Origin of the sequence: Lentzea sp. NBRC 105346 (assembly GCF_030269605.1) — a bacterium.
Lineage (GTDB): Bacteria > Actinomycetota > Actinomycetes > Mycobacteriales > Pseudonocardiaceae > Lentzea.
Map to the genome: position 1 here is coordinate 57672 of NZ_BSTQ01000010.1, position 57671 is coordinate 115342.

Genomic DNA, 57671 nt, shown 5'->3' on the forward strand with positions numbered 1-57671 from the left:
GCGTAGTCGCCGAGGTGGACGGTCGGCGCGACCTTGTTGCGGACGGCGTCGATGTCCGCCGGGGACACCGGGTTCGGGTGCGTCGCCCAGTCGACCTCGTCGATGGTCTTCGGGCTGTGGCGGTAGGACTCGTCGTTGAGGATCGCGTCCGAATCGGCCTTCACCGGGTTCGGTGGCGGCGTGGTGCTCTGCAACGGCACCATCCCGGGGTCGGGCCGGGTGAACGCGGGGTCCCGTTTGAGATCCCAGTCCACCATGACGTCGGCCCCGACGCCCGCGTCCGTGTTCGGGGAGCCCACGGTGACAACGGGTTTCGCGACATCCGGGTCGGTGATCCTGGCGTCGATGGCGGCGTCGAGGTGCGCCTTGATCGCGGCGGCGTTGGCCGCGTTCTGCGGCGAAAACCCGGTGATGTCGATCGTCGGCGGCAGGTTGCCCCGCTGGTTCCGCGTGATCGCGGTGTCGGCCAGGTCCTTGGCCAGTTTGTCCAGTGTGGACTTCTGCTTCGCCGTGAGTCCCTGCTGGCCGTGGTCGAACTTCAGCGTCTGCTCCGGCTTCGGCGCGGTCTGCGGCACGAACGGGGCGGGCGTGGTCGTGGCGGGCGCGGCCTGGAACAGGATCTCGGTGGTGCCGGGGGTGCCGTCCGGCCGGATCGTCGCCACCACGTCGGCCGTCGCCGCCGGGTCGAACCGCCGGTTGGCCGGGATGTGGTGCATGTCCTGGAGCTTGGTGAGCTTCGTGGCCAGCTTCGCCGTGAGCAGTGACTTGACGGCGTCGTTCTGCGCCTTTGCGACGGCCGGGTCCGCGTTGCCGCCGTTGGTGGCGACGATGATCGTGTTCGGCACGTCCGTGTCGATGCCCGTGTCGAAGAGCTTCGTCGACAGGTCGTTGAGCACGGTGTTGATCTGCTTGGCGGCGGTCGGCGGCAGCGCGGTGTCGCCGGGCTGGAACGTGATGGTGTCCTTGAGCTGCGGTGGCGTGAACACGATGTCCGCTTCGGACGACGCGTCCGACTCGACCGCGTTGGGGTCGGCGAGCGTGAAGTCGATCTGACCGGGAGTGCCGGGCTTGGTGGTGGCCTGGATGTCGACGATGCCGGTGTTGTCGGCACCGACGATGTCGGCGATCAGGCCCTTGAGCTCGTTCGCCGCGTTGTCGGCGCGCACCTGGGCGTCGGCGTCTGTGCCGTGCGCGACGACCGTGACGACCGGCTTGGGCAGACCCTGGAACTTTGCGTCGGCGCCCTTGCTGGTGACGTCGGTGACGAAGTCGTCCAACTCGTCGAGCTGCAGCGGGTTCAGGTCGGTCTCGCCCGGATCCAGCGTGATCGAGAGGTTCGGGGCGGCGGTGGCGTCCGGGTTGAGCACGCCGATCTCGGTCAGCCCAGGCGTACCGCCGATGGTGACGGTCGTGTCGAAGTCGGCGACCTGGTCGGCGGTGAGGTCTGCGCCGAGGTCGTCCAGCAGGTCGCTGATCTTGGCTTTGAGCGCGTCGGTGACCGCGTCGGCTTGTGCGTTCGCGTTGGGGCCGCGGCCTTCGATGACGATGGTGGGCTTGTTCTGCACACCACCGCCGAATGCGCCGACGGCCTTCGAGACGATGTCGGTCGCGACGGTGTCGATGTCGTCGAGCTGGGCCTCGGTCAGCTCGGCCGAGCCTTCGTCGAACTGAACCTCGCCGGCCTTGTCGGTGTTCTCCGGCAGGTTCACGAGCGTGGACGGCGCCGTGTTGCTGGGGGTGATGAACCGGGCGCTGCGACGGCGTTTGCTGACGTCGCTGGGGCCTGGGCTGTGGTCGCGCTTGCCGGACTTGTCGGTTGTGGTGGTGTCCTTCGCGGGGGTGGGCTGCAGGTCGGCCAGGTCGATGACCGGCGGGTTGTTGGACAGCCCGATGAGGATGTGGTTGAGCTGCCAGGCGTTGCGGGGCGCGAGTGCGGCGCCCTGGGTGTTCATGAACTCGGCCATGATGCCCTGGTCGAACACGATCCGGCCGATGGGCGAGTTCGCGCCCATGTTGTTCTTCGGGGTCGTGAGGGGCAGCGGCTTGCTGAAGACCGGGACTTCGCTGGAGCTGTTCTCGAGGTACTCGTCGAACAGGCCGATGGGGTGGCCGACGAGTTCGTGCGCGAGGGTGACCGGGGTCGTGTTGGCGTCGTCGACGGGGATGTTCTGCGTGTTGGCGCGGCCGCCGGGCGGTAGCAGGTTGACGGTTTCGTGGTGGGCGTCGGCGGCGTTGTCGACGAACTCGAGCACGACGTGGAGCTGGTTGCCGTTGGGCAGGCGGTTGCCCTGGTTGAAGTAGGTGTCGACCGCGGCGATGGCCTTGTTCTTGAGGGCCGTGTAGTCGGTGTCGCTGAGGAAGTCCGGTTTGGGCATGTGCTGCTTGACGGTCAGCACGTCGGCGAACCTGTTGTCGCCGATCTTGATCCGCTGGTGGTCGAAGCCGATGTCGCTGCCGGTGGAGGTGAGGCCGATGGCGGCGGGCCGGCCGGGTCGCGGGGCGATGTTGGAGTTCGTCTGGGGGATGGTCGTCTCGGACGAGATGGTGACGGCCGGGTGGTTCTTCAGCTGGGCCGCGATGGACTTGATGTCGACGGGGTTGGGGGCAGGGGCGAACCACGGCGCGGGACGGTAGCCGGGGGCGTTGGGGTTGTTCGGGGCGTGGCGCCAGTGCTCGTCGGCGAGGATCTGGTCGGGGGTCGTGTCCAGGGTGGCCGGGTCGGCGGGAGCGGGGGCGGGTGCCGGCGTTCCGGCCGGGACCCCGCTGCGGTTGGGACCGGTCCAGGTGTCCGACGGCAGCGGACCGCTGTCGACCGGCGGGTTGCTGGGCTGGCGACCGAGGTCGCGCTGTACGTCGGGGACGGTGCCGTCGGGCCTTCCGGTGTCGATCGGGGCGGTGTGGTCCCCCGGCCGCTTGAGGGTGTAGTCGACGTCGATGGTGACGGTGTTCGCGTCGAGGCCGGGCTTGACGACGACGGAGATCGGCGGGGCGGGCACGTCGTCGCCGAGCGAGCCGCTGAGGATGTCCTCGAGGTGTGCGACAACGGATGCGGCCCGTTCCCGCGCGTCGGCGTCGGGGACGTTGATCGTGACCGTCGGGGGCAGGTAGCCGGTGTCGGCGCGGCCGGCCGCGGTGTCGGCGAGGTTGGTGCCCAGCTCGTCGAGAGAGTCGACGTTCGACTCGATGTCGATCGGGTCGGTGTCGGCTTCGAGGGTGAGAGTGGCCTCGGGCGTGGGGCCCGCGAAGATGGCCGCCGCCTTCTCCGAGGGGTCCATGGCCACAGGCATGACCGTCGCGGGGAGCTCGGTCTTGCTCAGGGTGATGTCGGTCTGGCCTGGGGTGCCGGTTCCGTTGAAGTCGACGATGACGGCGACCGCGGGGTCGACCCGCAGCTGCAGCGGGATGGGCACGTTGTTCTGCAACAGCTGGAGCTGACGGTCGATGATGGCCTTCAACAGGCCTTGCGCCGTGTTGCCCCGCCCGGTGTCGATGTCGGAGGCTTCGGGGGTGATGGAGATCGCCAGGACGGGCCTTGGCAGCTTCGCCCGGAAGTTGAGCACCAGCTGCTTGGCGATCGACGTCCCGATGGGCACCAGCGCAGTGATCTGTTCCCTGGAGAGTTTGTTGTCGCCGGGGAGGAACTCGAACGAGGTCACCTGCTGCGTGACGACCGGCGCGGGATCGGCGGCCAGGTCGAGCGTGATGTGACCTTCGGCGACGTCGGAGCCGGCCTGCGTGACGATGTCGATGTCGTCGAGGGTGATGCGCTCGGCGGGATCGAGGTCGGCCTGGACGAGGTCGATGTGGTGCTGGACGCGGTCGGCGGCGAGGTCGGCCGCGGCGTCCGCGGCGTCCGCGTTGTCGAAGTCGGTGTCGGTGTCGGCGAAGTTGATGGTCAGCGTCGGCTTCGTGCCGTTGTTGACGTTCGCGGCGATCGCCTTGGCAACGGCCTGCTGCGCGGCCTTGTCGATCGAGAGCTCGGCCGCCGTGCCCAGGCCGCCGTCCGGGTCGAGGTCGAAGGAGCCGACGTTGTTCCCAGGCTGGGTGGTCCCCCCGGAGGGACGGGTGTTGGGCGGGGTGAACCGGATGCCGGTCGTGCCGGGCGTGCCGGTGCCGGTCTTGGTGTCGAAGTTCGCCAGCGTGTCGGCGGTCTCGGGGCCGAACTCGGTGTCGATGCTGTTCTTCAGCGCGTCGACCACCACGTCGGCCTGCGCGTCAGCGTCCGGCCCGTTGCCCTCGACGACGACGGTCGGCACTCCGTTGCCCGTCTGGAACGACGCCGCGCCCTGCCCGGCGATGTCGTTCGCGACCGTGTCGATGGTCTCGAGCTGCTCGGGCGTGAGCGTCGTTCCGCCCGGCTCGAACCGAACGCTGCCCAGCTCCGTCCGCGGCGAACTGTTGGTCGTCTTCGGGCTGAGGTCGAGGTTGATCGACGCGGTGTCGGTCTGTGCCTTGCCCGCTGTCGTGTTGATGTCGAGATCCGCCGCGGTGAACGGCGGGTTCGACCCGAAGATCGTTTCGAGCTTGCCGTCGATCACGGTCTTGAGCGCGTCCGCGGTGTTGTTGGCGCGGTCGAGTGCCGTGGCGGGGCTGGCGCTGCTCTGCCCCTCGACCGTGACGGCAGGCAGCCCGAGCCCGTGGTCGATGCCGATGACGGCGGCCTCGATCAGCTTGTTCGCCTGGCTGTCGATCGCGAAGTCGTTGACGTCGACCTCGGTGCCGTCGCCGTCGAACGTGACGACCTTGGGCGCGAACTCGGGCGTCGGACGCGGCGCGGGCAAGGCCTGCGGGATGCCCCGGCTACCGGGCGCCGTGTTGGAGAGCCCACCAGCGTTGGGGGCGGGGTTGACGCTGGTGGTGCTGCCCTGATTTGTGGTGCCTTGCTGCAGTTCGGCGAGCGACGTGGTCTTCGGGTTGTTGTCGAGCGCGACCAGAACCTCGTTGAGCTGGAAGGCGTTGCGCGGGGTGAGTCGTGCGCCGGGGTTGTACTCCCCGTCGGACATGAGCCCGTCGTCGAACTTCACCCGGCCCTGGCCGCCCTTCCTGCCGTCGGGGTTGTTCGGCGTGGTCAGCGGCGGAGGCTTGAGGAACGGGGTGCCCGTCCCTTCGGCCTCGATGTACTCGTCGAAGAGTCCGATCGGGTGGCCGACGAGCTCGTGCGCGAGTACGACCGCCTTGGCGTCGACCGGGATGTTCGCGACGTTGGCACGGACGTCGGAGTTCTTGGGGTACAGGGTGATTGGGAGGAGCTGGGTGTCGGCGGCGCTGTCGACGAACTCGAGCACGACGTGGAGCTGGTTGCCGTTGGGCAGGCGGTAGCCCTTGTTGAAGTAGGCGTCGACCGCGGCCTTCGCGTCGGCCTTGAAGTCCGCGATGTCGGTGGGCGTGACCTTCGGATCCTGCGTGGGCACGAAGTGCTTGACCTTGAGCACCTCGACCGACACGTCGTCGTTGATCTTGAGTACGCCGTGGTCGAACCCGATGGGCGAGTAGGTGGAGGGCAGGTTGACGACCTGGTGCGGCTGACCCGGTCGCGGCCGGATGTCGGAGTCGTTGCGCGGGACCTGCAACTGGTTGGTGATGGTCGTCATCGGCAGGTTGTCGAGCAGGTGCTCGAACTGCTTGACGTCGACCTTGTCGGCCAGCGGCTCGAACCACGGCGCGGGCCGGTAGCCCGGCCGCGTGGGGTCGTCGAGCGCGTTGAGCCACGAGCGGTCGTCGAGGATCGACTTGACCGGCGCGGGCGGCGGCGCGTCACCCGTGTACTCGGGCAGCATCACGTCCGAGTCGAGGTTGGAGTCCTTCGGCCTCCCGGTGTCGGCAGGCGGGACGAACCCGTCGACGCGGTGCAGGTCGTAGTCGACGAACACGTTGGTGTCACTGGTTTTCGCGAACGGGTCGACCACGGGCTGGATGACGGGCGCGGGCGTCTGGCCGTCGAGCTGCCCCTCGATGGCGGAGTCGAGGTAGCCCGCAAGGATGTCGGCCTGCACCTTCGCGTCGGTGCTGGGTGCGCTGACGAAGACCGTGGGCGGCCGGTAGCCGAGGTTGTCGCGCTGGGCCGACACCTCGGCCAGGTCCTTGGCCAGGGTGTCGAGCTTCTTGGTGTTGGCGGGGACGAGCGGGTCGGCTCCGGGCGCGACGGTGTCGAGCGCGACCTCGGGCGTCTGCCCCTTGAAGATCGCGTCCAGCTTCGGCGAGATCGGGTCGGCCTGCGGCAGCGGCTGCGGCACCTGGGGTTCACGCAGCAGCGTGAGGTCGACCTGGCCGGGCATGCCGACGCCGTTGAGGTCGGCGCCGACGGCGACCATGGAGTCGGCCTTCAGCCGGCGGTCGGGCGGGAGGTTCTGCTGCAGGCTGTCCAGTTCCAGGTCCAGCAACGCCTTGACGGCGGCCTCGACGTGGCCCGCGTGGTGGGGACTGAGGGGGCCGGTGTTGGTGGCGCTGACGGCGATCGCGGGCATCGGCCGGTTGGCGCGCGCGTCCAGCAGCGCTTGCTTGGCCACCACCTTGACACCCGCCGCGATGTCACGGATCTGCTGGTTGTTCAGCCTGGTCTGCTGCGGCGCGAACACCACGCCGCCCAGCGGCTGCGGCACGACCGGCGGTTTGCCGTCGGACAGCTCGAAGTCGATCTGGCCGGGCGTACCCGCCGGGTCGATCCGGAAGTCGATCTCGACCAGGTCGCCGCTGCTGAGCTTGAGGTGCGGCGGCACGCCCTGCTGCCGCATCCCCACCAGCGCGTCGATCTTCTTGACCACCGCGTCGGCCGCGAGACCCTGGTGCGTGATCGCCGTCTGGGCGTTCGGCCCGTGCGCGACGATCGTCAGCTTGGCCTTCGGCCCGCTGGCCATGAAGTTGGTGAACGCCTTCTGCACCGTCGCGGTCGCCGCGCCGGTGATGACCTGCGGAGCGCCCGGCGACACGGTGCCGTTGGGGTTGAAGGTGAAGGTGCCGGCGTTCACCGGCGGCTGTGCGGCCGCGACGGGTCCCGTGTTGCTGAGGTTGGAGCCGGGCACCGACCTCGTCGCGGGTGCGATCTTGGTGTTACCGAACAACGCCTTGGGCAGGTCCAGGAGCTTCTGCAGCAGTCCGGTGGAGGCGTCCTTGACCAGCACCTCGGAGCTCGCGTCCGGCTTGAGGTCGATGGCGACGTCGACGTCCGGCGTGCCGTTCTTGTTCGGGCTGCCGATGTTGAGGATCGGCCTGGCCGACTTGGGCAGGTCCTTCAGGATCTTGTCGAGCTTGAGGTCGAGGGCCGCCTTCGCGATCTTGACGGGTCCCGCCACGTCCTTGTTGAACCCGTTGAACTTGATCGCCGGCGGCATGGTGCCCGCCTCGGCGTTCGCGATCGCCGCGTCCGCGAGCTTGGCCGCGAGCGCGTCGAGCACGTCGTTTTGGTGCGGTTGAAGGAAAAGCTGCTTCTTGTTCAGGTCCAGCTCGACGTGTTCCGGCGCGGGCGTGACGGGTGGCCGCTGCTCCGGCGCGAACTTGATCTCGGTCTTGCCGGGTGTGCCGTTGGGCGCGATGGCCGGCTCGAAGTCGACGAGGGTGTCGCCGGCCTGCGTCTCGATGTTGGTCTTCAGTGCGTCGACGACCGTGTCGATCTGCGCCTTCGCGTCCGGCCCGCGGCCTTCGACGACGACGGTCGGCTTGTCCAGGCCCGCGTTCGACGACGCGGCGCCGTGGTCGACGATGTCCGTCGCGACCGTGTCGATGTGTTGCTGCTGTTCGGGTGAAAGCGTGGTCTGTCCCGGTGGGAACCGCACCTCGCCGAGCGGCTTCGGCGGCGCGTAGATCTGCGGGTCGAGCTGGACGCTGATCGTCGCGGTGTCGGCCTGGGTGTTGCCCGCTGTCGTCTTGATGTCGAGATCCGCCGCCGTGAACGGCGGGTTCGGCCCGAAGATCTTCTCCAGCTTGAGGTCGATCACCGTCTTGAGGGCGTCCGCGGTGTTGTTCGCCCGGTCGAGTGCCGTCCCGAACTTGCCGCTGCTCTGGCCTTCGATCGTGGCGGACGGCAGGTCCTCGTTGACGATCGCGGCTTCGATCAGCTTGTTCGCGAGGTTGTTGATCGCGAAGTCGTTGATGTCGACGCCCGTGTTGGTTCCGTTGAACGTCACGACCTTCGGGTCCACCGGCAGCTTCGGTGCCGGTCCGCCGTCGGACAGCTCGAAGTCGACCTGACCGGCCGGCCCGTCGTTGCGCACGTCGATCTCGACGACGTCATCCAGCGCGACACCCTGCAGCCCCACCAGCTCGGCGATCTTCTTCGTCACCGCGTCGACGGCGCCGCTGTTCTGGACGCCGGTGACAACGGTCAGCTTCGCCTTAGGCCCACCGTTCAGAACGCTGTGGAACGCCTTGTTCACCGCCGCGTTCGCCGCGTTGTCGAATACCGCCGGTGCGTTGACCGGGACGGTGCCGTCCGGGTTGAACTTGAAGCCGCCGGGCTTCGTCTCGGGTTTCGGCAGCAGGTTCTTGAGGATCTGCAGCGGCCCGGTCGCCACATCCTTGACCAGCACCGGCGCCGCCGCATCCGGCTCGAGGTCGATCGCGATGTCGGCGCTCAACGTGCCGTGCTGGTGCGGGCTGCCGATGTTGAGCACCGGCTTCGCCGCCTTGGGCAGCTTGACGCCCTGCTCCTTCAACTTCTGGTCGATCATGAAGTTGAGCGTCGCCTTGGCGATCTTCACCGGCCGTGCCGCGTCGCCGTTGAACCCGTTGAACTTGATCGCCGGCGGCATGCCTCCGTTCTCCGCGTTCGCGATGGCCGCGTCCGCGAGCTTGCTGGCCAGCGCGTCGAGCTCCTTGAGCTGGTGCGGCTGCAGGAAGATCTGGTTCTTGTTGAGGCCCAGTTCGACGTGATCGGGTGCCGGGGTTACCGGGGGCCTCGGCGGCTTGTTCTCCTTGCCCTTCTTGCCCTTCTTGGTTTCCGTGTCGTTGCCGGGGGGCGGGGTCAGGCTGTCGGTCCGCGTCGGGGGGACGATGACCGCCGGGGTGTCGGGGGTCGGGCCGGTGGGCGCCGGAGTGTTGGTCGGCGGAGTGTCGGTTGCGGGGCTCTTGGTGGCAGGGGTGTTGGCCGCTGGGGTGTTGGCCGCTGGGCTCTTGGTTGCTGGGGTGTTGGCCGCAGGGTTGCTGGTCGCCGGTGTGTTGGTGGCAGGGCTCTTGGTGATCGGTGTGTTGGTGGTCGGCGTGTTGGTGGTCGGCGTGTTGGTGGTCGGCGTGTTGGCCGCAGGGCTCTTGGTCGCAGGGTTGGTGGCGACAGGGTTGTTGGCCGCAGGGCTGTTCGTGATCGGTGTGTTGGCCGCGGGGCTCTTGGTAGCCGGGGTGCTGGTCGCCGGGCTGTTGGTAGCCGGGGTGTTGGCCGGACCGTTGCCGGGGCGTGGCGGCGTGGCAGCCACTGGGTTCGCGCCGGCATTCGGGGTGACGGGCCCCGGTTGCTGAGGGCGCGGCGTGTTGGCGGCGGGCTGCTGGGCGGTGGGCGCGTTGACGCCCGACGGCTTCGAGCCCGGCACATTCGCACCCGGCTGCTGCACACCCGGCGCATTGATCCCCGACGGCTTCGAGCTCGGCGAGTTGATGCCGGACTGCTGGGGGTTGGGTTGCCGGCCGCCGGGCGCGTTGGCCGCCGGTTGCTGGATGCCGGGCGCGTTGGAGCTCGGCGTCGGGTTGGCGGCCGTGGGCGTGATCGGACCGGCGTTCGGCTTCGTAGGAGTGGTGTTGGGAGCAGCCGGCCCCTTCTGCTGCGATGGCGCGGCGTTGGCCGGCTGCGCGTTGCCGGAGCCGGGAGCGGTCTGGGTGGGCGCAGGCGTTGGCCGCGCGCCGGGGTTGGCGTTGCCCAGTGCCGGGTTCACGCCAGGCTTGGGCGCTGCGGGGGTTGACGGCGTCGCGCCGCCCTTGCCACCAGAGGCGGGAGGCGTCGTGCCACCAGTGACCGGAGGAGTAGCCGTACCACCCTTGCCGCCAGTGGCCGGAGGCGTCGTACCACCAGTGACCGGAGGAGTAGCCGTACCACCCTTGCCGCCAGTGGCCGGAGGCGTCGTACCACCAGTGACCGGAGGAGTAGCCGTACCACCCTTGCCACCGGTGGCCGGAGGCGTCGTACCACCAGTGACCGGAGGAGTAGCCGTACCACCCTTGCCGCCAGTGGCCGGAGGCGTCACACCACCCTTACCACCAGCAGCCGGAGGCGTCGTACCGCCGGTGGCCGGAGGAGTAGCCGTACCACCCTTGCCGCCGGCCGCCGGAGGCGTCACACCACCCTTACCACCAGCAGCCGGAGGCGTCGCGCCACCAGTGGCCGGAGGAGTGGCGGTGCCACCGGGGTTCAACCGGTTGCCGATCGATCCCGCACCCGTGCCACCCGGACGGCCACCCGCGGGACCTGCACCCGTCGGCGCCGCGCCCGTACCACCCTTGGAACCCTGCACCGGCGTGACGGCGGGGCCACCAGCGGGACCAGCACCCTTGGGCCCAGCCCCAGTGCCACCACCCTTAGACCCCTGCACCGGCGCAACAGCCGGACCACCAACAGGCCCAGCACCCTTAGGCCCAGCCCCAGCGCCACCACCCTTAGACCCCTGCACCGGCGCAACAGCCGGACCACCAACAGGCCCAGCACCCTTAGGCCCAGCCCCAGCGCCACCACCCTTAGACCCCTGCACCGGCGCAACAGCCGGACCACCAGCAGGACCAGCACCCTTGGGCCCAGCCCCACCCCCACCCTTGATGTCCTGAACGGGCGCAACAGCCGGCCCAGCAGGCGCGGTGGTCTTGGGCAAAGGCGCGTTGACACCGTTGGCGCCCTTGGCGTTGGTACTCGGGTCGAACTTGTTGAAGACGTCCTTCTGGGCCTGCTCGTTGGTCTTGAACGTCTCCTGGGTCTGCTTGATCTTCGCGTCGACCTTGTCGAGGACGTCGCTCGCCTTGGCGACGCCGTCGGTGACGTTGGTGTTGAGGTTGTTCAACGGGCCGACGAAGGGTGATCCGATCGGCCCCAGCGCGTTGCCGGAGAGGCGGACGTTGCTGAGGCTCGATCCGATCTGGGTCAGCCGTTCACGGAACCCCTGCGCGGCCTTCGACTGGCCTTCGAGGGTGCTGTCCTCGACCTGGAACCCGCTCCCGCTGCTGCCGGAGGGGCTGGAACCAGAGTTGGGGTTGACGTTCACGGCCATGGCGGAGGTCTCCTATGTAGACGGAGTCAGAGAGCTTGCGGCGTGCCCGAGTCCTCCTTCACGAGACCGTCGTCCTCCGGCTTGCCCTCGGCCTTGTTGTTGGCCTGCTCGTACTTGTCGCTGGCTTCCTTGTAGGTGTTGTACGAGGCTTCGGCCTGCTCGCCGGACGCCTTGGCCTTCTCGCCCGCGGCCTTGGCGCTCTCGTTCGCCTTCTGCGCTTCGTCGTTGGCCTTCTCGGCGGCGGCGATGTCCTTCTTGTCGCCGGTCTCCATGGCCTTGGCACTGGCTTCGGCGGCCGCGGCGTTCTTGTGGGCCGCGTCCACGTTCGCCGACTCGAGTGCGGCCTGGTCGTTGCGGGCCGCCTCGTTCTTCGTGTCCATGTCCGCCTGAGCATCCTTGGAGGCCTTGTAGGTCTCCTTCTGCTCGTCGTTCATGTCCTCTTCCTTGGGCGCGTACTTCTCCTGGAAGTCGTCGCTGGCCTGCTTGGCCTCGTTCGTCGCGGCCGTGGACTCGTCGAGCTGCTGCTTGCTGTTGTCGGCGGCGGTGGCGACGTCCTGCTGTTCCTTCGCGAAGTCCTGCTGTGCCTTTACGAGCTCGTCGCGGTCGGCCTCCGCCTGGTCCTTGGCCTGGTAGAAGTCGTCCTTGGCCTGCTCGTACTTTTCCTTCGCCTTGTCGAACGCCTCCTTGTCGCCGCTCTTGGCGGCGGCTTCCAGCTCCTTGCCCGCCTTCTCGACGTCGTCGGCGGCGTCCTGCGCCTTGTTGGCGGACTCCTCGGCCTTCTTGCCCTTGTTCTCGACGTTGTCGGCGGCAGCCTTGGCCTCGTCGGCCTGCTTCGCCTCCTCGTCCTTGGCGGCCTTGTAGTCGTCCTGCTCCTTCTTGGCGACGTCGCTCTTGTCCTTGACCTTGTCGGCCTCGCCCTTGATCTCGTCCTTCTTCGCGTCGTTCTTCGCGTCGTCGTCGAGCGCCTTGTCCGTGTTCTCGTCGACGTCCTTGACCGCGCCGTACCCGGCGTAGCCGATTTCGCCGACGTCGGCGGCGTTCTCGAACCGCTCCCAGCCCTTCGCCAGCATCTTCAGGGCCTCCTCGAGCTTCGGCACCATCGCGCCGAGCTTGCGCAGCGCGTTGACGATCTTCGAGAGGCGGGAGGTCAGCTTGCCGACGAAAGCGGCGATCTGGGCGGTCGCCTTCCCGACGAGGACGGGTGCGGCAAGGCCCAGCGTGAGGACGAGGGCGGCGGCCGCCTCGATGAGGAACGCGATCAGACCGCCGATGAAGGTCGCGATCATGTCGCGGATGATGTCCCGGCCGATCTGGATGATCACGGCGACGACGGCGATGACCTTGGCCTTCGTGTCGGCCGCGGACGCCATCTTGTCGAGCTCGACGCTGAGCTGCTCCATGCTCGCGCGGTAGGCGTCGGAGGAGTCACCCTCCCAGCCCGTGAAGGCGGCCATCTGCTTCTGATGATCCGCCGACAGCACCCGGAGCTCGGCCGCGTGCGCCTTGGTGTCCTCGGAGTTCTGCCTGATCTCGTCGGGGTCACCGGTGATGGCGTCCAGCGCCTCCTTCAACGGGTCGACGTGCTCCAGCAGCCAGCCGACACCGGCACCGAGGATCTGGGCGAACGGGTCGGCCACCAGCTCGACCACCGAGGAGACCGCGCCGATCGTGTCGAACGCGACGCCGATCGCGTACTCGGTCTGCGACTCCGCGTCCTCGTTGATCGACGTGATCATGCCGTCGAAGGCCTCGATGAACAGGGTGCCCTTGTACTTGTTCTCCTCGGTGACGTTGACACCGGGCAACGTCGAGGTGTTCGTCTGGTCCGGGTTGGCCGGCGCCTTGATCTGGCCATCGGTGTTGACTGGAGCGGACATCGCGGGTTCCTTAGCGAGTGAGGGGCGGGATCACCAGGGACGGTCGGCCGGGTCGTCTTCCTCCGCGGCCGCCGGACGTGGCCGCCGGACGGGTGCCGCGGCGGGCGCGGGACGGCGGGCGGCGCGGACGGGTTCCGGCTCCGGCTCGAACTCGACCGGCTGCCAGCCCTGCGGGGTCTCGCCCTCTTCCTCGTCGAGCTCGTACGGGTTGAGACCGCGGATGAGCTCCAGCGACTCCTCCGCGTCCGGGAAGTGCTGCTGGAAGGTCGCCATGACGTCACGCGAGAGGTCCTGCATCGCCCGGTGGAACGTCTGCATGATCAGCGTGCCCAGCTGGGTGTGCCCGAGCTCGCAGGCGCGGTGGCCCAGCTTGATCTCGTCCAGCCCGCCGTTGGGGTTCACCGTGATCGTGACGGCACCGTTGGCGCTGGTCGCCGTCGCCTTCTTCCCGGAAAGCTCGGCGGTCATGGCCTCGGACTTGCGCTTGAGCTCCTCGGCCCTGGCGTTCATGTCCGCGATCCACTGCTCCGGATCCTGCATCTGGCTCTCCTTGTTCACAGATCAGTCCCTGACCAGGGAGCCCGCGAGCGGGCTGCGGTCCTGTTTCCACGCCACGCAAAGCACTTCCTGATGACCGGGAGCGATCGGCTCGTTCCTGGCCAGCCACTCCTTCTCGGTCGGGACGAGCGCCGTGTACCCGAGCACCTCGGAGCTCTGCTTCGACATCGACACGAACTGCTCGTCGCAGAACTTCTTCGCGTAGTCCACGAGCCATCGCCCGCCGGGGAACGGAACCGGCTGCGGCTTGTCCCAGAACGGCGTCGAGGCGGCGAAGAGCTGGATGCTGTGCTGCTTGTCGCACGACACCGCCTTCAGCACCGGCTTGCCCTGCATCAGGAACTCCGGCGCGCACTCGTTGTCCGCCAACCCCCAGCCGGGGATGTCGCCCGCGCGGCCGAACGTCGCGATCCGGCGGGCGGGTAACGCCGTTCCCACCGCCTGCGAAGCGGTGTCCTCCGACCACGTCGGCAGCGTCGGTCCCTGCTGGGCCGCCGTTGGTTGCGCCGCCGCCGGCCGGTTCAGCACGTAGTAGCCGGCGAACGCGCCCGCCGCGAGCACAACGGCACTCAGCGCCGCCACGGCGAGCTGGATCCCGGTTCGCTTTCGTTGTGCCGGAACAACATGCGCCGGAGCAACATTCGGCGGAGCAACATTCGGCTGAGCAACATTCGGCTGGGCCGGTGCGCCCTGCACGATCCGCGTCAGCATCGCCCGCGCCTGCGCGGCGGTGAGCCGGGCCAGCGGGTCGACGGTCAGCAGGCCGCGGATCACCTCGGCCAGCTCGGGGGACGCCCGGCGCAGCACCGGCGGCTCGTACATCACCGCGTGCAACGTCGACGCGGTGCTGTCGCGCTCGAACGGGCTGATGCCCTCGACGGCGTGCGCCATCGTGACACCGAGCGCCCACAGGTCCGACGCGGGTGAGGCGGGCCGGCCCTGCAGCCGGTCCGGCGACATGTAGGCCGGTGAGCCGAGCATGCCGTTCGTGGTCAGCTTCGGGTCGTCCATCGCCTGGGCGATACCGAAGTCGGTCAGCGTCACCCGGCCGTCCGGGCGCACCATGATGTTGCTGGGCTTGACGTCCCGGTGCACGATGCCCGCCGCGTGGGCGGATTCGAGCGCCCCCAACGCCTGCAGCGCGATATCCGCGACCCACCGCGGGTCACGCGGCCCGAACCGGCTGATGAGCGTGGACAGGTTGACCGCGTCCACCAGCTCCATCACCAGGTACGTCCGGTCGCCCTCGATGAGGACGTCGTGGACGGTCACCACGGCCGGATCGTTGAGCTTGGCGGCGCTGCGGGCCTCCCGCAGCACGCGTTCCTCGGCGACCCGCCGCTCCTCGTCGGAGGTACCCGGTTGCGGGAGCAGCTCCTTGATCGCGAGGGTGCGCCGCAGCAGCTGGTCCTCGGCCCGCCAGACAACGCCCATCGCGCCACGGCCGAGCTCCACGACCAACGCATAACGATCGCCGATGACTCGCACGGTCGTCCTTCCGGATCAGGCGGCCGCGGAGCGCGACAGCAGGGATTCGATACGCGCCAGCAGGCGACGGTGGTCCGCCGGCGCGACGCTCAGCCACGTGCCGTCCTTGACCATCAGATAGCGACCGCGCGGCGTGTCGAACCACGTGACCACCATCGGCGCGCGCCTGCGCTTACCGCGGTCGGTGCACGACACGCCGAACTGCCCGCCCGCCACCCGGCTGGTGGCCAGCTCGCTCATCAACGCGGCGTCCGCCGGGGAGAGACCGGCTTTCAGGAACGCCGACCGCTCGTCGTGCACGGTGCCGCCACCCCACGGGTGGTCGTCCTCGTCGTCCTCCGCGTCGACCAGCGCGGCGGCCTTCTCCAGCGCCTCGACCGGGACCGACAGCGCGTGGCCCGGCCCGGCTTCCCGCTCTGGCAGCACTTCCAGCAACGCGGCGGTCAGACCGGCCGGCCGGATCACCGACAGCTCCACACCGCGTGCGCTCACGACCGCCAGCACCGCGAAACCACCTTTGGCCGCGGCCAGCGCACGCACCGGGCCGTCCGCGTCGGCCACCAGGTCCACCGCGACCTCGGCCTGGCCGAGCACCCGCAGCAACGGTTCGACGTCCCGGCGCAGGTGATCCACGTCGGCCTTGCCCGCGCGCGGCACGTCGAGCGGATAGGGCACACCGCCGAGGCCGAGCTCCGGCCACAGCGTGCCGAACTCCTCCGGGGTGAGCACGTAGCGAGGCGAGTACGTCATGACTTCCCCTTCTGGGGCTTGGGCGGGGCGACGTCGCCGATCACCGCGGGCGGCAGCTCGGCGCCCAGCAACTCGACGATCTCCTCGCTCAACGCGTACTTGTTCTTGCGCTCGAGGTCCTGCCCCTGCTGCCCGCCGTGGCCGCCCGCGCCCGGCGCCATGGGGCCGTACCCCGCGCCGCCCGCGTTCGCACCACCGGCCGCCGCCGCAGGGATTCCGCCACCACCAGGGCCGGCCCCGAAGGACCCGCCGACCTTCGGCACGAAGGTCGCCGCGCGCAGGGACTCCCCGGTAGCGGGCAGAGGCGCCGCACCGCCCTGGCCGGCCGCGCCGCCGCGGAACGCACCGCCACCACCGAAACCACCACCGCCGCCACCGCCACCGGCGCCGCCACGTGCGGCGGCCGCGGCCGTGCGCTGGTCGCCCGGCTTGTTCAGCTCGAGGTCGCCCTTGATCTGCTTGCGCTGCTTCGACTTGCCCTTCGAGTCCGCCGTGGTCGCCGAGCATGGCTGCGACTTCTTGTCCGGCCGCTCGTACTTGCCTTTGTACGACGGCCCGTAGCTCGCCTTGTCGTCGCATTTGCCACGGCCGAACTTGCCGGCCGAACGGGAGCTCGCGGCCGTCGAGCCGTACCCGCCACCGCCGTAGTAACCGGACGCCGAGGTGGAGTCGCCGTTGCCGCCGGCCGAGTGCTGCTGCGCGGTCATCAACGGGGCCGGGTTCTCGACCTGGCCGGTGACGGGGTTGAACGGCGGCGCGAACGCGGGCGTCGTGCGGTCGAGCGCCATCGACTCCTGTTCCATCGTCCGCATGACGTCGATGGCCTGCTGCCGTACGTCCGTCGACTCGTCACGGGCCGCGCTCGCGTCCTCTGTGGACCCGGCGAGCCCGGCGATCGAGCCGCCCGAGAACGTCTTCACGGCGTCGTCGTAGCTGAAGTTCTTAGGCTCCGGCATGCTGGCGCGCGCCGTCGCCATGATGTCGCCCTGCTGCTGCACCTGGCCGGCCATCTTGACGGCGGTCTCCGCCGTGCGCGTCACCCAGTCGGCCAGCTGCCGCATCCCGGCGCGGGCGCCGTCGGCCGTGCTCCCGGTCCAGCCGGCCTCGGCGGCCGTCACGCCCTCGCTGATCTCCCGCGCGGCGTCGGTGAGCTCACGGCAGAAGCGTTCCCACTCGGCGCTGATCTCCCCGACCTGCCCGGGATGGTTCTTGTCGTGGATCGACTGGTAGAGCTCCTCGTGCGAGTACTCCGACCAGTTCTGCTCGTCGGTCAGCGCCGGCTTCGACTCGGGCGCCTCGAGGTAGCTCGGGTCCACTTTGGCGGGACGCTCGGCGGCCGCGCCGCTGTCGATCGGCACCACCCTGGCGTTGCCCTGGGAGTCGACGAACCCGCGCACCGGGATGTTCTCGTCGAACGTGGTCTGCTGAGTCATCGTTTCCGCCCTCTCAGACGATCTGGGTGCGGAACGTGGCGGCCTGGTCATCGTCGGCGTTCGTCAGGTTGCGCATCGCACCGCTGACCGCGTCCTGCGTCTGCCGCAGCACCTCGCGGTACGCCGTGATCACAGCGAGGAAAGACGTCTCGTCGCCGCCGGCCGCGTTCTCGAACTTCTCGGACATCGCCGCGCCCACGGGGTTCGTGCCGAGCGGCGCGGGCCGGGCCAGGCGGCCGATGCGCTCCAGCCACGAGTCGGCCATGTCCATCTGGTAGTTCAGCAGCTTCGTGAGCCGGTCACCCGTCTCGTGGTCCAGCGACACGTTCCCCGTGCTGACGGACTCCTTGAGCGGCACGGCGGGTGTTGGAGCCGCAGTCTGATCCAGGTACATGCCCATGCCTCTCGCCCTCGTTGCCTGCTGGCCGATCACCTGCCGCCAGTCACGTGGGAGGGGTCCCACAGGTTCGAGACGAAATTGCCGGGCGTATCAATTGGTGATGGCCAATCGGACGGCCGAACGGCGCTGACCTGGCCAAAAATGTGTCCAGCTCCGAGCGAATCGTGCACCCGATCACACCATCGGGTGACGAACTGAGACGAACCGCGGGCCAAACGAGGCCGTACGCGCGGGACGACAGCCGCCACGCATTGTCCCCATCGGTCACCGCACAGTAACCGGACTCCGCACCGATCGCGTCGCGCGCACCGTGGAGCAACGGGCCCATCACCTGCGCTTCAAGGACGCCATGCCGGACCAGATCGAGCTGCTCACTCCGCACCAGTGCCTGCAGCTGCTGCCCACGGTGCGCGTTGGCCGCATGCGGCCGCATCAGGTGGTGGTCCGTGTCGACGGCAAGGCGAACCTGGGCGCGATCAGCGGCGGCACGGTGATCGCGTTCGAGGCCGATGACCTGGATCCCGATCTGCCGGCGGGCTGGGCCGTGACGGTGGTCGGCCACGCTCATCTCATCGACGAGACGGACAACCTCATCGAGCTCGCCCACGGCCGCTGCGTCGGTATCGCTATGGAGAGGGTGACCGGACTACGACTGAGCCGCGCCGTGCTGTTCTGCGCCCGCACGTGCACTCGTCCTCATAGGACAGTGAGCCACCTCGACGAACGTGATGCCGCGTTCGCCTAGGACGCGAGCAAGTCCAAGGAGCGCTTGGCACGCGCGAGGTTCACGCGAGCTTCCTCGAATCTGTTGTCCGCTGAGAAGTGGGCGAACGCCCGGCGCAGATGCCCCAGCGCGGCGGCCAGCGGCCCGTTGGGGTGTGCCGTCTCCTGGAGGGCGAGCGCGTGCTGCACGGGAGAGTCGACCGCCAGCAAGTAGCTGAGCAGCACATCCGCCACAAGATCGTCCGCGAGGTCGCCGCGGGCGTGCGCCAACGTCGTCACCATGGTGTCGACCGCTGCGGTGAGCACGGCCACCGCGTGGCTGCGATTCGCGGGATCCGGAGTGCTCACGGGCGCCACGGTAGCCCAGCGCGGGACGGCACTGTGAGATTCCAAGCTCCGTCGACGGACCATTGGCAGCGCTGCGTCACGGGGCGGGGCCGCGTGGCCGGGGTTCGGTTCAACCGGTCGGATGATCACACTCTCGCGAGCCGTTGTTCAGCGTTCGTGGCAGTGCGCCTTTCGCGTTCGAGCACGTCCATCACGGTGAAACTCAATCTTTCGGCGGTAACCGCCGGCCACGTCGAACTCGTCGATGTTGCAGGAGTTGCGATCACTGTCGCCCGTCGAGACACCACTGACCGTGCTCCACTGACCAAGCGGCCGCTCAGCTGTCGTGCGATCACCAGAAGGTCCGGGCACGCTGGCCCGATGACCGGTACACCGATCTACGACGAGCTCGCGGCGCGGTTCTTCCCCCAGGCCTCCCGCCGGCCCGACCAGGCATCTCCCCAGGCGGGCGAGGGCGCGCCCAACGCCGGCGCCCGGCAACAGCACGCCGAGCGTCCGGCATCGCCACCACCGACGTAGTCCCGCAGTACTGTCACCAAACATCGCGAGGGGTGCGCACCTCTCCCCGCCCCATGCCAGGCCGACTCCACGGCGACCGGAGGGAAAGCGACCATCGTCGCCGGCATCGCGTCCGCGCGCGGATGCCCATACGGATGCCGTCGAAACGTGCACATGCCGTCACGCCCGGGTACCCACTCGATGCCCCAGCCCGAACGCCACAACCGAGGGAGGCGCGCCATGCTCGACGTCAGCAGCGCCGCCGCCGAAGCGATCAACGCGATTACCGCGTCCACCGGGCAGCAGGACGTCGCCGGACTGCGGATCCAGGTCGCCGACACCACTGACCAAGGCGCGGAGCTGTCCGTCTCGATGACCGACCAGCCCGCTCCGGGCGACGAAGTGATCACCTTGAGCACAGGCTGCACAGTGTTCGTACAGCCCGACGCCGCGCTGTACCTCACCGACAAGGTGCTCGACGCCCACAAGGACATCGACGGAAACATCCACTTCACGTTCCACAGCAAGGTCTGATCAATCACGTTCACCGCGCGCCCTCCGTCTTGTCCGGCGACATGCGGAGCCGGCCGGAGTCGCTGTTGGTGATGATTCGGTCACCCGATCGGTGGGCACCCACAGAGTGCACGCTGCCGACGGAAAGGTGCCGCTGTGTCCGCCGACGATCAACTCCTGGCCGATCGCTATCGGTTGGCCGAGGTTCTGGGCACCGGTGGGGCCGGGGAAGTACGCCGTGCATGGGACACCGTCTTGCGGCGTAACGTGGCGATCAAGCTGTTCCAAGGCGGGTGTGACGCTGCGGGCCCACGCCGATTCGACAACGAGATCCGCACGCTGGCCGGGTTGTCCCATCCGGGACTGGTGTCGGTGTACGACGCGGGCACCGACGGGCCGACGCCCTTCGTGGTCTTGCAACTGGTCGACGGAGTGACGTTGCGCGATCGCATCGCGCGCGGCCCGATGCCGGTCGCCGAGGTGTGCGAACTGGGCAGTTCACTCGCGGAGGCGCTCGCCCACGTGCATGACCACGGCGTCGTGCACCGCGACGTCAAGCCCTCCAACATCCTGCTCGACCGCGACGGCGCCGCACACCTGGCCGACTTCGGTCTGGCGCGGGTGGCGGGCTCGCCCCGGCTCACCAGGGCCGATCAGTTCGTTGGCACGGCCGCCTACCTCGCCCCCGAACAGGTGCGCGGCACTGAGATCACGCCCGCGGTCGACGTCTACGCACTCGGTCTGGTGCTGCTCGAATGTGTGACAGGTCGCCGCGAGTACGAAGGCAGCGAGATCGAGACAGCCGTCGCCCGGCTGCACCGCCCGGTTCACATCCCGGATGATCTCCCCTTCGCGCTGACGCGGCTGTTGACGTTGATGACATCACTCTCCGCCCGTCGCAGGCCTTCCGCACATGAGTGTGCAGGTGCGCTACGGGCGATCAACAGGTCCGGCGCGGCCCGTCCGACCGCCGACGCCCCGACACGAATCGAGCACCGTCCCACACGTCCTCACAAGCCGGCGTTACTGGCCGCCGCCTCGGCCATTGCGCTCGTTGCCGGCCTCGGCAGCGTGATCGCGGCACGTGACACGGCTCCGATCAACTCGACGCCTCCTGCGAGCACCGCACCCCCGGCCGCCGGTAAGGCGCCTATAGGTGGCCAAACACCGCAGTCCGTTGCGCAACCGGTTCAACAGGACGTGCCCGCGACGTCCACAGTTGTGGCGCCCGGTCCGGTGGAAGACAAGGACACCGCAGAGAAAGCAAAAGGCGGCAAGGGGAAATCGGGCAGGGGAAACGGCAGGAACGGCTGACTGTCCAACGAGGCGCCGCAATGGTGTCAGCGCGCACTGGTGGACAGCTCGATCGCGGCCGGCGCGGTCGTGCCGCAGCACCCGCCGCTCGCCTCTTCGGCCGGCGCGTCGAACACGCCGGCACCGCCGCAGACGCCGGTCTCCGGCAGCACGAGCTCGACCCGGCTCGCCGACTCGTGGTCGCCCGCGATGGCGGCGACCACGCTCCGAACCTGCTCGTAACCGGTGAGCGCGAGGAACGTCGGCGCACGGCCGTAGCTCTTCATCCCCACCAGATACACACCGGGCTCCGGGTGCCGCAGCTCGGCTTCACCGTGCGGGTAGACCGTGCCGCACGAGTGCACGTTCGGGTCGATCAGCGGCGCGAGCTTCGTCGGCGCCTGTAGCACCGGGTCCAGGTCGAGGCGGATCTCGGACAGCCACGACAGGTCCGGCCGGAACCCGGTCAGCACCACGACCTCGTCGACGGGCTCCAGCCTGTGCCCGTCGAACGACTCCAGCACCAGCCGGCCGTCGGCGCCCTGCCCGACGGAGGCGGTGCGGAACCCGGTGACCGTCTCGATGTGGCCGGCCTCCGCCGCCCGCTTTGCCCGCAACCCGAGTGCACCGCGAGCGGGGAGCTGATCGGCCTCGCCGCCACCGAACACGTTGCCGACCGCGCCGCGGCGCAGCAACCACACGATCTGCGTCCCAGGCTCCTGCTCGGCCAGGTCCGCGAGCGCAACGAGCGCGGTGAGTGCGGAGTGGCCACTGCCCGCGACCGCGATCCGCTTCCCCGCGTACCGCGCACGCTCGGCGGCGAGATCGGGCACCCGATAGCTGATCCGGCCGGCCGCCGCCTTCTCCCCCACCGCGGGCAGCCCGTCACCGCCGAGCGGGTTGGGCGAGCCCCACGTACCCGACGCGTCGATCACCGCCCGCGCCGCGATCCGCTCCTCCCCGGACGCCGTCTCGACATGGACGGTCAACGGCTCGTCCTCACGCCCGCCGTCGACCACGCGGTCACGGCCGCGACGCGCCACTCCCACAACGCGGGCACCGAACCGGACCCGCTCACCGAGCACAGCGGCGAGCGGCCGCAGGTACAGCTCGGCCCACTCACGACCAGTCGGGTATGTCGTCGCCTCGGGCCGGATCCAGCCGGCGTCCTCGAGCAGCCGAGCAGCGGCCGGGTCCACGAGCTCGCTCCACTGCGAGAACAGCCGGACGTAGTTCCACTCGGCGACGGCCGCCCCGGCCTGGTCACCGGCTTCGAGCACCAGTACCCGCTCGCCACGTTCGACCAGATGCGCGGCCGCCGACAAGCCGGCCGGACCCGCGCCCACCACGACCACTGGCAACTCGCTCACCGCACACGCTCCCTGTATCGAGGATCATCGAATCAACGTCGCAGACTCTATCGACGCGGATCGATTGACGCAACCATCGACGGCGGTCGATACTTGCCCTCATGACGACGACGGCACCTTCACTCGCCGCCGAGGACGCGGCCCGGTACGCGGAGTGGTTCGCCTGCCTCGCCGAGCCCACCCGCGTGCGCCTCGTGCACGCCGTGGCCACCGCCGGCCGCGCCGTGACGGTCGGCGAGCTCACCGAGTGGCTCGGCATCAGCCAGTCGACCTGCTCGCACCACGTCCGCAAGCTCGCCGACGTCGGGTTCGTGTTGCTGCGCAAGGAAGGCACCGCCACCCTCGTCACCGTCAACGCCTCCTGCTGCACCGGCCTCCCCCACGCCGCCGACGCGGTGATGGGCGTGCTCGCACCGCGGCCGTGCTGCCCGACCGACCTGCCCGCCGATGTCACCATCCGCGCGCTGCGCGACGAGGACTGGGCCGACGTCCGTCGCATCTACGCCGAGGGCATCGCCACCGGCGACGCGACGTTCGAAACCGAGGTGCCGCAACGCAAGTCGCTGGACGCCAGGTGGCTACCCGGCCACCGCTGGGTCGCCGAGATCGACGGCACCGTCGCGGGCTGGGCCGCTCTCGCTCCGGTGTCCACCCGCGACTGTTACTCCGGCGTCGCGGAGACCTCCGTCTACGTCGGCACGGACTTCCGCGGCCGAGGAGTCGGAAGAACCTTGGTGCACAAGCAGGTCACCGCCGCCGACACCGACGGCCTGTGGACGTTGCAGACGTCGATCTTTCCGGAGAACCGGGCCAGCCTGGCACTGCACCACTCCGCCGGGTTCCGCACCCTCGGTGTGCGCGAACGCATCGCCCGGCACCACGGCGCGTGGCGCGACACGGTGTTCCTCGAACGCCGCCGCACCGACTAACCGACTTCCCGCAACCGCCGGCCGTCGCCGTACTCGGCGACGGCTACTTCGAGATACAGCTCGCTGCCCGGCTTACGGCGAAGGCAGGCGGGTGCGGGCGGACAGCTTGGCCGCCCGCACCCGTTGCACCGTCAGTTGTGGTTGAGCCGCACGGCGTGGACGTCCGCGCCGTCGGCGATGGTTGAGGTGAAGAACGCGATGGTGCTGTTACCGGAAATCGTTTCGAGTCCCATGTAGTCGCCGAGGAACAGGCCTCTCGGGTCGCCTGGTGCGAAGAACGAGATCGGAGCGGTGTAGTGGTCGAACGGCCCGTGCAGGTGCTGTTCGGGCTCCCACGTCTGGGTGCCGTTGTGTGAATGGCGGACCCAGACGTCGGTGGTGGCGATGCCGTCACCGAGCACGTTGTTCCGGTCGTCCCAGTAGGTCAGGGTGACCGTACCGGTGTCCGACACGTCGATCGCGTGGTTGTACGACTGCACCGTCGGACCACCGGTGGAGGCGACCACCGGGCCGCTCCAGTGCCGTCCGCCGTCGGTCGACTTGGCGAGCACGACCTTGTTCAGCGCCGTGCCGAGGCCGTCCGCCCACACGACGTAGATCGCGCCGCTGGTCATGTCCACCGCGATATCGGGCAGGTAGTCCTCGGCGCGGATCGGGAAGTTGTCGTCCGGCACGAACAACTGGGTTGTCCGGATCGGCGCGATCTGCACAGGTGCCGACCAGTGCAGCCCGGCGTCACGGGAGCTCATGACGCCCATGTAGACGCCCTTGTCGTTGAGACCCGCGCCGGTGAACAGGTTCGCGGTGACGTTGTACAGGGTGCCGTCCGGGCCGACCGCGATCTGGTTGCCCTGGAAGTACGAGTTCGAGTCGCGCATCGGCACCGGCGTCGACCACGTCAGCCCACCGTTGGTCGTCCGGGAGAACATCGCCTTTCCGCGATAGGCGAACGAGTGCAGGTCCGCGATCGGGTGCTGCTTGCCGTCGTTGGGGTAGCTACCGCGGATCCACGTCGCATACGCGTAACCGGGGCGCGTCGGGTCCCCGGTGATGGAGACCTTGTCGTTGAACACGCCCCGGTCGCCGTTGTCCTCCTGGATGATCTGCGGCGGCCGCCAGGTGCCGGTGGTGCGGTCGAGGCTGGTCACCGCGATCGCGGACAGACCCAGTGCGGCCGAGTCGATCGGCTGGCCGATGAAGTAGGCGTTGCCCGCCTTGTCATAGGACACCCACGGGTCGGTGACGCGGCCGAACCGGGTCGGGCCGCCCTGGCAGGCGCTCCACGGCACGTCCGGCAGCTTGGTCCACGAGGCGCCGCCGTTGTGGGTGATCCACGAGCTGAGGCCGCGCGCGCCGCCGTCCGGCCAGCGGTCCTGCTGGGACGCTCCGATCATCTCGTCCGGGTTGGCCGGGTTGACCGCCACCTGCGGCTCGACCTCGGCGTTGTCGTAGGCGGCGGCGAAGTCGGCCGACGCGCCGAAGGGGCAGGCCGTCAGCGCCGACGGGCCGCTGACCAGGACGTCGGCGCCGGCGGAGAACGGGGCCGCCGACGCCCCGGTCGCTGTGCTCAAGAGAATCAGCGGGACGACCGCAGCTGCCGCGGTGAGCCGTCTGGTCGCATGCATGGGGGTACCTCCGCATGTCTGCATCCCCCCTCATGGGTGAATCGTCGGACTCAGCCGGATCGTTGCGCCCGGCTCGACCGGAAGTTCGACGTGGCCCAGGCGGCCTGAGGCTCAGGGGCGCATGGCGGATTTACTCGGGCGTGGGGCTGTGGCTGGATCGGAAGGCGGACCGCCGCCTCACCCTCAACGAAGAAGGTGTTGCGCCATGCACAAGTTGCCCGGCGCTGTTCTGGTCTCCGCTCTCACCATTGGTGGACTGCTCGTCGCCACCCCAACCGCGTCCGCGAATGTGCCGGTCACCCAGGTCAGTTCCGATCCCTACACCGACGCCCAGGCCCAGCACAAAACCGAAGTCGAGCCGGACACGTTCTCCTTCGGCACCACCATCGTCTCGGCCTTCCAGGTCGGCCGCGTCTCCGGCGGCGGCTCCTCCAACATCGGTTTCGCCACCTCGGCCAACGGCGGCGCCACCTGGACCCAGGGCTTCCTGCCCGGCACCACCGCCAACTCCGGCGGCCCTTGCGGACAGATCAGCGATCCCGCGGTCGCCTTCGACGCCAAGCACAACGTCTGGCTCATCTCCTCGCTCGGCATCGGCTGCCCCGGCACCCCGGTACTCACCAGCCGCTCCACCGACGGCGGCCTGACGTGGAGCAACCCGATCACCACGGCCACCGGGTCGCTGGACAAGAACTGGATCGTCTGTGACAACACGGCTTCCAGCCCGTTCTTCGGCAACTGCTACACCGAATACGACATCACCAGCGCCGGTGACGCCCTCCGCATGAAGACCTCCAGCGACGGCGGCCTCACCTGGGGCCCGGCCCGCGCCACCGGCGACAACGCCACCGGCCTCGGCGGGCAACCCGTGGTCCGGCCCAACGGCACCGTGCTCGTGCCGTACCAGTCCCTCAACGGCCAGATCCGCTCGTTCCGGTCCATCGACGGCGGCGCCAGCTGGCGCTCCACCGTGCTGGTCTCGACGATCAGCCACCACACCGTCGCCGGGGGCCTGCGGTCCGGAGCACTGCCTTCGGCCGAGATCGACGCCGCGGGCACCGCGTACGTGGCGTGGTCGGACTGCCGGTTCCGTTCCGGGTGCTCGAGCAACGACATCGTGCTCAGCAAGTCGACCAGCGAAACCACCTGGGGTGCGCCCACCCGCGTGCCGATCGACGCCACCACCAGCACCGTGGACCACTTCGTGCCCGGCATCGGTGTCGACCGCTCGACCTCCGGCGGCACGGCCCGAATCGGCCTGACCTACTACTTCTACCCCACCGCCAACTGCACCGCGGCCACCTGCCGGCTCGACGTCGGGTTCATCTCCTCGGTCAACGGCGGCACGAGCTGGAGTCCGGCCACCCAGGTCGCCGGGCCGATGTCGCTGTCGTGGATCCCCAACACGTCGCAGGGCCGCATGTTCGGCGACTACATCTCCACCTCGATCCGCAACGGCGGCAACGCCTTCCCAGTCGTTCCGATCGCGACCGCACCGACCGGAACGACGTTCAACCTCGGCATGTTCGCGCCGACCGGCGGCCTGGTTCTGACCGGTGGCACCGTGCGTGGCACCGACCCGGTCGCTGCGGGGCCCGCACACACCGAACGTATTCACAGCGAATGGAGTGTGAATTAGTCCGGTCGGATTGTTATTCCCACCTCCTGGATTTCGCACTCGCCCTCAGGTTGCCTTTGTCAACCGTCGCAACAAGGAGGGCCGAAAATGGCCGTTTCGCGTAGAAAACGGACAATCACACTCGGCGCAGCGGCCGCGCTGGTCGCGGGCTTGGTCGTAGTCGGCACCAACCACGAGGTCCAGGAGGTGCTGGGGCTCGCCGCCGAGCCCGGTGAAGGACTGCCGCACCACCCGCGCGAAATGCTCGAGGCGATGATGGGCGAGTCGCAGGAGGCGGGCGAGGAGGCATTCGAGTATTCGACCGCCGTCGGTCAGTTCGCGCAGGCGCGCTCTGCTCCCGGAATCGTGGCGCCCGGCGCGTACGGCGCGGCTTTCACCCAGCTGAAGGGCCTGTCCGCCACCGCTGGTCAGTGGTCGGAGATCACGAAGGTCCCGTACAACAGCGACGACCCGCGCTACCGCGACTACGCGTCGAACTCCAGCGGCGGCGCCGGCAACGTGACCGGCCGGATCACCGGCCTCGCGGCCGACAACGCGGGCCACGTGTACGCCGCGGGCGCGAACGGCGGCGTCTGGCGCTCCAGCACCGGCGGCGGCAACTGGGCGCCGATCGCCGACCAGCTGCCCAGCCTGTCCACCGGCGACCTGGCGCTCGCCGCCGACGGTTCGCTCTGGTACGCGACCGGCGAGGCCAACACCGGCGCCACCAGCTACGTCGGCTCGGGCGTCTACCGCCTGGCCGACCCGCGGGGCGGCCAGTTCACGCCGGACATGCGCGTCGGCGGTGCCGAGCTCGAAAGCGCCGTGATCCAGAAGGTCCGGTTCGCCGGCGGGAAGGTGTGGGCGGCGACCAACCGCGGTCTGTACACCCATGACGCCGCGAGCACGACCGGCGCGTGGCACCTCGAGTACGCCCCGAACCCCGACTACCTGCCCGGCGGCCCGAAGGCGAGCGACCCGAGCGCGGCGTACAAGAACATCGTCAACGACGTCGCCGCGGACCCGCGCAACCCCAGGCACGTGGTCGCCGCGATCGCCTGGCGCGGCGGTGACTCCTACAACGGCTTCTACGAGACGGCCGACTACACCGCGGGCGGCTGGAAGAAGGTCAACCTCGGCGGCGCCATCCCGGCCGACGACATCGGCTTCGCCACGTTCGCGTTCGCCGCGGACGGCTCGAAGCTCTACGCGATCAACCAGTCGCCGAAGCTCTACAACAAGGCCGTCGGCACGGTGAACAGCTACCTGGACGGCATCTACGTGTCGAACAACGGCTCACCGTCCGGGCCGTGGAGCAAGATCGCCGACTCCACCAAGCTCGCCAACTCCGGCTCCGCGCTCAAGCAGTCCATCGGCGGCAAGGGCTACGGACCCGGCATCCAGGCCTGGTACAACCAGTTCCTCGCCGTGGACCCCGCGAACCCGAACCACGTGTACGCAGGCCTCGAGGAGGTCAACGAGACCACCGACGGCGGCGCGAACTGGAAGGTCGTCGGACCGTACTGGAACTTCAGCTTCGGCTGCTGGAATCCCGACGACAGCAAGAACACCTGCCAGAAGACGACGCACTCCGACCAGCACTCCATCGCGGTCGGGTCCTACCAGGACAAGCCGTACGTCTTCGTGGGCAACGACGGCGGCCTCTACCGGCGCCCGGTGCAGGGTTCCACCGACCGCGACGGGCACGCCACGGACTGGCAGAACCTCAACGACGGCACCATCGACGCGCTGCAGTACTACTCGGTGTCGGTCGGCAAGGACACCTACAACGGCAAGACCGGCGTGGGCGTGAGCGGCGGCCTGCAGGACAACGGCGCCTCCATGCTGCGCGCCGGCGAGACCGCGATGGGCTCACCGTTCGGCGGCGACGGCGGCGACTCCCTCGCCGACCCGGACAACGCGTGCCGGCAGGTGCAGGAGTACGTCTACCTCGCGATGCGCGCCACGCAGAACTGCAACGCCAACACCAACCCGGACTCGTCGGCCTCCACCTCGGTGGACATCCAGCCGTACACCTCGAGTCCCGGTGACGAACCCGCGCGGTTCATCGCGCCGTTCGCCGCCGACGACCACAATGCGAACAACTGGATCGCGGGCGGCCAGCACGTCTGGTTCAACACCAAGGGATTCGGCATCAAGAGCGGCAAGGACTGGCAGAACGCGTTCGACCTCGGCGCGGGCCACGTCGCGACCGCGGTGAGCCTGTCCCAAGGCGTGGCCTACGTCGGCTGGTGCGGCCCGTGCAACAACCAGGGCTTCACCCGCGGCATCGCGGTCGGCAAGCTCGGCGACGCGAACAGCTTCCACCAGCTGAACCTGCCCGCCGACGGCGTGCTGCCCAACCGGTACGTCGCCGGCTTCGGCGTCGACCCGGCCAACCCCAACCACGCGTTCGTCGCGTTCAACGGGTTCAGCCGCCGCTGGACCGAGGGCCCCGGCGCGGGCGTAGGCCACGTCTTCGAGACGACCGACCAGGGCGCCACGTGGAAGGACGTGTCGGCGAACCTGCCCGACCTGCCCGCCAACGCGCTGAAGGTGCTGTCCAACGGCGCACTCGTGCTCGCCACCGACCTGGCCACGCTGTACCGCCCGGCCGGCGCGACCGAGTGGCAGCGCATGGGCAACGGCCTGCCCACCACCGCGGTGCTGGACGCCGAGTACTCCAAGACCGACAACGCGGTGTACGTGGCGACCCACGGGCGCGGCATCTGGAAGTTCGGCCTCACCTCGTGAGAACGGGCGGGGAGCTTCACCGGCCGAGTAGTCCGGGCGAAGCTCCCCACCGGTTCACCGCGTGAACTCCGTACACGAACGGCCCGCCGCACGCGATCGACCAGGCGTCAGCTTGCTGCCGCGATGATGTGGTGTGCGGCTTGGTCGATCTGCTCGCCGGTGGTCCAGCGGCCCAGCGACAGTCGCAATGCGCCCAGCCCACGACCAGAGGGCATCCCCATGGCGGTGAGCACCGGAGAAGGCTCGTGTTGTCCGCTGTGGCACGCTGAGCCGGTGGACGCGGCGAATTCCGTTGTGGTGTCGAGCAATTCGTGACCGACAATGCCGTCGATGCTGATATTGAGAGTGTTCGGCAACCGAGCCGTCTCGGGACCGTTGAGGTGGACTCGGCCCGGTAGCGCGGTGACGAGCAGTTGGTGAAGGCGGTCCCGCAACGCGCGGATACGGTCGTAGCCACCGGAGGCGAGGTCCTTCGCCGCGAGTTCGGCGGCGGTGCCGAGTGCCACGGCAAGAGCGACATTTTCGGTGCCGGCGCGCAGGCCGTGTTCCTGGCCGCCGCCGTACACCAACGGTTCCAGCGGTACGCCGGGCCGGATGCAAAGCGCGCCGATTCCCTTGGGGGCGTACATCTTGTGTCCAACGACGGTCACGAGGTCGTACTCGGTCGCGTCGAACGGGATCTTGCCGATGGCCTGGGCGGCGTCAGTGTGGAACACCACGCTGTGCTCGCGGGCGACCCGAGCGAGCTCGTCGATCGGTTGCAGTGCACCGGTTTCGTTGTTTGCCGCCATGATGGACACCAGGACGGTTCCTGGGGTGATCGCGGCGGCGAGGTCGTCTGGGTCAACCAGGCCGTTGCTGTCGACCGGCAAGAACGTCACGTCCGCGTTGTGCCGGCGGCGCAGCGCCTCGCATGCCTGCAACACCGCAGGATGCTCGGTGGGTTGGGTGATCACGTGCGGCCGGTCCACGCCCGAGGCGAGCACGGTACCTCGGATGGCGAGGTTGTCGGCCTCGGAGCCCGATCCCGTGAACACGATCCGCTCGGCTGAGGTGCCGAGGAGAGCGGCGACTTGATCACGGGCGTGGTCGACCGCGACGCGCGATTCCCGGCCGTAGTGGTGGGTGCTGGAGGGGTTTCCGAACTCCGCGGTCAGATACGGCAGCATCGCCTCGGTCACCACCGGGTCGATCGGTGTGGTGGCGTTGTAGTCGAGGTAGATGGGTCCGTCGAGGAGTCCACGTGGGACGGTCACGCGCTGACCTTCCTGTTGGAGTGGGTTTCGTACATGCGCACGGCGACCACGACTCCGGAGAGGGCGGTGAGTGCGGCGACCACCCATGGCGAAGCCGCCGTCGCGCCAGAGCCGGTAGACGAGTCCGTCGTCGGCAAGCGGAAGCACCTCAGGCACGGTCATCGTCTCCTCTCACCTTCAGTGTTCTACACTATTCCAAGGATGATTGGAGAACCATGGGCGACAGGGACGCGAAGACCGCGTTGTTCGACCAGTTCGCTCGCGTGGGGAAGGCCCTCGCGAGCGGCAAGAGGCTTGAGCTGCTCGACCTGCTCGCCCAGGGCGAGCGCACGGTCGACGCGCTCGCGAAGTCGGCGGAACTGGGGCTGACCACCGCCTCCGCCCACCTGCAGACCCTCAAGCAGGCCAACCTCGTGACCACCCGGCGCGAAGGCACGAAGATCTTCTACCGGCTGGCAGGCGACGACGTCGCCAAACTGTTCACGCTGCTGCGCACCGTCGCCGACGACCGGCTGCCCGATGTGCGGTCGGCGCGTGAGGCCTACCTGGGCGATGACACTGACGCGGTGACTCGCGAGGAGCTCCTGGATCGCGTTCGATCGGGACGCGCGACCGTGATCGACGTCCGGCCCGCCGCGGAGTTCGCCGCCGGTCACATCCCCGGCGCAGTGTCCGTTCCGCTCGAAGAGCTGGCGGACCGGCTGGCAGATCTCCCGGCCGGCCAGGAGATCGTGGCCTACTGCCGCGGCGCCTACTGCGTGCTCTCCCACGACGCCGTCCGCCTGCTCACCGCGCGGGGACGAACCGCCCGCCGGCTGGCCGACGGCATGCTCGAGTGGCGCCTCGCCGACCTCCCAGTCGCGGTCTGAGCTCTCCGAATGGACACCGTGATCACTCAACACCCCGCTCAGCAACGCATCCTCTCGGTGCTCGTCGCGGCCCAGGTCCTCAGCGGCGCCGGACTGGCCGCGGGCATCACGGTCGGCGCGTTGCTCGCCCAGGACATGCTTGGCGCCACCAGCGCGGCCGGCTTACCCGCGGCCTTGTTCACCATCGGCTCGGCACTGGCAGCCGTGCTGATCGCTCGCGTGTCCGGCCTGCACGGCAGACGGGCCGGTCTCGCGGGCGGCTACCTCACCGGCGCGGTCGGCGCGCTCGGTGTGGTCATCGCCGCCGCCACCGACAACGTCGTGCTGTTGTTCATCGCGTTGTTCGTCTACGGCGCGGGCAGCTCCACCAACCTCCAGGCCCGCTACGCCGGCGCCGACCTCGCCTCACCGCAACGCCGCGGCCGTGCGGTGAGCACCGTGCTCGTCGCCACCACGCTCGGCGCGGTGCTCGGCCCCAACCTCGTCACGCCGACCGGCGAACTGGCCGCACGCTGGGGCGTTCCGGCTCTCGCGGGTCCGTTCGCCCTCGCCGTGTTCGCCTACACCGCGGCCGCCATCGTGCTGTGGGTGCTGCTGCGGCCCGACCCACTGCTCACGGCCCGGTCCATGCCCGCGGCCCCCGTGACGAGCGGCAACCCGAGTGGCGACTCGCGGTTGCTGCTGATCGGCGCGACCACCATGGTGGTCATCCAGTTGGTCATGATCGCGATCATGACGATGACCCCGGTGCACATGCGCCATCACGGTCACGACCTCGCGGCCACCGGGTTCGTCATCGCCGTCCACGTCGCCGGGATGTACCTGCCCTCACCGCTCAGCGGCTGGCTCGTCGACCGGATCGGCAGGCTGCCGGTCGTCGCCGCCTCCGGTTTCACCCTGCTCGCGGCCGGGCTGGTCGCCGGTTTCGCGCCCGCCGAGTCGACTCTGCTGCTCACCCTGGCGCTTGGACTGCTCGGGCTGGGCTGGAACCTCGGGTTGGTCAGCGGCACCGCGCTGATCACCGACGCGGTGCCGCTCGAGTCTCGCGCGACCGTGCAGGGCCGCATCGACATGGCCATCGCCGTGGCCGGTGCGACCGGTGGCATGGCCTCGGGTTTCGTGGTCGCGAGCAGCAGCTACCCCGCCCTGTCGTTCGCGGGCGGCATCATCGCGCTCGCACTCGTGCCGCTCGTCGTCGTCCGTCCCCGGATCAAGGTCTGACTTTCTGATCCGGCGGGTCGAGTTCCGTGGGGTTCGATCGTCTTCTACTGGACGGGATCGCCGATCTGGCGGAGGTGCGTGATGCGACTCGACGTGCTGGACCACGAGCACCGGCTGCGCGTCCGGCTGTTCTTCTCCTTCGCGGAGCTGACCTCGCGCGTGCCGATGTCCGACGTGCCGAAGACGCTGCTGTACCGGCCGGAGTTCCTCGGCGCGCCGCTGCTCGACCTGTCCGCAGAGATGATGCGCGGCCCGTCGTTCTGGACCGCGGGTGAGCGCGAGTACATCGCGATGTCCACCGCCAAGCTGCTGCAATGCCCGTTCTGCATCGACAGCCACACGGAGATGACCCGGATCGCCTCGGAGGGTGAGATCGACGCGGCTGATCCCAGCTCGGCGCGTCCCGAGCTCGCCGCGATTCTCGCGCTGCTGGAAAAGATCACCACCGCGCCGGACGATGTCAGTGCCCTCGACGTCCCGGCAGGCGTTTCGCGCGAGGCGGTGCTGGACGCGCTGCATGTCAACCTGATCTGGAACATCGTCAACCGGCTCGCCAACGCGTTCGGCTTCCAGCTGCACTCCCAGGAACAACTCGTCAAGGGAACGCAGTCACTGCACCGCTTCGGCTACCGCTTCCCCGGCTTCCTCACCGGTGGCACCAACACAGCCGCGACCGGCGAACGTCACGAACGGCTGGTCGGCAACCTGCGCACGGCGGTGTTCGACTCCCCCTGCAAGACCGGCCCTGCCGCACGCCGGGCGGCCGCAAGCGGTGATCCTGTCGACGCGCCGTGGGCCTCGTACGCGGAGAAGGTGCGCGACTCGTCGTATCGAGTGACCGACACCGACATCGCCGATCTGAAAGCCGCCGGGCTCAGCGAGGACGAGATCTTCGAGATCACCGTCGCCGCCGCCGTCGGCGCCGCGCTGCGCAGCCTCTACGCCGGTCTGCGCGCACTGCCGGAAAGATGACTCACACAAGTAAAACCGTGAATAGGTGCCCGCAACTGGTCAGGATGCTGGCGAGTCCACGCCGTTCTCGACCGGGTGTCCGCTGCGCGACCACTCCGGGAAGCCGTCCTCGAGGCGCGCCGCACGGTAGCCACGCCGCTGCAGCGTGCGCACCGCATCGTCGGCGTACACGCAATAGGGCCCGCGGCAGTACGCCACCACTTCGCGATCCTTTGGCACACCGCGGACTTTGCGTCGCAGCTCGTCAAGCGGCATCGAAACAGCGCCCGCGATGTGCCCTGCGCGGAACTCCGGCTCCGGCCGCACGTCGAGCACGACTACATCTCCGCGGCGCATCCGGTCGACCAACTCGGCGCGGGAGACGGTCTGCAGCGTGGACCGGTCACCGAGGTAGGCAGCGGCGAGACTGTCGAGCTCGGCAAGGTGCTCGGCGGCGACGTCACGGACCGCGACCCACAGGTCCAGCACCCGGCCGCCGGCCAGCGAGTAGTAGATCCGGTTGCCGTCGCGGCGAGTGCCGACCAGCCCGGCCTTCAGCATCTGCTGCAGGTGCTGCGAGGTGTTGGCGACGCTCTGCCCGATCTCGCTCGCGATCTCCTCTACCGACCGCTCGCCCTGCGCGAGCAAGTCGACGATCTCGGATCGCCTGCCGCTGCTCAGCGCCTTGGTGATGCGCGCGAACCCGTCGAACAGCGCGTCCTTGGCAACCCGGTCGCTCATCTCACACCCCTTCCCTCCACATCGATTCTTCTATTCAATCGAACACTTGACAAGTTCGGGCGAGCGGCGGAGCATTCAAACATTCACTTGAATAGTCCCGCCTTCGTGGAAGGGGGTGGGTGACGATGGCGACCGCCTCGGCACACCTGCCTGCTGTATCAGCACAGTCCGCCGTGCGCGCCGGCGCCGCGGTGATGAGCCTGGCCGGCCTCGGCTTCGTCGGCTACGCGGTGATCTTCTTCATCCGCAACTTCACCGACTCGTTCCTCGAACTGGGCATCGGCTCGGGCGAGGTCAGCGTCGGCAAAGCACAGATCGAGCAGTTCTCTCCCTCGCTCTACCACTACATCAGCCACCTGCACATCGCGGTCAGCGGCTTCATCGCCGCGGCCGGGCTCGCCGTCGCGTGCCTGGCCTGGTTCGGTGTGCGCCACGGCCAGATGTGGGCGCTGGTCACCGCGGTTGCCGTCCCCGTCCTCGGGCTGTCCGTCGCCCTGCCCGCGCACTACCCGTGGGGATTCGACACCCTCGGGCATCTCGGCCTGATCTACCTCGACACGCTGATCTTCGTCGTCGGTGCCGCGCTTGCCTACTACGGCCTGACGCGCTCCCGCGCCGAGACCTGATTCAGGGCTTGACCGCGGCCACCCGTTCGACCATGCCGAGCTTGAGCCGTTCCTGCCGCTGGACCACGAACCCAGCCTGTTCCACCAGCGGCAGCGGGCGGCGGGTCTGGTAGTCGCCGCACATCCGGACACTCAGCTTCTCCAGCAGTGACTGACCGAAGTGGACGATCCGGTGGTGGCTGCCGACGTGGTCGAGAAGGAGCAACTTGCCGCCAGGTCGCAGCACGCGGTACATCTCGGCGATCGCCGCGCGTTCATCCGGGACACCGCACAGCCCGAGCGTGCAGACCACGGTGTCGAACGAGGCGTCGGCGAACGGCAGCGCCTGCGCGTCTCCCTCGCACAGCTCGACTCCGCGGCCGAGCTCGGCGGCACGGGTGCGGGCGATGTCGAGCATGGCCGGGCTGAGGTCCAGGCCGGTGAGCCTGACGTCCGCCGGATAGTGCGGGAGGTTGCGGCCGGTACCGATGGCGACCTCGAGCACCTCGCCGACGGCCTGCGGGCACACCCATTCGCGGCCGCCGGCGAACTGGATGCGTTCGAAGAAGCTGATGTCGCGGTCGTAGCGCGGTGCGTAGCGGTCCCACACCTGACGAAGACCGTCCGTGGTGAGCTTCCTGCTCATGTCGATGTCCCTTCAGGCAGCAGCCCACGCGTGAGCAGGCCTGCCAGCGTGGCTGGAACGGCAGCGGTGTCGACGGGTTGCCGGGCGGGATCCCAGTGCAGGTGCACCGCCCACAACACGCAGGTCTCCAGGATCGTGCGGGCGACCAGCGGCGCAGGTCCGGGCAGTCGCAACGCCTTGCGCCGCTGGAGATACTCGGCCAGCACACCGACCAGGCCCGAGCGGCCCTGACCGAACCAGACCTCGTCCAGCTCCGGCAACTCCGGGGCGCAGCGGTCGATCAGCTTGATGCTGACCCGGTGCCGCGCCAGCGTCTCGTAGAGGTTCGTGATGATCTCGCTCAGCTCCACGGCGAGCGGACCACGTCGCCGCGCCGACACCGCCTCGACCAGCCGCAGCTGCCCGATCTCGTTGCCGAGCCGCTCGGCCACCAGCGCCGCCAGCTCTCCCTCCATCGGCGCGGGAACCGGAAACCGGTCGGCACCAGGTAGCGACTCGACCCCATCGGCGTACCGCAGCGCGGCCCCGAGCAGCGCGTCCTTGTTCGCCACGTAGCCGTAGACGGTGCCCTTCGCCACCCCGAGCACGTCGGCGACGTCCTGCATCTGGGTCCGTTGGAAGCCCTGCGCGATGAAGGTCTCGGCCGCGGCCGAGACGAGCCTGGGAAACATGTCGGCGGAACGAGTGCGTGGCACCCTTCCAGAATAAATGACCGACTGAGTCAGTCAATACCGTCGGCTCCCTGAATGGCGCTGTGAACGGTTGCGGCGACGCGATCGGCCGCGTGATCCGGTTCCGACTGACCCGCGGCGAACCAGGCGATCACCTCCCGGAGTGCACCGGGGAAAACCTCGTCCTCAGCACGATCACCGCACAGATCGCGCAGCGCCCGCAAGCGCTGGTCGTCGACCTGCGTCAGATCACGTTCTTCGGCTCCGCCGGAATACGAGTGCTTGGCCAGGCCCACGCCGATGCGCAGCGCGAGGGAACGCGACTGGCGATCGTCGCCAACCAGCGTCTCTTGCTGCGCACGCTCGCCATCACCCAGGTCGACAAGGTTCTTGACGTGTACCGCAACGCGTTCGAGGCGCTCGCAGACATCGCACTGAACTCCTACTAGCCGACGTCGTCAGCCGCACGCGGCCGGACGGGGATTTCGGTGCGGCGGATGAGGCCGTTCGGCCCTCGCGACAGCATGCGGGCAGGATGAGCATGGCAGTACGGGACGGGTAGGGCATGACGCCCGTCTCCAGTGCGGCGTCGGTTGTCCCCGAGCGGTGGGCATGATTGACGCCCCAGTCGCCACCGTCTTCGTGCACGTCGTGCCTGATGGCCACCCAGTGCCGCCTGGGGGCCGTCGGCTGTCCCAGGAGTTCGTCGCGGCAGCGCCGGTGCTCGCGCCCGGCAGGCAGCACCCCGGCACTGGTGCGCGGCGATCTGGCGCTCACGGCGACCACGCTCACGACCGGTGAGATCACCGTCCAGATCGCCCGCCGTCAGCCGGACGGGTCGTGGTTGTGGGTCGTGGACCAGCCGGTTCTCGTGCCGTGACGACATGAAGCAGATCGCGGGCGCCGGCGTGAGGTTGCCCCTAGACCTCCGCCGGCACCGGCATCGACAACACGGTGAACGTCCAGCGGAGCGCCGATCCGCCGCAGCTCAGCGCCTTGTATGCGGAGTATCTGGCTAGCCGGCGACCGGAGCACAAACCGCATACGCTTCGAACTCGCCCCACCGTTCCTGGTGGGGGTCCGTCACCTCGAAGGGCCGTTCCTCCACTGTCCACCCGGACAGGTCTGACTCGGGATAACTGGCCAGGAAGTACTGGAGGCTGACCTTGTTCTTGAAGCCGCCGCCCGTCACCTGAAAGCCCTTCGGGCACTTCGCGGTCACGCGGCCGGAATCCGCTCCCTGGCCGCCGCCCTTCATCGTAACGATCTTGTTCGTCGGCTCCGCGTCGCTGGCGGCCATGGCCACCGCCGTCCCGCCAACGCCGCCGACCACGATCGCCGCAGCGACGATCACGACAACCCGCCTGCGCATCTCGACTCCTTCCACCTCACTCGTTCCTGAACACGGACAGCAACTGTTCAGACACAAGCTGCAACCAGCATGATCAATGTGACTAGAGGGACAGATGTGGCAGCAGTGACCGCCGGACCACACGATTGATTGACGTCAAACCGACGTCACCGCTCGCTCGTGGCCGCTGCAGGTCGTGGACCTCCGCCGGGATCAAACCCACGCTGTGCGTCCCCGGCTGACAAGCCCTACCTCGGTTTCAGTTCACCTCAGACCGGGGAAGGCCGAGTTGATCCGAAAGCTCACCGCAGCCGTGCTCGCCCTTGCCGTCGCACAGGAGCGCAAGTGATCGCCAGCCTGTCGACGCGATACCGACGGTGGATCGTGGCGGACCGGATATCGACACCGCCACCGACATCATCGGTGAACTCCTCAAGCCGACAACCGCGGCGGGTGTCGCGGCGTTGTGCAGGACGGTGCTACCAGCGGCCGCGGTCACGGAGGCACGGTCTTCAACAGGGAGGATGGAACGCAACGCCGGGGAAGTACTGGGCCCACTGAGCCGTGGTGATCGCGGGACGCGCGGTCGCGCAGATCCATTCCGCCGCACGGTCGGCCGTGTCCGGAACGCGGGCGGGGATGTTCCATAGCAACGCGGTGTCGTCGTCGCTTCCGGTGGCCAGCGTGTGCCCGTCCGGGCTGAACGCGACCGAGACGACCGGCCGGTGGTGGCCGCCGAGCATTGCCAGCTGCTTGGGTTCGTGCGGGTCGCTGATGTCCCACAACCGGGCCGTGTTGTCCTGGCTCCCGGTGGCGAGCATCCGGCCGTCGGCCCGGAACGCGACCGATCGCACGGCCGCCTCGTGGCCGCGGAGGACGCTCAACTCGCGCAGCGTGGTCATGTCCCACAGGCGGACGGTGTTGTCCTGGCTCGCCGTGGCCAGCATCCCGCCGTCCGGGCTGAACGCGACCCACACGACCGGCGCTGTGTGGCCGGTGAGGAACACCGGGTGGGCGGGGTCCCGCCAGACTCCGGCCAGGTGATCCCAGCCGCCGGTGGCGACCACGTTCCCTTGTGGGCTGAACGCGACCGACACGACCGCATCGGTGTGCCCGGTCAGCGTCGCGACCTCGGCGGCGCCGTCCCACAGCTTGACGGTTGCGTCGGTGCTGGCGGTGGCCACCAGTCTGCTGTCCGCGCTGAACGCGACGGCGTTGACCTCACGCGTATGTCCACTGAGGACGGACCGCGTCTCGGACGAGCCGGCGTCCCACAGCCGCGCGGTGCGGTCCCAGCTCGCCGTCGCCACCCGCGTTCCGTCGGGGCTGAACGCCGCCGCGTTGACGGTGGCGCCATGACCGGTCAGCACGGCGACCTCGTGGCCGTCGCGCCACAGCCGGGCGGTGTGGTCGTGGCTCGCGGTGACGATCGTGCGGCCGTCCGGGCCGAAGGCCACGGTGTTGACGTGCCCGGTGTGGCCGGTCAGCCGGGCGGTGTCCGGGATGGGGAACGAGCCGAGCAGGCTGTCGCGCGCGTCCGCGGTGGGCGACAGGCGGTACGCGGCGAGGCTCAGCTGGGCGGCCAGCGCGGGATCCGTCCGGCGCAGCGCGACCGCCTTGCCCGCCACGATCTGCGACAACGCTACGTCGCGCTGGTGCGCGGCGCCGCGCTCGGCGCGCACGGCGACCGCCGCACCGCCCGCGGCGACCACGAGCAACACGACCAGCAGCGCGACCAGCTGTCTCGCCCGGCGCGCGCGCCGGGTCTCCAGGGCGTGACCGGCGTCGAGGAACCGCCGCTCGCGGACGGTCAGCTCGGTGTGGTGCCGCGCGGCCCACTCGCGTGCCACGCGCAGCCGTGTGCCGCGGTAGAGCGACTCGGTGTCCCGGCCGAGCGTCTCCCACACGCTGGTCGCCTCGGTCAGCTGACGGTGCAGCCTGCGCCCTTCCCGGTCGTCGGCCAGCCAGTCGCGCAGCCGGGGCCAGCGCTGGATGAGGGCTTCGTGGGCGAGATCGACACCGTGGCCGTCCGCGGTCAGCAGCCGTGCGGCCGTGTACCTCTCCAGCACGACAGTGAGGTCGGGGTCGTCGTCGAGCTCGCCATGCGGGACGTGCCGCCGGGTGTCCTCCGTGCCGTCGCCGAGCGCGATCAGCCGCAGAAACAGTCCTCTGGCCAGCTCTCGCTGCCGGTCGGTCAGCGCGCCGAACACCGCCTCGGCCGTCCGTGCCAGCGCGCCGGTCAGGCCGCCGACCGCCGTGAACCCGGCGAGTGTCAGCGTGTTGCCGCGTCTGCGCCGCCACGTCTCGCGCAACGCGTGCGACAACAGCGGTAGCACACCCGCCTGTCCCGCCGCCTCGGCCACGACCGCGGTCTGCAGCGCGCCCTCGACCGCGCATCCGGCTGCGGCGGCGGGCTGGACGACGGCGCGGCGCAGCTCCTCCGCGGTCATCGGACCGACCGGCACCTGAGCCTCGCGGATCCGTTCGGCCAGGACGGGACGGGCGATGCAGTGCGCGAAGAAGTCGGCCCGCACCGCGACCACGACCTGACGCGATGTCGAGACCACGGCGTCGATGAACGCGTCCGCGTCCCGGCAGCCGGTGAAGACCTCTTCGAACTGGTCGACGACCACCACGTCCGCATCGGGCAGCGGTTCACCGGGCGTGATCAGCGCCGCCGAGCTGAGCCGGGGCAACAGACCCGCCCTCAGCAGCGACGACTTCCCCGACCCCGACGCGCCGAACACCGTCACGAACCGCCGGTCGGCGAGCAGCCCGAGCAACTCCTCGACCAGCCGTTCGCGGCCGAAGAACCGGTCGGCGTCCGCCACTTGGAACGCGCCCAGCCCCACGTAGGGCGAGGTGGTGTCGTCGCCCGCCGGCTCGGTCGTGGCGGCGAGCGCGTGCCAGCGCTGCTCCCACTGCGCGACGTCGCCGTCGCACGCGCGAACATACGCCAGCGTCACTTCCAGGCTGGGCAGTTTCCGACCGCCCGCGGCATCCGACAGGGCCGAGGCCGAGTAGTGCGTCCGGCGCGCCAGCTCCCGGTAAGGCGGGCTGCCCGCCGCGACGCGCAACGCCCTGAGCTCACCGGCGAACCGCACCAGCGGGTTGTCCTCCACACCGTCAAGCGGACGCTCTCCCCGTGGCATGGCCGGGATTGTTCAGCGGTTGTCGTTCAGTGTTCGCGGCTCGACACAAGACAACCCGTTCGCACTAAACCGAGTCCCGGCAACCGATCGAGGGGAGGAATGACACGTGGTGAGGAAAGTGGTCGTCCTGGTGATGACGTTCATGGCCGTGCTGACCGCGGCTCCGGCGATGGCCGATTCGGTGCCCGAGCAACGGGTCGATCAGAACGTCCGCATCTGGCGCCAGTACACGGCCAGCGGATACCGCATCTGGGCCGAGGCCCGGTACTTCGCGTTCTGGGGTCATTACGACCTGTGGGGACCGAACCTCAACGCCAAGGACCCCGCCGGCGAGGACACCCACTGGGAGGTCGGCGAGGACACCAGGCCCTTCGGCGCATGGGGCAGCGGCTGGGCCTGTGCCAGGGGATGGGCGTTCTACGACGGCGCCTACCACTCCATGGGAGAGGCCTGCATACCGGTGTAGGCCGGGTCGGCCGGTGTGTCCCGCCGCCTCGCGGGAACACCGGCCGATCGCTCGTCCGCCGGAACCCACCGGGCAGCATCAGCTCGTCGACCCCGACATCCCAGGCGAGCACTTCCCCACCTGAGGCCTGATTGTCCACAGTGGACCAAAGGAGTTTCGAGAATAGCCGTCATCCACTGCCCCGAAAGCCTTGCCGTGCCGCAGACCGCACCCCTCAAGACCGGTCCGGATGGCGTGGCGGTCAACGGCAACCGATCCGCGATAGACGCAGGGCGCGGAGATCGCCCTGGGCATACTTCCACTCATGAGCTCTCAGCCTGCGGAGCCGCAACCGACCATCGCGCCCGCGGAGACGGCGTGCCCCTGCGGTTGCGGGTTGATCGTGCCCACCGGAGTCGCCGAGCGGGAACGCGGCGTACACGCCGACGCGGAAGCAGCTGCCGGCAGCGCGAACCGGAGGCCGATCCAGCGGCTCGACACGGTTGTGCTGTTGTCCGGCGCGGTTGGCGCGGGAAAGTCGACAGTGGCGCGGATCGTGGCACGCCGGTTCGAGCGCGGCGTGCACCTGGATATGGATGTGGTGCTCAACCACTTCGTGGTGAGCGGTCTGAACAACGACCCCGAGCAGATCCAGCTCGGGCTGCGCAATGCCGCGGCTCTGGCGGCGAACTTCCACGACAACGGTTATGCCGTGATCATGGAAGGGGCGGTGCCGGACCGGCACAGCCTCGACACGCTTCGGACCTGCCTGGCGCCCCGGCAATTGACACTTGTCGTCTTGGCGCCGCCGGTCTCGGTCAGCGTGGAGCGCGATCGCACCCGTGGCGGCAAGAGCGTGGCCCACTTGTTCGGTCACCTTGATGCGCAGATGCGCACAGAACTCGCCAACGAGGGTGCGTGGCTGGACACCGCTGCGTTGACACCAGCACAAACCGCCGAGCACGTGCTGACCCTGCTCCGCCCTGCCTAACCACGTCGAAGAGCCCACACCCTGTCCAATGCTGCATTCCCGGAGTGGCACACGTTGTGGACTCACCACGGCAACGGCAACTGAACGTCCTCAAGGTGCCCGGCCTGCCTTGCCGATCGCGCCCCACGGGCTGGCGACACTAACGAGCGACACAGCGCACGGCCGGCGGCACCGCGGTGAGCGGCGGCTGGACGTCGGTCGACCTGGACCAAGTACGCGAGGACATTGACGAGATCAACGCCGATGCGCGGGAGGCCACCAACGACAACCTGATGCACTACCTGCATCGTCTCAAGGTTTACGGCGAGGTCCACGAGCTGCCCGGCTGGTTGGCCGAAACCGCGCGCTGCCACCCCACCTACGAATCGGCCATCTGCTACATCGAGCTGCCCAGCGGTGACCCGCTGCCGCAGTCGAGGCAACCGGCGTGGCCGGTGCCCGTCGCCACCCCCAGCTACTCAAAGCGCTGCTGGCCGTGCGCGAAATCCTCGACCCACCGCCGTGGGAAGACGTCCTCACCGACGTCATGAACCACTACCGGGTGGTGGTCAACCAGACCCGGCGCCAAGACGGACTGGCGCCCATCGACTGGGACGCACCAGCGCCTTAGGGCTACGGGATGGGTGTTTTGCCGCGGCGGGCGCGCCAGAAGCGGCGCCACCGCACCCGAAGGGTGATCGTGTGTTCGAGCATCGGGTCGTAGCCCATTCGGAAAGAGCCTTGCTGAGATCCTGCTCAAGCGTAGCGCGGAAGCCATCCTGCGAGAAATTCGAGTGCCTACCTAAGCTGCCAGGCATTACTGACTGAAGGAAGCTTGCCGAGAGCCTCAAGTCAGCCTGCTAAGCGCATGGGGCGCACCGAAAGCCCTTATTATGGTCGTTTAGCCCGTTGTTCGGCCGTTGCGAGGTTGAGTTGAACGACAACGACGTCGCTGACCCGCTTGAGTCCGGAGAGACAGAGGTGGCTCTGAGCGAGCTGCTGGCACGGGTTCGGACCGAGAAACTTCCGCCTCCTCTCCGCTCGCAGTGGTCACTTCCCTTCGATCAGTTGGCGCCCCCAACGTTTGAACGCCTTGTCGCTGAGACTGTCTGGCTCGTCGACGGGTTGAACTGCATCCGCATCTACGGTCGACCAGGTCAGGATCAGGGTGGGCTCGACTTGATCGGCTATCAGGGCACGGATCTACACGTGTACCAGGTTCGTCGCATCAACAACCTCACCGCTACTGAACTACGCAAGGCCGTCACGGATTTCACTGACCCCATACGGTCCAATCGGTCCAAGGCCAAGAAGCCGGGTCGCCGGGTCGACGCGCAACGGTTTGTTCTTGTCACTGCCTGCACCGTGAAGGACACAGCGGTGGAGGATGAGCTACGTAACCTGAAGCGAACATTTGCAGGCGACCTCGAGATCGACCTATACGACGGCCAAGAGCTGTTCCGCAAGCTCCACAACCGAGGATCGTTGATCCACGGCATCTTCGGCCCTGAATGGGCGAAGGCCGTGTGTGGTCATGAACCATCGGCGAAGCCAACGACGCCAGACGGACGCGCCTTGCTGAACGATCCTGTGGAGATGCTCGGCTTCGGAGAGCTGCGCGGTCGCGCAGAAGCACTCGATGCTCAAGCTCCACACGCAGCTGCTGAGCTCTTCGGCGAGCTAAGCAAAGCGTTGAGCGACAAAGGGTTCGTCGCCTACGGACGAGCCTGGAAGGCACGTGAGCGGGACGCGTTGCGAGCCGCCGGCGACCACGCTGGGGCATTCGCAGTCGCCATGGATCTCCTTCTCGAACTATACGAAGCGGGTCAGCACATCCGCAGTGAAGTCAACCTGGCTGGTGTGCTCGCTGAATCGCTAGACCCTACCGCCGGCGCCGCGGCGCTCGTTGCGGCTGCACTCAACGATTGGCCCGAGCAGGGCTACGACCTGGCGCCCGTGGCGGACGCGCTGAAGACACTCGCCGAGGCGAATCACGACCTCGCCGGGCGACTGACACTCGCAGTAGCCGAACAGATCGTTACCGACGATGACCCCGCTGACGACTTCGCCGTCCTGCTCGATGTTGCCGGCGCAGTAGTCGGGCGAATGTCTGGGCAGCTTCGTACACGGCTTGAGTGCTGCATCGCCGACCTCAAGGTCCATGGCGGCGAAGATCCGGTCGAGATGTTCGCGGACCTGACACGCCAGGCTCACGGTGGCTGGTTGCCTGAACCGATCGGTGCTCTCGCCCTGCGCAGGGCCGCACACGCACTAGCGTTCGCGGGACCTCCACAACAGGCGATCGAAGCGTATCGTCGCGCCGTTATCGAGGCTGCTCACGCTGATCATGGTGGAGACACACGAGATGCGTTGCGTTCCATCGCTTTCCTCTCGGACACGCTCGACACACGTCAAGATCCGATGCGCTCGGCTCGAGCGATCGGCACGCGCACGCGCCTTCTACCCGGTTCAGACGACGCAGCCCTCGCGACGCTGGACGCGCTCGTTGACGGACAGTTGCCTGATGCGCATCGCGCGGCACATCACTGGGTACGTCATGAACGCATCTCCGGCTCGTTGCTTGATGAAGTGCTAGCGCGCAAGCGATATGGCAAGGTCTTCGCCGATGCCGACATGCCGGCTCACGCGGTGCGACAGTTCGTACTCGCGGGAGCTCGCAAGGAAGCCGTCGCGGCGGCTAGTACTGCCTCAGAACCGCTCGACGTGTCCCGGTATCTCACAGTGCGCTTTCCGGTCTGGGTCCATGCTTCCGCGGCTGCTGTCTGTGCTGAGCAAGCTGATCTGATCCCAGACGACCGCGCGGCGGACACAGCGTCGCTGCTCGTGACCATCATCGACGCTGAGTCGCCGCGGAGTTTCTTCAGTCCCGACCCGGTTAAGTACGCGGTGGGTGCGCTAGGGGCACTTGGTCACCGCCTTCCCACAGACGTGGCTCAACATCTGCTACCCAAGATGCTGAGCCTCGTGCCGCGAGAACCTGGACACTACCGGTTCATCGATGCCGAGATGCTTGCCTTCTTCTCGGCCTGCGCAGAGAAAGCCGAAGACGACGTCGCTGTCCCGGCCGTTAAGGCGCTGGTTGAATGTGCGCGGCAGAAGATCCATCGCGCTGATCGACACCTCTACAACCTGAACGTTCGGCGCAGTGAGGTGCTTGAGCTAGTCAAAGAGCAGGCTCGTTCAGGCGAGGCCGCGGCAGTTCATGTGCTTGCGGCATGGGAGCAGTGCACCGATGAAGTTGTGGCAGCAGCACGAGAAGCATGCAACGGAATACTTAGCCACCCCGTCGGACAAGAGCGCAACAGTTGGGAAATCGGTGACGGAGCGTCGTACGGTGCGCTGTTGCTGCACACGGCCCTTGCTTCTGTGCAGGATGAGCAAGGCTCAGAACTGATCGATCTCAGAGACCAAGTTATTGATCACCTCACAGCATGGGCTGAAGACGATCGCGACATCGCCAGTAGCCGAATGGCAGCGCTCAACGCCTTGCGTGTTCTACACGATCGGGTTCCGGACGAGATCCGCCGTGAGCTCTGCCGACGGCTCATCGCTCTGCACGACACCCCTGACCTCAACCAGCACGATCTGTTTGACCAGCAGTCATTGCACCCACTGAGCAGGTTCCGGATCGACGCCGGAAGCGAGCACCTAGCCGCAGAAGCGCTGCTCACCGCCGCCTTCTACACCGATGATCCAGAAACCGCCGAAGCAATCCACCAGCGCCTTCAACCTGCCCGCGTAACAGCCTTGCCAAACCGGACGGACGCCATGCTGCGCGGCAAGACCCTCGTCCAGGTCAATCGCGTGTTCCCAATCGCACTTGGCTTGCTTGCGATGCACCCGGCTCCTGGGATCCGACAGGCAGCCGCAGTATGTTGGGCGAACCAAGACGAACGAGACCCAGGCCTCGCCTCGATTTTCGCTGCCGACTCCGACCGCGGTGTACGGCGCAACCTCGCTGACTGCCTAGCTCGCATCAACAACGAGCCCCACTTCCGCAACCTCGAAGCAGTGCTTGATCAGCTGAAGAAAGATCCGAGTGCCATCGTACGCAGAGCAACCAACGAAGCCAGGTAGCCGTGATCGTTATCGGTGGCTCGGCTGACGCCCGCGGTCATCAGGCACCCCCTCCCGTCCGCCGATTCCGCGACACCTCGACCGTCACGGAAACCACCAGCTCACGCCGAGGACGGTCACGTACAGATGCTGTCTGAACCGCCCTGGGGGCACCTTCAGCATCTACACAAGATCGACTCTTGCTCCCCCGGCGTGTGGATGCTGTCTGAACCGCCCCAGGGATTCGAACCTGCGCAGACCTTGGCAACGTCGAGAACTGCACCATGATCACCAGACATAGTGATCCCTCGCGCTGGCGAGTAGGTCGAAGTAGGCGAGCGACTCTTGCGGGCGAAGTACGGTCATCAGCCAGGTACGTCAACCGTCCGATTCAGGCGTCTTGCGGGATAGTCGTCGCATTTCAAGTCAGTACGGCACAGCTTGGCTACATGCGCCACTTCGAGGTGCCGGCTGGCCTCTCCCCTCAGCGGGCAGCATGCCGCCGTTCGGTTGGCTACCGATCACGCCGATTTGCACCTGTTGACGCTTGTTCAGCACAGTTCGGCAAGTTCACCCGTTCGTGACGACCCCATTTGGCGTTAGTCGAACCGAAGGAGGCAGCAGCTCCGGTTTCGCTCCTTCATCGGCCTGTCGATCATAAAATTGATGATCAAGCGAAGATCGTTACAAGCGTGCAAAAAGCCCGCTGGCCTGGGCTTTCACCCAGAATCAGCGGGCTGATCCAGACCGTCGGGACGACAGGATTTGAACCTGCGCCCCCTTGATCCCCCAGTCGTGGAACGACTGAGCGGCATGCTCCGGCCTGTTCTTCCAGATCAGCCTCAAGTGTAACGGGGCGAGTAAAGGAGTGCCGCGGGCGGCGGGGCCTAACACACCCGGCCCAGCGGTTCGCCGGCCGCCTTACCCCAGGCCTCGGCAAAGTCCGTCGAGGCAATACTCGGGCTAGTGCCTCCAGCCGCGCTAGTCCAACACTGTTGCCGCGGCTTTACCCCTCCCAGTTGACTTCCACTCCCAGCCCGCCACCAGCTATCCGAACCTAGGCGTGAGCCCCTGCTTCGGCATAGGCACGGAGGAACAGGTCGACGCCGGACTCGACAACGTCGGCAACCTCGGCACCGGTGAGCTCCCGCTGCCCGAACGCCGACTGCTGATGTGCCTCGCCCAGCAGGAGCCCACGCAGCTGCCGCGCCGCGCGGTCGAGATCAGGGATCCGTAGCTCGGGTATCCGCGCCAGGTGCTCAGCGACCTCGCGCAGCACCACCCCGCGGTCGGCGTCGAGCAGAGCCGCGGCCAGCTCCGGGCTGTTCCGGGCCCCCGCGACCATCTGCGACCGCAGTGTGGCCGGCCCCTCGCAGAACAGCAGCCGGATCCACCGGCGTCCGAACGCCGTCAGACGCTCCCGCACATCACCGGAAGCACCCAACGTCTCCGCGAGGACGTCGGAGAACTCGCTCGACAGCGGGTCCAACGCACCCTGGAACACCGCCGTGACCAGTGCGTTCTTGTCTTCGAAGTGGTTGTAGATCGTCTGCTTGACCACTCCGGCTTCCGCTGCGATCGCGTCGAGCGACGCGTGGGCGAAGCCTTCTCGGACGAACACCTGAGCGGCCGCATCGAGGATCTGGCGGCGCTTCGACGGTCGCCCTCGAACCGCAGTGGTCATGCGCGCTCCCAGGGGCTGGCATTAATTAGACCCATGGTCTAACCTACGTTTCTAGACCCGAAGTCTAACCCAGGAGAGCACGATGACGACACTCGACGAGCGCGCCGCCACCGGTGCCCAGGCCGAGGAGGCGCGCAGCCCGCTCGGCTGGCTCTGCACGGTGCTCGTGCTCGGCAGCATCCCGGTGCTGCTCGACGGCACGATCGTCAACATCGCCATCCGCGACCTCGCCCACGAGTTCGGCAGCTCGCTCGCGACCATCCAGTGGGTGACCACCGGCTACCTGCTGGCGCTGTCCGTCGTGATCCCGCTGAGCGGCTGGGCGATGGAGCGCTTCGGCGCCAAGCAGATGTGGCTCTGGTCGCAGGCCCTGTTCCTCACCGGCTCGGTCCTGGGCGGCCTGGCGTGGTCCACGACCAGCCTCGTCGTCTTCCGGACCGTTCAGGGCCTCGGTGGCGGACTTATGCTGCCGGTGGCGCAGGCGATCCTCGCGCAGGCGGCCGGGCCGCAGCGGATCGGCAAGATGATGGCGATCGTGTCCATCCCGGCGATGCTGTCGCCAGTGCTCGGGCCGGTGCTCGGCGGGCTGATCATCGACTACGCGAACTGGCGCTGGATCTTCTTCATCAACATCCCGATCACGCTGGTCGCGATGGCGTTGTCCGCGGTCAAGATGGCGCCCACGGCCAAGTCCGGGTCGTCCAAGCTCGATGTCGTGGGTCTGCTGCTGATCTCGCCGGGGCTCGGCCTGCTGATGTTCGGGCTCGGTGAGACCAGCGCGCTGCCCACGATCGCGGGTGTACTGCTGCTTGTGGCGTTCGCCGTCAAGTCGCTGCGCACCGACCAGCCGCTGATCGACCTGCGGCTGTTTCGCAACCGGACGTTCGCCGCGGCGACGATCACCTCCGCGGGACTGAACGCGATCGTGTTCGGCGCGCTGATCCTGTTGCCGCTGTACTTCCAGGCGGTGCGCGGCGAGAGCGTGCTGAGCGCGGGTCTGCTGCTCGCGCCGCAGGGGGTCGGCTTTGTCGTCGCGTCGGTGTTCGCGAGCAAGCTCACGTACCGGATCACGCCGGTCGGAATCGTGATCGCCGTGGCGGCCACGATCCCGTTCGCGCTGGCCGGTCCGGACACCAACGCCGCGCTGCTCGCGGTCACGTTGTTCGTGCGCGGGTTCGGCATCGCGCTGGCGAACGTGCCGGCCATGGCGGCGCCGTACACCGCGCTCGGCCAGGCGGCGATCCCCCGTGCCACCAGCGCGCTGAACATCTTCCAGCGCGTCGGCGGTTCGGCGGGCACGGCACTGCTGGCCGTCGTGCTGCAGCAACAGATCGCGGCGACGGTGCCGGGGTCCGGTGGCTCACTCACCGCCGCGACCGGGAACACCGCGGGTCTGGCGCAGGCGTTCGACCACGCCTTCTGGTGGGCGGTCGTGCTGACGGGGCTGACGATGCTTCCGGCGTTGTTCCTGCTCCGCAAGGAGAAGGCCACCGCATAACGCGGTCATGTGACGCGCGGACCGAGCACCCCCCTCGGTCCGCGCGTAGCCGTTTCGGTACCCCAGACCGGTAGGCGGTTGCGCGCCAACGCGCACCGCCTTCGAGGCTTATCCGGCGGGAAATCCGCTGCGAGGCTCGACGTGCGGGGACAGGTCACCAACACACGTCCGGCGTCGGAAGGCCCCTGTCCCGACACCGCCTACCGATGCCGGGAAACCTCCAGGACGGAACATGACGCTCAGGTTCGGTGCATTCGTCTCCCCGCTCCACCCGCCGGGCGAGGACCCGACACTGTCGCTCGACCGCGACCTCGAACTGGCCCAGCACCTCGACCGCCTCGGCTTCGCCGAGTACTGGGTCGGCGAACATCACTCCAGCGGCTGGGGCACCGTGCTGTCGCCCGAGCTCTTCGTCGCGACGGCCGCCGAACGCACCCGCCACATCCGCATCGGCACCGGTGTCGTCAGCCTGCCGTACCACAACCCCTACATGGTCGCCTCGCGCTTCGTGCAGCTCGACCACCTGACCCGCGGGCGCGCGATGTTCGGTATGGGCGCGGGGTCCTCGCCCGCCGACATGTACATGATCGGCGTCGATCCGGCGGAGACGCGCCGCATGACGGCCGAAGCGTTGCAGGCCGTGCACCACCTGATGACGTCCGACGAGCCCCTGACGATGGAGACCGACTGGTTCACGCTCAACGAGGCGTCGCTGCAGTTGCGCCCGTACTCGAGCGCGCCGGACCTCGCGATCTCCAGCGCGCGCACGCCGAACAGCATGCGGCTGGCGGGCAGGTACGGCATCAGCCCGATCTCGTTCGGCGCGCCGATCCCCGGCATGCCACGCGTCGACCTGGCCGCGCAGTGGCGGCACGCCGAGGAGGGCGCGGCCGAGCACGGGAACAACATCGGCCGTTCGTCGTGGCGCATCACCATGCCGATGCACGTGGCCGAGACCACGCAGGAGGCCATGGACGACGTCCGCGCCGGCCTCAAGGACGTCGCGCACGGCTACTTCCGCGACACGCTCGGCATCCCGGTGAACTTGGCGGGCAAGGACATCGAGGACATCGTGGCGGACGGCGACGCAATCGTCGGCTCGGTCGACGACTGCGTCATCGCCATCCAGCGCCTGCTGGAGGAGACCGGCGGCTTCGGCACGCTGCTCGTGACGGTCCGCGACTGGACGTCGTGGGAGAAGACGTTGCGCAGCTTCGACCTGCTCGCCCGCTACGTCGCGCCGCACTTCTCCGGCTCCACCGCGCGCGTGCATCGGTCGAGCGACTGGGTGAAGAGCAAGCAGTCCCACTTCGTCGCCCAGGCCAAGGCTGCGAAGGCGAGCGCCTGACCGCACAACGGAAAGGGCCGAGGCGGTTCGCCTCGGCCCTTTGGCGTTCCAAAGGACTCAGTGACCCATGCCGAGCCCGCCGTCGACGGGGATAACGGCACCGGTCACGTAGGACGCCGACGCGAGCCACGTGACGGCGGAGGCGATCTCCTCCGGCGACGCGGATCGGCGCAACGGAACCTCGGACACGATCTGCGCCTTGCGCGCATCGGACAGCTTGTCGGTCATGTCCGTGTCGACCAGACCGGGCGCGACGACGTTCACGGTGATGTTGCGCGGACCGAGCTCGCGCGCCAGCGACCGGGCGAAACCGACGAGGCCCGCCTTGCTGGCGGCGTAATTGGCCTGTCCCTCGGATCCGCGCAGGCCGGCGACGGACGACACGAAGACGATGCTGCCGGCACGGGCGCGGACCATGTCCGGCACCGCGGCCTTGGCGGTGCGGTAGGCGCCACCGAGGTTGGTGTCCAGGACGCGGTGGAACTTGTCCTCGTCCATGCGCAGCAACAGCGTGTCCTCGGTGATGCCTGCGTTCGCGACCACCACGGACACCGGGCCGTGTACCTCGGACGCCTCGGCGAACGCGGCGGCGACCTGGTCCGGATCCGTGACGTCGCACTTGATGCCCAGCAGGCCGTCCGGAGCGCCGGAACCGCGGTGCGTCACCGCGACCTTGTCGCCCGCCGCGGCGAACGCCCGCGCGATCGCGAGCCCGATGCCCCGGTTGCCGCCGGTGACCAGAACAGAGCGTGTCATGACCAATCCTTCTTGAGAGACGAGTAACCGCCCTGGTGGAACAGCAGCGGTTCGCGGTCCACAGTGGACGAGTGCAGAGCCGCGACCCGGCCGAGGAACAGCACGTGGTCTCCACCGGGGTACTGGCGGTAGGTCTCGCACTCCAGGGACACCACAGCGTCGCGCACCAGGGCGACACCCGTGTCACCGACCAACGACCCCAGTACGTCCTGCGCGGCGTGGCCGGTCGGCCGGTCGCGCCGCGCGAACAGGTCGGACAGCGGCCGCTGGTCGGCGGCGAGCACGTTGACCGCGAACCCGCCGGTAGACTCGATCGCGCCGCGCAGGCGGCCGGACTCCCCGATGCTGATCAGCACCAGCATCGGGTCGAGCGAGATCGACACCACCGCGTTGGCGGTCATGGCCACGGTCGCCGCGTCACGGCCCGCGGTGAGCACCGCTACGCCGGTTGGGAACATGCCCATCGCGCGCCGGAACGCCACGGTGTCGGGAGACTTCTCGAAAACCGGTGCGGACATCGGGGATTCCCTTCAGCGCTTGTGCACCGCGCAGGTCATGCGCGCGCTGGACGTCAGCCGCCCGCGCGCGTCGGTGATGCGGATGTCGTACGTGGCAACGCGATCGCCCTCGTGCAACGGGGTGCACACGCCGGTCACGACGCCGCCGCGGGCGGGCCGGTGGTGCGTGCAGGTCAGTTCGAGGCCCGCGACCGCGCCGTCCGGCGCCACGTGCAGCGCCGCCGCCACCGAGCCGAGCGTCTCGGCCAGCACGGCGTTCGCGCCGCCGTGCAGCCAGCCGAACGGCTGCCGGTTGCCCTCGACGGGCATGGTGGCGACCAGGCGTTCCGGGTCCCACGACGTGATCTCGATGCCCATGCGCGTCGTCAACTGATCTGCGTACACACCGTCCAAAGCGGACAGAATCGTCTGTGGAATCGTCACGCCGTCACCACCGTCGCGGTCGCGGTGTGCTCGGCGGGCGGCTGAACGGCCAGGCCGGTCGCCGCGGCGGCGACCCGTTGCGTCGGCGCCAGCTCCACCTCGACGAGCAACACCCGGTCGATGTCGCCCTCGGCCAGCATGTCCTGTGCCATCTCGGCGGCCTGCGACTCGCCGAACACCGAGATGCAGCAGATCGGGCCGGTGATCCCGTGCTCGCGTGTGACGTAGCCGAGGATCGACGTCGGCACGGATTGGTAGAACAGCAAGGGGTTGTGCACCTGCCCGGCGAGCTGCCGCCGGCTGGCGGTGTCCGTCGTGGTCGAGTCGCCGAACGTCGTGGCCAGCAGCACGCCGGTGCGTTCGCCGACCACCTCGTGGTGTTCGAGGCACTCGTCCACCACGGCCTTCACCAGCGGGCTGAACTGCGACTCGATGAATCCGGGCACGGGTGGCGCATCCCCGGTGCGGGTCACGCTCGTCATGGACGCTCCAGGAGGATCGCGGTGTTGAGGCCGCCGAACGCGGCGTTGACCGACAGCACGGTCCGCACGGACTGCTCGCGCGGCGCGTTCGGAATCCAGTCGAGGTCGCACGCGGGGTCGGCCACGTCGTACCCGGCCGTCGGCGGCAGCACGCCGTCACGCAGCGCCAGCAACGAGATCACCGCCTCGACCGCGCCCGCGCCTTCCAGCATGTGACCGGTGGTGCTCTTGGTCGAGCTGATCGGGATGCTCGGGGCCGCGCTGCCGAGAACCTTGTGCAGCGCCACGGTCTCCGTGCTGTCGTTGATCTTCGTGCCGGTGCCGTGCGCGTTGATGTAGCCGATGTCGGACGGCGCCTTGCCGGACCGCCGCAGCGCGCCTTCGATGGCCGCGGTGAGGCCCTTGCCCTCGGGATCGGGCTGGCACACGTGGTACGCGTCGGACGCCATGCCCCACCCGGCGACCCGTGCGAGCGGTTCGCCACCACGGGCACGCACCCGGTCGGCCGACTCCAGCACGAGTGCCGCGGCCCCGTCACCCAGCAGCAGACCGCTGCGGGTTCCGGAGAACGGCCGGATGCGCCCGTCCTTGGCGAACGCGCGCCCGGAGTCGAAGTTCGCAAAGCTCTCCCGCTCCACGAGGTACGCCCCCGCACACACCGCCACGTCGAGCTTGCCGCGCTGGATCAGCCGGGCCGCGTGCAGGATCGCGTTCGCCGACGCCACACAGGCGTTGACGAACGCGATCCGCGGACCGGTCTGTGCCAGCTCCTGGGCCAGCAGCTCCGCCAGGCGTGCGGGCACGCTGTGGTCCACGCCCGCGGTCTCGCCGTCACGCCAGAACCGTTGCACCGGAAGGTGATCGCCCTGGGTTCCGACGAACACGCCCGCCTTGTCGCTGCCGGCGCCGGCCATCTCGAGCGCCGCTTCCGAGACCCGCCGCAATGCGGCCAGCTGCCCCGGCGCCTCACCGGGGAACGCGGCGGCGTGCTTGCCGCGGAACGGGGTGGTGTCGAACCGGTCGACCGGCCCGAACGCGTGCTCGCCCGCGAACACCCCGTCCCGCAGCGCGTCCGTCCCGAAGCCGTGCGCCGTGAAGATGCCGTACCCGGTGACGAAGACGTCGTTCATCGCGCCTTGGCCAGGTACTCGTGGATCCGGGCGACCGTCGTCAGCTCGGCGGCGGCCTCCTCGTCGAACTCGATCTCGAGGCCGTACTGCTCGGTGAGCTGGTGCTGGAACCACACCAGCGACAGCGAGTCGAGCACGACCTCGGCGTCGTCGGGCACATCGGTGCCCTCGGCCAGGATCTTGCTGCTCACCAGCAGCGCCTTGACGGCCTCGATGTCCAACGGCCGCAGGCCCTTCACGGTCGCGACGAGGCCACCGACGGTGCCGGTCGCCAGGTCGTCGATCACGTCGTCGGGCAGGCCGATGCCGTACTCGCGCTCGATGGCGACGGTCAGCTCGACCATCGTCAGCGACTCGAGCTCCAGGCCAGCGGGGCCGAGCGGCGTGTCCGGGCCGGTGCCGTCGGGCAACGGCATGTTCAGCGTGTCGCGGACGACGCCGAGGATGAACGAGGTCACGGAGTCGTTCTCAACAGTTGTCACGTCAGGTCCTCTGGTTCGTGTCAGGTGGTGGCGTCGACGACGCCGGGGATGTCGCGCACGGGGTCGGTCTCCGCGAGGTAGTCCACGCCCGGCACGCCGAACCCGTGCAGTGCCAGCGATTCCCGCAGGTAGCCGTCGAGGTCGCCGAGCAGGGCGAGGTTCGACGAGTCCACGAGCTCCCAGCGCCGGCGCAGGTCCGCCTGCACCTCGGGCAGCAGCTCGCGGTCGTCGAGCCGGATGCGGCGTTCCTCGTCGGTGCGCAGCGGGCCGGGGCCGTACAGGAACCCGGCGAGCAGGCGGTGTGCCTGGTCGACCAGGTTCTCGGCCAGCCCACGGTCGCGGGTCACCTTGGACAGCAACAGCGTGTACAGCGCCGGGAACGGCATGACGCGCGACGCCTGCGTGATCAACGCACGCGCGGCCACGGCGTGTGCGCGCCCGCCGGTGCCGGTGAGTCGATCGTCGAGCAGCCGGGCGGTCGCCTCCAGGTGTTCCTTGGCGCGGCCCAGAGTGCCGAGACGGTAGGTCTCGGCCAGGAACTCCCCGCCCACGTAGGTGAACGCGACGGTGTCGGCACCGGGTGCGAGCACGTCGCCGTCCTGCAACGCCGTGATCCACCGGGCCCAGTCGTCGCCGCCCATGACGGCGACGGTCTGCGCGATCTCGGGGTCGGTGGCGGCCGGCATGGTCGCCACCCGCACCTCGCCGGTGTCGGCGTCGAACGACTTGTCGGTGTACGGCGTGCCGATCGTCTTGATCGACGACCGGTGCACGTGGCCGGTCACCGGGTCCGTTCTGGTCGGTGCGGCGAGGCTGTAGACCACGAGGTCGACCTGACCGAGGGTGGACCGGATCAGCGACACGGTCTCGGCCTTGGTGCGGTCGGCGAACGCGTCGCCGATCACCGTCCGTCCGAAGTGGCCGGACGCGGCCAGTTCCTCCTCGAGCGCCGCACTGTTGTACCAGCCGGCGGTGCCGGTGCGGCCCGGTGTGCCGGGCCGTTCCAGGCAGACGCCGATGGTGGACGCGCCGCCACCGAAGGCGGCGGCGATCCGGGTCGACAGGCCGAGGCCGGCCGACGAGCCGATGACCAGCACCCGCGCCGGGCCGTTGAACGTGCCCAGCACCTTCACCTGGTCGATCGCCTGCCGCACGCGCTCGGCGCAGCCGTCGGGGTGCGCGGTCACGCAGACCGCGCGCCGCAGCACGGGTTCGACGATCATCGAGCCACCCCTAGGAGCTCGGCGTTGCGCAGCAGCTTGCCGTTGGCCGTCCGCGGCAACGCGGGCAGCACGGTGAACCGCTTGGGGATCTTGTAGTTGCTCAGCCTGGTGCGGCAGAACGCCGCCAGGTCGGATACGCACACACCGTCGGGCGAACCGACGTGCGCCTCGATGCCCTCGCCGTGCACGACGACCACCTCGGCGACCGCGGGATGCTCGGCGAGCACCGCCTCGATCTCGGTCAGGTCGACCTTCAGCCCGCCGATCGCGACGAGTGAGTCAGCGCGGCCGGTGACCGAGAGGACGTCGCCGTCCAGCGTGCACAGGTCGAACGAGCGCAGCCAGCCGTCGGCGAACCGCACCTTCTCGTCCTGCTGCAGGTACGGCGTCGCCGGCAGACCGATCCGAAGCTCACCGTCCACAACGGACACCGGTACGCCGGGCGCGGGCCGGCCGACCGCGGGCAGCGGGAACTCTCCCGCGAGGTCGGTGGCGATGATGCCCACCTCGGTCATGCCGTACGCCTGCCCGATGCGCACCCCGTACCGGTCCAGGAACCGTTGGTGCACCTCGGCCGTGAGCCGCTCGCCACCGCTGACGGCCAGCCTCAGCGACGGCAGCGCCGGCACGTGACGGGCCCGGCTGAGCAGATCGAAGTGGAACGGCACGCCGAAGACCGCGTTGATCTCCTGGTCGACCAGCGTGCGCAGCAACGCCTCCGGCTGCAGCTTGGGCGTGAACACCGTGGTGGCGCCCGAGTTCAGCCCGTGCAACAGCCCGCCGACGAGGCCGAACGAGTGGATCGTCGAGTTGAGCAGCAGCACGCGCTCGCCGCGGCGGGGCATGCCGTCGATGAGCGAGAACCGGTCGATCTCGGCCAGCAACGACTCCGCCGTCCGCCCGATGACCTTGGGGCGTCCCGTCGAGCCCGAGCTGAGCTGCACCAGCCGGTGCTCGCTCTCCGCATCCCGCCCGTCGCGTCGCCACTCGACGAACACCTCGTACTCGTTGCGGAACGAGGTGACCGCCGTCGGCGGGTCGAGCGAACGGACGTAGTACGCGGGACGGCAGAGCTTCAGCATCCGCTCCACCTCGTCCGGCTTGAGCCGGTGGTCGAGCAGCAGCACCTGCGCGCCGAGCGACCAGAGCGCGAGCAGCGCCCAGACGCTCGTGAAGCTCGGCGGCAGGCGCAGGGCGACGGTGCTGCCGGGACCGATGCCGTGCGAGGCGAAGATGAGCGCTTCGGCCGTGACCTGTTCACGCACGGCTCGCCGGGTGATCACGTGCTCGCCGTGCACCAGCACGGCGTCGTGGTCGTCGCCGGCCAGCAGGTGCTCACCCCACCACGACAGCTGGGTTTCGATTGTCGTCACCCTTCATCCCTCCGGTTCTCCCTCGTCTCAGGTCACTTCTCGACGCAGTACTCCGCGACCGGCCAGCCGACGTGGCGCTTGTCTGTGGCGAGGTAACCCAGCAGCTGGTCGCCGGCCTTGAGCTCGGTGACGTTGAGGACAGCGGCGCCCGGCCCGAGGACGCGGACGTGCCAGTCGTCCTGGACGGTCAGGCTGACCTCGGTGCCGTTCTCGGCGACGGCCCTGATGGTGAGCAGCGGACGCGACTCGAGCTTCACGCGGCCCACTACGACGCGGCGGGTGCGGCCATCGGCGCCGACGGCCAGGATCGCGGAACCTGCCTTCAGCTCGCTCAGGTAGTTGGTCCGGTTCTCCACGCCCATCGTGTACGAGTGCAGCGCGCCGGCGTTGACGCGGAACGGCCGTGTCGGCATGTACGGCAGCGGGTGCGTCTCGCTGACGCACAGCA

At 68.7% G+C, this 57671-nt stretch carries 45 protein-coding genes (2 of these 45 cut by a window edge); 19 read left to right on the top strand and 26 right to left on the bottom strand.

The genetic code is table 11. The features are described 5' to 3' along the window. The 7 genes in view from QSK35_RS21655 to QSK35_RS21685 are tightly spaced (at most 30 nt apart) and all read right to left on the bottom strand, a layout consistent with a single transcriptional unit that may run on beyond the window. A protein-coding gene (locus QSK35_RS21655) for a diguanylate cyclase domain-containing protein (RefSeq protein WP_285749005.1) crosses the window boundary here: on the bottom strand, positions 1-11174 show its beginning. It extends 22021 nt beyond the left edge of the window; 11174 of the gene's 33195 nt are visible here — the first part of the coding sequence; the start codon lies at positions 11172-11174; its stop codon lies beyond the left edge, outside the window. A 26-nt stretch (positions 11175-11200) separates the two neighbouring features. Continuing rightward, positions 11201-13051 (bottom strand): WXG100 family type VII secretion target, encoded by a 1851-nt coding sequence (locus QSK35_RS21660; RefSeq protein WP_285749008.1) that lies wholly within the window; start codon positions 13049-13051, stop codon positions 11201-11203. 30 nt (positions 13052-13081) lie between these two features. Continuing rightward, positions 13082-13591, bottom strand: coding sequence for a YbaB/EbfC family nucleoid-associated protein (locus tag QSK35_RS21665; protein ID WP_285749010.1), 510 nt, complete (start codon positions 13589-13591; stop codon positions 13082-13084). Positions 13592-13612: 21 nt separating this feature from the next. Continuing rightward, positions 13613-15097 carry a serine/threonine-protein kinase gene (locus QSK35_RS21670; protein ID WP_285749011.1) on the bottom strand — a complete coding sequence of 495 codons (1485 nt, stop codon included), beginning with the start codon at positions 15095-15097 and terminating at the stop codon, positions 13613-13615. Positions 15098-15112: 15 nt separating this feature from the next. Beyond that, the gene (locus QSK35_RS21675; RefSeq protein ID WP_285749012.1) at positions 15113-15847 is read right to left on the bottom strand and encodes an ESX secretion-associated protein EspG; all 735 of its coding nucleotides are present in this window, start codon (positions 15845-15847) and stop codon (positions 15113-15115) included. Then, the gene (locus QSK35_RS21680) at positions 15844-17280 is read right to left on the bottom strand and encodes a PPE domain-containing protein (RefSeq protein ID WP_285749013.1); all 1437 of its coding nucleotides are present in this window, start codon (positions 17278-17280) and stop codon (positions 15844-15846) included. Before QSK35_RS21680 ends, QSK35_RS21675 begins: the two co-directional genes overlap by 4 nt. 13 nt (positions 17281-17293) lie before the next feature. Continuing rightward, the gene (locus tag QSK35_RS21685; protein ID WP_285749016.1) at positions 17294-17680 is read right to left on the bottom strand and encodes a hypothetical protein; all 387 of its coding nucleotides are present in this window, start codon (positions 17678-17680) and stop codon (positions 17294-17296) included. 349 nt (positions 17681-18029) lie between these two features. On the opposite strand from QSK35_RS21685, the gene QSK35_RS21690 reads away from it, so the two are divergent. Next, positions 18030-18425, top strand: coding sequence for a pyridoxamine 5'-phosphate oxidase family protein (locus QSK35_RS21690; RefSeq protein ID WP_285749018.1), 396 nt, complete (start codon positions 18030-18032; stop codon positions 18423-18425). Here the strand turns inward: QSK35_RS21690 and QSK35_RS21695 are convergent. Then, a complete protein-coding gene (locus QSK35_RS21695) occupies positions 18422-18751 on the bottom strand; it encodes a hypothetical protein (RefSeq protein ID WP_285749020.1) in 330 nt (109 codons plus the stop codon). The genes QSK35_RS21690 and QSK35_RS21695 overlap by 4 nt on opposite strands. A 360-nt stretch (positions 18752-19111) precedes the next feature. Between QSK35_RS21695 and QSK35_RS21700 the strand changes: the two genes are divergently transcribed. The 3 genes from QSK35_RS21700 (at position 19112) to QSK35_RS21710 (ending at position 21076) form a co-directional block, all read left to right on the top strand. Next, entirely contained in the window at positions 19112-19270 is a 159-nt protein-coding gene (locus QSK35_RS21700) for a hypothetical protein (protein ID WP_285749022.1), read from the top strand. A gap of 219 nt (positions 19271-19489) precedes the next feature. Next, on the top strand, positions 19490-19783 hold the full coding sequence (locus QSK35_RS21705; protein WP_285749024.1) for an iron-sulfur cluster biosynthesis family protein: 294 nt from the start codon (positions 19490-19492) through the stop codon (positions 19781-19783). Positions 19784-19918: 135 nt separating this feature from the next. Further along, a complete protein-coding gene (locus QSK35_RS21710; protein ID WP_285749026.1) occupies positions 19919-21076 on the top strand; it encodes a serine/threonine-protein kinase in 1158 nt (385 codons plus the stop codon). A 26-nt stretch (positions 21077-21102) separates the two neighbouring features. Here QSK35_RS21710 and QSK35_RS21715 read toward each other — a convergent pair whose 3' ends face one another. Beyond that, positions 21103-22425, bottom strand: coding sequence for an FAD-dependent oxidoreductase (locus QSK35_RS21715; protein ID WP_285749028.1), 1323 nt, complete (start codon positions 22423-22425; stop codon positions 21103-21105). Positions 22426-22526: 101 nt separating this feature from the next. On the opposite strand from QSK35_RS21715, the gene QSK35_RS21720 reads away from it, so the two are divergent. Continuing rightward, a complete protein-coding gene (locus tag QSK35_RS21720) occupies positions 22527-23354 on the top strand; it encodes a helix-turn-helix domain-containing GNAT family N-acetyltransferase (protein ID WP_285749029.1) in 828 nt (275 codons plus the stop codon). 131 nt (positions 23355-23485) lie between these two features. Here QSK35_RS21720 and QSK35_RS21725 read toward each other — a convergent pair whose 3' ends face one another. Beyond that, positions 23486-24979 carry a sialidase/neuraminidase family protein gene (locus QSK35_RS21725; protein ID WP_285749031.1) on the bottom strand — a complete coding sequence of 498 codons (1494 nt, stop codon included), beginning with the start codon at positions 24977-24979 and terminating at the stop codon, positions 23486-23488. Positions 24980-25184: 205 nt separating this feature from the next. On the opposite strand from QSK35_RS21725, the gene QSK35_RS21730 reads away from it, so the two are divergent. Both QSK35_RS21730 and QSK35_RS21735 read left to right on the top strand, forming a co-directional pair. After that, positions 25185-26618 (top strand): sialidase family protein, encoded by a 1434-nt coding sequence (locus tag QSK35_RS21730; RefSeq protein ID WP_285749032.1) that lies wholly within the window; start codon positions 25185-25187, stop codon positions 26616-26618. A gap of 87 nt (positions 26619-26705) precedes the next feature. Then, on the top strand, positions 26706-29351 hold the full coding sequence (locus QSK35_RS21735) for a beta propeller repeat protein (protein WP_285749034.1): 2646 nt from the start codon (positions 26706-26708) through the stop codon (positions 29349-29351). Between the two features lie 107 nt (positions 29352-29458). Here the strand turns inward: QSK35_RS21735 and QSK35_RS21740 are convergent, their stop codons facing one another. After that, on the bottom strand, positions 29459-30607 hold the full coding sequence (locus QSK35_RS21740) for a cysteine desulfurase family protein (protein ID WP_285749036.1): 1149 nt from the start codon (positions 30605-30607) through the stop codon (positions 29459-29461). A gap of 215 nt (positions 30608-30822) precedes the next feature. Between QSK35_RS21740 and QSK35_RS21745 the strand changes: the two genes are divergently transcribed. The 3 genes from QSK35_RS21745 (at position 30823) to QSK35_RS21755 (ending at position 33669) form a co-directional block, all read left to right on the top strand. Further along, positions 30823-31476, top strand: coding sequence for an ArsR/SmtB family transcription factor (locus QSK35_RS21745; RefSeq protein WP_285749038.1), 654 nt, complete (start codon positions 30823-30825; stop codon positions 31474-31476). 18 nt (positions 31477-31494) lie between these two features. Next, positions 31495-32697 (top strand): MFS transporter, encoded by a 1203-nt coding sequence (locus QSK35_RS21750; RefSeq protein WP_285749040.1) that lies wholly within the window; start codon positions 31495-31497, stop codon positions 32695-32697. 81 nt (positions 32698-32778) lie between these two features. Next, positions 32779-33669: a carboxymuconolactone decarboxylase family protein gene (locus tag QSK35_RS21755; protein WP_285749042.1), complete on the top strand. Its 891-nt coding sequence runs from the start codon at positions 32779-32781 to the stop codon at positions 33667-33669. Positions 33670-33708: 39 nt separating this feature from the next. Here the strand turns inward: QSK35_RS21755 and QSK35_RS21760 are convergent, their stop codons facing one another. Beyond that, a complete protein-coding gene (locus QSK35_RS21760; protein ID WP_285749044.1) occupies positions 33709-34389 on the bottom strand; it encodes a metalloregulator ArsR/SmtB family transcription factor in 681 nt (226 codons plus the stop codon). Positions 34390-34514: 125 nt separating this feature from the next. Here QSK35_RS21760 and QSK35_RS21765 point away from each other — a divergent pair, with 125 nt between their 5' ends. Beyond that, complete coding sequence (locus tag QSK35_RS21765; RefSeq protein WP_285749046.1) at positions 34515-35015, top strand: hypothetical protein; 501 nt, start codon at positions 34515-34517, stop codon at positions 35013-35015. Position 35016: 1 nt separating this feature from the next. Here QSK35_RS21765 and QSK35_RS21770 read toward each other — a convergent pair whose 3' ends face one another. Beyond that, positions 35017-35640, bottom strand: a complete 624-nt coding sequence (locus QSK35_RS21770; protein ID WP_285749048.1) for a class I SAM-dependent methyltransferase — start codon at positions 35638-35640, stop codon at positions 35017-35019. Then, positions 35637-36335, bottom strand: a complete 699-nt coding sequence (locus tag QSK35_RS21775; RefSeq protein ID WP_285749050.1) for a TetR/AcrR family transcriptional regulator — start codon at positions 36333-36335, stop codon at positions 35637-35639. The genes QSK35_RS21770 and QSK35_RS21775 overlap by 4 nt, the downstream gene beginning before the upstream one ends. Positions 36336-36424: 89 nt before the next feature. Here QSK35_RS21775 and QSK35_RS21780 point away from each other — a divergent pair, with 89 nt between their 5' ends. Together QSK35_RS21780 and QSK35_RS21785 are read left to right on the top strand one after the other, a co-directional pair. Further along, positions 36425-36760 carry an STAS domain-containing protein gene (locus QSK35_RS21780; protein ID WP_285749052.1) on the top strand — a complete coding sequence of 112 codons (336 nt, stop codon included), beginning with the start codon at positions 36425-36427 and terminating at the stop codon, positions 36758-36760. A 305-nt stretch (positions 36761-37065) separates the two neighbouring features. Continuing rightward, positions 37066-37191, top strand: coding sequence for a hypothetical protein (locus tag QSK35_RS21785; protein WP_285749054.1), 126 nt, complete (start codon positions 37066-37068; stop codon positions 37189-37191). A gap of 135 nt (positions 37192-37326) precedes the next feature. On the opposite strand, the gene QSK35_RS21790 is transcribed toward QSK35_RS21785, so the two are convergent. Both QSK35_RS21790 and QSK35_RS21795 read right to left on the bottom strand, forming a co-directional pair. Then, positions 37327-37683, bottom strand: coding sequence for a hypothetical protein (locus QSK35_RS21790; protein ID WP_285749056.1), 357 nt, complete (start codon positions 37681-37683; stop codon positions 37327-37329). A gap of 491 nt (positions 37684-38174) precedes the next feature. After that, positions 38175-40814: an nSTAND1 domain-containing NTPase gene (locus QSK35_RS21795; protein WP_285749058.1), complete on the bottom strand. Its 2640-nt coding sequence runs from the start codon at positions 40812-40814 to the stop codon at positions 38175-38177. A gap of 106 nt (positions 40815-40920) precedes the next feature. Between QSK35_RS21795 and QSK35_RS21800 the strand changes: the two genes are divergently transcribed. The 4 genes from QSK35_RS21800 to QSK35_RS21815 all read left to right on the top strand — a co-directional run bounded on the left by QSK35_RS21800 (position 40921) and on the right by QSK35_RS21815 (position 46327). Then, positions 40921-41280 carry a hypothetical protein gene (locus QSK35_RS21800; RefSeq protein WP_285749059.1) on the top strand — a complete coding sequence of 120 codons (360 nt, stop codon included), beginning with the start codon at positions 40921-40923 and terminating at the stop codon, positions 41278-41280. A gap of 382 nt (positions 41281-41662) precedes the next feature. Beyond that, entirely contained in the window at positions 41663-42250 is a 588-nt protein-coding gene (locus tag QSK35_RS21805) for an adenylyl-sulfate kinase (RefSeq protein WP_285749440.1), read from the top strand. Between the two features lie 176 nt (positions 42251-42426). Further along, positions 42427-42780 (top strand): hypothetical protein, encoded by a 354-nt coding sequence (locus tag QSK35_RS21810; protein ID WP_285749060.1) that lies wholly within the window; start codon positions 42427-42429, stop codon positions 42778-42780. Positions 42781-43162: 382 nt separating this feature from the next. Beyond that, complete coding sequence (locus QSK35_RS21815) at positions 43163-46327, top strand: type 2 periplasmic-binding domain-containing protein (RefSeq protein WP_285749061.1); 3165 nt, start codon at positions 43163-43165, stop codon at positions 46325-46327. Between the two features lie 1036 nt (positions 46328-47363). On the opposite strand, the gene QSK35_RS21820 is transcribed toward QSK35_RS21815, so the two are convergent. Next, positions 47364-47990: a TetR/AcrR family transcriptional regulator gene (locus tag QSK35_RS21820; protein WP_285749063.1), complete on the bottom strand. Its 627-nt coding sequence runs from the start codon at positions 47988-47990 to the stop codon at positions 47364-47366. 82 nt (positions 47991-48072) lie between these two features. Between QSK35_RS21820 and QSK35_RS21825 the strand changes: the two genes are divergently transcribed. Then, positions 48073-49488, top strand: coding sequence for an MDR family MFS transporter (locus tag QSK35_RS21825; RefSeq protein WP_285749065.1), 1416 nt, complete (start codon positions 48073-48075; stop codon positions 49486-49488). 232 nt (positions 49489-49720) lie between these two features. Further along, positions 49721-50836, top strand: coding sequence for an LLM class flavin-dependent oxidoreductase (locus QSK35_RS21830; RefSeq protein ID WP_285749067.1), 1116 nt, complete (start codon positions 49721-49723; stop codon positions 50834-50836). A gap of 57 nt (positions 50837-50893) precedes the next feature. Here QSK35_RS21830 and fabG read toward each other — a convergent pair whose 3' ends face one another. The 9 genes from fabG to QSK35_RS21875 form a co-directional block, all read right to left on the bottom strand. Next, the gene (fabG, locus tag QSK35_RS21835; RefSeq protein ID WP_285749069.1) at positions 50894-51592 is read right to left on the bottom strand and encodes a 3-oxoacyl-ACP reductase FabG; all 699 of its coding nucleotides are present in this window, start codon (positions 51590-51592) and stop codon (positions 50894-50896) included. Further along, positions 51589-52110, bottom strand: coding sequence for a flavin reductase family protein (locus QSK35_RS21840; protein ID WP_285749070.1), 522 nt, complete (start codon positions 52108-52110; stop codon positions 51589-51591). The genes fabG and QSK35_RS21840 overlap by 4 nt, the downstream gene beginning before the upstream one ends. Positions 52111-52122: 12 nt before the next feature. Beyond that, positions 52123-52467, bottom strand: a complete 345-nt coding sequence (locus QSK35_RS21845; RefSeq protein WP_502881700.1) for a PaaI family thioesterase — start codon at positions 52465-52467, stop codon at positions 52123-52125. Positions 52468-52529: 62 nt separating this feature from the next. Then, positions 52530-53015 carry a hypothetical protein gene (locus QSK35_RS21850; protein WP_285749072.1) on the bottom strand — a complete coding sequence of 162 codons (486 nt, stop codon included), beginning with the start codon at positions 53013-53015 and terminating at the stop codon, positions 52530-52532. Next, positions 53012-54145, bottom strand: a complete 1134-nt coding sequence (locus QSK35_RS21855) for a beta-ketoacyl-[acyl-carrier-protein] synthase family protein (protein ID WP_285749074.1) — start codon at positions 54143-54145, stop codon at positions 53012-53014. Before QSK35_RS21855 ends, QSK35_RS21850 begins: the two co-directional genes overlap by 4 nt. Then, positions 54142-54627: an acyl carrier protein gene (locus QSK35_RS21860; protein WP_285749076.1), complete on the bottom strand. Its 486-nt coding sequence runs from the start codon at positions 54625-54627 to the stop codon at positions 54142-54144. The genes QSK35_RS21855 and QSK35_RS21860 overlap by 4 nt, the downstream gene beginning before the upstream one ends. Before the next feature lie 20 nt (positions 54628-54647). Further along, a complete protein-coding gene (gene fabV, locus QSK35_RS21865) occupies positions 54648-55850 on the bottom strand; it encodes an enoyl-ACP reductase FabV (protein WP_285749078.1) in 1203 nt (400 codons plus the stop codon). After that, positions 55847-57223 carry a class I adenylate-forming enzyme family protein gene (locus tag QSK35_RS21870; RefSeq protein WP_285749080.1) on the bottom strand — a complete coding sequence of 459 codons (1377 nt, stop codon included), beginning with the start codon at positions 57221-57223 and terminating at the stop codon, positions 55847-55849. Before QSK35_RS21870 ends, fabV begins: the two co-directional genes overlap by 4 nt. Positions 57224-57255: 32 nt before the next feature. Then, positions 57256-57671: the 3' portion of a 3-dehydroquinate synthase II family protein gene (locus QSK35_RS21875; protein WP_285749082.1), read on the bottom strand. Its footprint extends 694 nt past the window's final position; only the last 416 of its 1110 coding nucleotides appear in the window; its start codon lies beyond the right edge, outside the window; it ends in the stop codon at positions 57256-57258.

Bases quoted from the DNA above. Each gene is read 5' to 3' on its own strand.
- QSK35_RS21660 (WP_285749008.1), bottom strand. From the start codon at position 13,051: ATGTCCGCTCCAGTCAACACCGATGGCCAGATCAAGGCGCCGGCCAAC.
- QSK35_RS21665 (WP_285749010.1), bottom strand. From the start codon at position 13,591: ATGCAGGATCCGGAGCAGTGGATCGCGGACATGAACGCCAGGGCCGAG.
- QSK35_RS21675 (WP_285749012.1), bottom strand. From the start codon at position 15,847: ATGACGTACTCGCCTCGCTACGTGCTCACCCCGGAGGAGTTCGGCACG.
- QSK35_RS21680 (WP_285749013.1), bottom strand. From the start codon at position 17,280: ATGACTCAGCAGACCACGTTCGACGAGAACATCCCGGTGCGCGGGTTC.
- QSK35_RS21685 (WP_285749016.1), bottom strand. From the start codon at position 17,680: ATGGGCATGTACCTGGATCAGACTGCGGCTCCAACACCCGCCGTGCCG.
- QSK35_RS21690 (WP_285749018.1), top strand. From the start codon at position 18,030: ATGCCGGACCAGATCGAGCTGCTCACTCCGCACCAGTGCCTGCAGCTG.
- QSK35_RS21700 (WP_285749022.1), top strand. From the start codon at position 19,112: ATGACCGGTACACCGATCTACGACGAGCTCGCGGCGCGGTTCTTCCCC.
- QSK35_RS21705 (WP_285749024.1), top strand. From the start codon at position 19,490: ATGCTCGACGTCAGCAGCGCCGCCGCCGAAGCGATCAACGCGATTACC.
- QSK35_RS21720 (WP_285749029.1), top strand. From the start codon at position 22,527: ATGACGACGACGGCACCTTCACTCGCCGCCGAGGACGCGGCCCGGTAC.
- QSK35_RS21725 (WP_285749031.1), bottom strand. From the start codon at position 24,979: ATGCATGCGACCAGACGGCTCACCGCGGCAGCTGCGGTCGTCCCGCTG.
- QSK35_RS21730 (WP_285749032.1), top strand. From the start codon at position 25,185: ATGCACAAGTTGCCCGGCGCTGTTCTGGTCTCCGCTCTCACCATTGGT.
- QSK35_RS21735 (WP_285749034.1), top strand. From the start codon at position 26,706: ATGGCCGTTTCGCGTAGAAAACGGACAATCACACTCGGCGCAGCGGCC.
- QSK35_RS21745 (WP_285749038.1), top strand. From the start codon at position 30,823: ATGGGCGACAGGGACGCGAAGACCGCGTTGTTCGACCAGTTCGCTCGC.
- QSK35_RS21755 (WP_285749042.1), top strand. From the start codon at position 32,779: ATGCGACTCGACGTGCTGGACCACGAGCACCGGCTGCGCGTCCGGCTG.
- QSK35_RS21760 (WP_285749044.1), bottom strand. From the start codon at position 34,389: ATGAGCGACCGGGTTGCCAAGGACGCGCTGTTCGACGGGTTCGCGCGC.
- QSK35_RS21765 (WP_285749046.1), top strand. From the start codon at position 34,515: ATGGCGACCGCCTCGGCACACCTGCCTGCTGTATCAGCACAGTCCGCC.
- QSK35_RS21770 (WP_285749048.1), bottom strand. From the start codon at position 35,640: ATGAGCAGGAAGCTCACCACGGACGGTCTTCGTCAGGTGTGGGACCGC.
- QSK35_RS21790 (WP_285749056.1), bottom strand. From the start codon at position 37,683: ATGCGCAGGCGGGTTGTCGTGATCGTCGCTGCGGCGATCGTGGTCGGC.
- QSK35_RS21795 (WP_285749058.1), bottom strand. From the start codon at position 40,814: ATGCCACGGGGAGAGCGTCCGCTTGACGGTGTGGAGGACAACCCGCTG.
- QSK35_RS21820 (WP_285749063.1), bottom strand. From the start codon at position 47,990: ATGACCACTGCGGTTCGAGGGCGACCGTCGAAGCGCCGCCAGATCCTC.
- QSK35_RS21825 (WP_285749065.1), top strand. From the start codon at position 48,073: ATGACGACACTCGACGAGCGCGCCGCCACCGGTGCCCAGGCCGAGGAG.
- QSK35_RS21830 (WP_285749067.1), top strand. From the start codon at position 49,721: ATGACGCTCAGGTTCGGTGCATTCGTCTCCCCGCTCCACCCGCCGGGC.
- fabG (WP_285749069.1), bottom strand. From the start codon at position 51,592: ATGACACGCTCTGTTCTGGTCACCGGCGGCAACCGGGGCATCGGGCTC.
- QSK35_RS21840 (WP_285749070.1), bottom strand. From the start codon at position 52,110: ATGTCCGCACCGGTTTTCGAGAAGTCTCCCGACACCGTGGCGTTCCGG.
- QSK35_RS21845 (WP_502881700.1), bottom strand. From the start codon at position 52,467: ATGGGCATCGAGATCACGTCGTGGGACCCGGAACGCCTGGTCGCCACC.
- QSK35_RS21850 (WP_285749072.1), bottom strand. From the start codon at position 53,015: ATGACGAGCGTGACCCGCACCGGGGATGCGCCACCCGTGCCCGGATTC.
- QSK35_RS21855 (WP_285749074.1), bottom strand. From the start codon at position 54,145: ATGAACGACGTCTTCGTCACCGGGTACGGCATCTTCACGGCGCACGGC.
- fabV (WP_285749078.1), bottom strand. From the start codon at position 55,850: ATGATCGTCGAACCCGTGCTGCGGCGCGCGGTCTGCGTGACCGCGCAC.